The organism is Sulfurimonas sp. hsl 1-7 (genome assembly GCF_030577135.1).
Classification (GTDB): Bacteria; Campylobacterota; Campylobacteria; order Campylobacterales; family Sulfurimonadaceae; genus Sulfurimonas; species Sulfurimonas microaerophilus.
This window is the reverse complement of sequence record NZ_JAUIRR010000003.1, coordinates 346,029-403,699: the sequence shown is the minus strand read 5'-3', so window position 1 is coordinate 403,699 and position 57,671 is coordinate 346,029. Positions and strand designations below refer to the sequence as shown.

The following is a 57,671-nucleotide window of genomic DNA, read 5'->3' as shown; positions in this document are numbered from 1 at the left end:
TATACCTAAACAAGATTTACTTTGTATGCCTGGAAATATCCCCATAATGACAACAGAAGGACTTATATTTCCAAAGAATAGTATTCAAAAAGTTAAATAGTAAGACAAACTAGAGAAAGTGAAGAAAATGGAAATAGGTAAAGTATTTTCTGGAAACAAAGATGCATTAAAGAAAGCTCAAGAAGAATATCAGGTTTATCTTAATAGTTTAGAGGATGTAACATATGAATTTGATGATGAATTAGAAAGAAAGCTTGCTTCAATAGTTAAAGAAGATGGACTGAGTAAAGCAAAGGATTTAGAGATCGCTGAAGCATTAGGACTTAAACCTCAAAACTATTCCAATAAACGAAGAAGAGGCATAGTCCCACTTAAAAATATTGTTGAACTATGTTTACGAAAAAATATAAATATCAATTGGGTACTATGCACGAAGCAACCGTTATCGAAACAAGAAGATGCTACTAAGGCTATTGAAGATTATACAAAATGTAGAGCTAATCAATATAAAAGAATATTAGGTAAGTTCACTGGTAACTGTAAGGGATATGTTAGGTTTATGTCCACATTGTATCAGTACTCTTGTATGGGTGATTGTAAGGATTTACCTACAACAGAGATTAGATATATTAAAGAAGATGATATATTCTCACCTGATTATAAAAAAAGAAAGACAAGTATATTTTTAAAAATTATATGGTTGGTTATATTATTGGGTATAGCTTATTATTTCGGTTATTCTCATGGCCTTTCTATTTCTTCTGAAAAATGATAGTTTTCAATATTTTATGGATTATACATATATCTTGCATTTTCAAATATTGGAACGTTTATTTCGACATAGTCAGCTACTACTAAATTCATCAAATGTTGAAAACGATTTATCATAAATAGAATTTCTTTCAAATAAAGTATTAGAAGTTATTATTTGAAGTTTTTTTGGTTCAATAATTTTAATTATTTGAAAGATAATTTCTGGAGCATACTCAAATTCTATGATTATTTCATTAGGAAGTTTAAGTTTTCTTTGTGGACCAAACCAAATTTTTATTTGTCGATGTAGTTTAGAAGAAAAAGCAATAATTTGAATATAATGACTACTTAAATACTCTATATGTGAACTTTTAACTGTTTTAAAATCCTTTGGTAAAGGGTGATAGATATGTGGAGGGATTGTAATTTTTAGTTCCTGTATTAATTGAATATTTAAGAGATTAAAAATCTCTGTTAAGACTTCGTTTTGTTTTGTATTTAATTCCATTTTTTTCCTTTGTGTTTAAATTCATAGTTATAGAAGTATGAATTGAAGATTCATAGTCCTATGAAAATTAAAAGTAGTAAGCAAATACGCTGTTTTTAAACTATTCATAGCTAAGTCATATGTTAGAATTTTTAAATAAATCTGGAAGCCATTTTGACCTCTCAATGGCACTTTTAATCCTGCTTAACGATGCAGAAGAGGGTTTTCATGACTGGTTTGTGTTTGGGGAACTCGGGCTTGACGGGATTGTAAAGGAAAATATTCAACTCTATCCCCTAATACTCTCCTTGGCAAATCAAAACCTTATACAAAAAGCGATAGTTCCAAAAGAAGCTTTAGACAAACTCCAAAAAATTCCAAACGTCACTTTTTTTGGAGTGGAGAGTTTAAATGAAGCGGTAGCACTTTTAAAAGAGCAGGAGAATCTTGTAATTCAAAGCCAGAGTAATGAGCTTCCTCATCCAAACTTTGAGATAAACGGAGAGAAACTTTACTACATAAAAGAGTATAAAGAGGATTTTTATGATGTAAAAGGGCAGGAGGTTGCAAAACGTGCTTCGATCATTGCAGCGGCAGGTTTTCACAATATCATCTTGGAGGGGAGTCCTGGATGTGGAAAAAGTATGATCGCTAACCGTCTTAGATATATACTGCCAGCACTCAGCAACTCTGAAATCCTAGAGATTGCCAAACTAGATGTTCTTGAAGGGGATGAGCCCACATTTAAACCCCATAGAAGTTTTAAAAATCCTCACCACTCGTCCACATCGGCAAGTATCTTTGGAGGAGGGAGTCATAAGGCTAAGATCGGTGAAGTTGGCTTGGCACACAATGGAATTCTTTTCTTTGATGAACTGCCCCATTTTTCAAAAAATGTCTTAGAGTCCTTACGGGAACCGATGCAAGATGGAAAGATTAGGATATCTCGTGTGAATTCAAAGGTGAACTATCCGGCAAACTTTTTATTTGTAGGAGCTATGAACCCTTGTCCATGTGGTAATCTGCTAGATGAAACAAAAGAGTGCCGTTGTAACGAGTTAGAGATCCAAAGGTACAAAAACCGTCTGAGTGATCCTTTCTTAGATCGGGTTGATATAAATGTTGTTATGCAAAATGTAGCAGCTGACGATCAACCTTCGTACAGTTCAAAAGAGATGCATAAAGTGGTATTAGAGGCTCAGATTTTTGCAAGACAAAGGGGACAAAAAAGTTTTAACGGAAAAATGAGTGATGAGGAGATAGAACATTTTTGCATAATAGAGAGTGGTGCAAAAGATGTTTTAGACTTAGCCGTTAATCGATTTGCACTTAGTTTTAGAAGTATTAAAAAACTACAAAAGGTGGCAAGAACGATTGCTGACCTTGTGCAATCTACAGAGATAAAAAAAGAGCATATGTTGGAGGCTTTGAGTTATAGGAGAAGATAGAGTATAATTTTTGTATGAAAAAATATATATTATTTGATAATGACGGTGTTTTAATAGAAACCGAGATGTGGTACTTTGAAGCAAGTAAGAGAGCTTTAAAAGAGTTCTTTGACTTGGAGCTCACTTTTGAGCGCTATATGGAGATAATGGCCAAAGGACAGCGTGCTTGGGTTATAGCTGAAGAGATAGGGATAAGTGAAGATGAGATCGTAATTGCCAGAGAAAAAAGAGATGAGTATTATCAAGAGCATATAAAAACAAAAGAGATAGCTATAGAGGGAGTTTTAGATACTCTTAAAGAGCTGAGCAAAAACTATAAAATGGGAATTGTTACCACTTCAAGAAGAGTGGATTTCGAGCTTGCTCATAGTGGGCGGGGAATAACAGATTTTATGGAGTTTGTTTTATGTGTAGAGGATTATCCACGTGCAAAGCCCCATCCCGATCCATATCTAAAAGGCTTGGAGCTATTTGGTGCAACAAAAGAGGAGTGCATCATCGTTGAAGACTCAAAACGTGGGCTTAGTTCAGCTGTAAATGCTTCTATCGAGTGTGTAATAGTGCACAATGAGTTTACTAGAACACACGATTTTTCAGATGCTAGCTACAAAATTAATAAGTTCTCTGAGTTGCAGGAACTTTTAAATTCTATAGCCTAGAGGCTATATATTATAATACGTTGCATTAGGGTGATACACAACTAATGCACTCGTTGATTGTTCCGGATGGATCTGGAACGTTTCACTTAGTTCTATCCCAAACTCTTCAGGTTTGAGTAGGTTAAAGAGCGGACGGTTGAGTTCTAGATCAGGACATGCAGGATAGCCGAATGAGTAACGTGAACCTTGATACTTATTCATCTGTACATCTGCAAGTGTAGCACCTTCGTTCTCGGCAATGTTTAGATCAAGTCTAATCTGTTTGTGTGCGATCTCAGCTAACGCTTCTGCAAGCTCAACACCAAGACCATGTACTTGATAATACTCCGTATAATCACCGCGATCGTAGATCTCTTTCTCTATTGCACTTAGTTTGGCTCCTGCACTGACACAAGTCATAGCGATTACATCATGACGATCAGAGTGGAAAAAGTCACTAAGAGCACGGTGCGGTTGTTTTGTCTGACGAGGGAACGTAAGTATCTCCTCTGCACGCCCTATTACATGTTCAAGCGGTTCGCGGTTGATCTGATCTTCACTGTTATATCCTTCACTCTCATCAAAGATTAGCAGTGAATTGTCATCACTTCTACATGGCCAATAACCGTAAAGGATAGTCGGTTCGAACAGTTTCTCATCCAAGAATCTTTGTTTTAGTTTCTCATATGCTGGCCAAACCACTTCATCAAGCTGTTTTTCATACGCCTCTTTACTAAGACCTTTAGAGTTGTAACCCCATCTTTGTTTGAAAAGGATTTTGTGATTGATCCATTCAAACGCCATCTCGATCTGTTGCTGTGTAAGTTTTATTTCACGTCTTCCCCAAAATGGAGGTGTCGGTACAGTGACATTGCGATCAGGCATTGTAAGCTCATGAAATGGGGGAATTACTACCTCTTTTTTCTCTTTATGTTCCACTTCCGGCGCATCTGGATGTAAGTTGGTATCAAAGTTTCCTGCTTCAATACGGCTCATTGCCGTTACACCGTCAAAAGCATCTTTACAGTAAAAGATTGGTCCATCATAAATAGGACGGCAGAAGTCATCGATAAAACTACGAGTAAGAGCGGCTCCACCGAGTAAAATTGGAATTTTAATACCGCGGCGTTGTAACTCTTCCAAGTTCTCTTTCATCACTTGAGTTGATTTAACAAGTAGACCACTCATTCCAAGAGCTGAGATATGACCTTTTTCCATAGTCTCTAAGAAAGTGTCTAGTTCCACTTTTATTCCAAGGTTTTGTACTTTATAACCGTTGTTAGAAAGGATGATGTCAACGAGGTTTTTACCAACATCGTGAACATCCCCTTTTACCGTTCCGAGTGCTAAAGTTGTATCTACACTCTTTTCAACTTTCGGCAGGTATGGGTTTAAGTGATCAACCGTTTTTTTCATCGTTTCAGCTGATTGAAGTACAAACGGAAGCTGCATTTGACCTGAACCGAATAGTTCACCAACCACTTTCATAGCATCAATGAGGATCTCATTTACGATCTTTTCAGGTGCAATTTTATGGCGAGCCTCTTCCACAAGAGGAATCATACGCTCTTTATCACCGTCCATAAGAAGTTTTTTGATCTTCTCTTCATCGCTCATAGCAAGATACTCGGCATCTTCTGCTTCAGAATCTACCGCTTCTTTAGTACTAAAGTGCTCAATGAATTTAAATAGCGGTTCCTCTCCTCGGTTAAAGATGAGGTTGTCACATATCTCTTGATCCTCTTTTGAGATCTTGTTGATAGGAATAATATGTTTTACGTTAATAATAACCGATGTTAGTCCCGCTTCAATACAGTGGTGTAAAAACATCGAGTTAAGGTATGGTCTCGCATCTTTGTCTAAACCGAAAGAGATGTTTGAAAGCCCGAGTGTCGTTCCAACTTCCGGATGGCGTTTTTGAAACTCTCTAATTGCTTCGATCGTATTGATTCCAGCATCAACGTATTCCTCATCCCCACTACCGAGTGTGAATGTTAAAAGGTCAAATACCAGATCTTCGGGATTGATTCCATGCTTTTGTGTAGCTAACTCATAGATACGCTCAGCTACTTCAAGTTTTCTCTCAACCGTCTTTGCCATACCAACTTCGTCGATCACAAGACATACTAAAGCTGCACCGAATTTTTTGGCCAAGCTACAAACAGCATCAAATTTTTCAATTCCGTCTTCAAGATTCACAGAGTTGATAATAGCTTTTCCGCCGATATTTTTAAGTGCAATTTCAAGAGCAGGGACCTGTGTAGAGTCAGGCATAAGCGGCAGAGAGATCTTTTGTGCATAAAGTCCCATCACCTTATCCATATCTTTAGACTCATCACGTCCCGCAAAACCAACAGACACATCAAGAAGGTGTGCTCCGGCACGAACTTGTTGCTGACCGACACTTAGGGTTCCTTCATAATCCTCGTCTAAAAGAAGTTCACGAAAAGCTTTTGAACCGGTTGCATTACTTCTCTCACCTATTAGAAGCGGAGCTGGGTCTTGTTTGATCGCAACTGTATTAAACAGAGATGCTAAAGATGTCGGTTGTTTTCCTGTTGCAGGTTTTGGCTGTATCTCACTTACACGGTTAACCAGTGCACGGATGTGTTGCGGAGTTGTTCCACAACAACCTCCTAAAAAGCTTACGCCGTCGTATTTTAAAAAGTTTTCCTGTTTGTCTGCAAATTCGTCAGGTCCCATCGGATAGTAAGTGTAGCCACCGCGGTTTTGAGGCAATCCTGCATTGGCATGGACACTAATAGGTCTGTTCCAAAGCTCACTTAATGTTTTGATATGTTTTTCAACCTGATCCGGTCCCGTTCCACAGTTAAATCCTAGTGAGATAATGTCAAACGGCTCTAAAATAGCTGCGATCGTAGTTGCATCGGTACCTATAAGCATAGTTCCGCTAAGTTCGATTGTCACTGAAACCATGATAGGGATCTCTACATCTCTTTGTCGACAAGCTTCTTGACATGCATGAAGCGCTGCTTTGATCTGAAGCGGATCTTGCGCAGTTTCAAGTAAAAAGATATCTGCTCCACCGTCGATAAGCCCTAAACAAAATTCAGTATATCCTGTATACATCTCATCGTAAGTGATATGCCCGAGTGATGGAAGTTTTGTTCCCGGACCGATTGAACCTAAACAAAATCTCGGTTGTTCAGGTGTAGAGAACTCTTCACACTTTGCTTTTACAAGAGCAGCTCCTGCCTTTGTAAGCTCATAGGCACGATCGGAGATACCGTACTCATCTAATACCCATGCAAATGAGCCAAATGTATTTGTAGTGATGAGATCAGCTCCGGCTGTCAGGTAAGCGTTGAAAATATCATTCATCACCTCAGGTGCAGTAACATTTAAAAGTTCGTTACACCCTTCGTTGCCTTCCCATGCTTCTTTGGGGATTTGCTCGTCACGTTGTTGGAGTTGAGTACCCATCGCACCATCAATAATAAGAGGGCGTTTTTTGATTGTTTCTAAGATGTATTGTTTTGTTGTCATATCTGCTGTATCTTCTATGAAATATTTTTTCTTATTTTATCCAAAAGGAGCATAAAGATCTCTTTGCCAATTTATTGGGAATCATTTTTAAGCAATCGCTTGTAATCAAAATGTTTTAAATCATGATATAATCCACCATATTTTTATAGGAGATTTTATGTATAAAAAAGTTATTTCAGTGTCAATGCTAACAGCTTCTTTATTATTTTCCGGTTGTGGAAATGATGAAACAAGTTGTCGTATAGATGTACAACAGTCTATTGACGAGGGTGATTTTACTACAGCTATCAGTAAGTTAGAAGGGGAGTGTTCAACTACTTTTAGTGACAGTGACAAATATTTCTATTTAGCTTCTGCATATATGGGACAATCAGGATTTGGTGTTAGTGATGCCGTGAGTATGGTTGTAACGGCAAGTGATAGTGTAGGCGGAAATACATTTTCAGCTTTTATGCAAAGTGTTAATGAAAATAAAAGTGCAAATGCTTTACCGTTATTAGATAAATCGGCAACTTATTTCCTTCTATCAATCGATCCGAATGCAACTATAGCAGATTGTACCAATGATGCAAACCGTACGCAACGTGAGGATAATGCATGTTTATATGTTGGTTTCAATCAAGCAATCACTACTGCAACAAGTATGACATATTTAACAAGTGATGTAGATACCCTTGTAGCATCTATTGAAGGTTCTACAGGTACGACACCGGATGATATGAAAGCAAGTTTAGATGCTATTGCCTGGGCTACAAACAGTACACTTCCAAATGGTTCAGTTATTAATGATTTTAATGTAACAATAAATGGCACAGACTATAAACATTTAGAAGTAAGTGTTGTTGGTGGAGGAACATTCTATCGCTTAGCAAGCAGTACCTCTCCTAGTGATACAAATGGTTCTACAATTGTAACTAGCGGTTATTGTGATCTAAATGGTAGTACGACTCTTTGTGAGGGAATAGAAAATTTAGACGGTTCTATAAACGATACAACTTTAGAATGTTATGCATGTCCGGTTGATTTCGGCAACGGTGACACAAAAGATATGACACAATTGTTAGTAGATGCATTAAATGGCGGTACGGATGCAATTTCAGGTGTAATAGATGATCCAGATATCCAACAAAGTATTGATGAATTTAAAACAGATATGAATGTTAATGCAGATGCAAATGTAACGATTCAAGATATTTTAAACTACCTAAATCAGTAAATTTTGGAGAATAGAGAATGAAAAAAATAATATCACTAGCTTTAATCACAGCTGCAACAGGTGTTTACGCAGATATCTCAACACAAGAGTTTTTATATAAAGACCCGAGAATAGTAGGTGCAGGTTCTGCAAATACTGCAGTAGGTGGATACTCTACGGCAGTTTTTTACAATCCGGCAGGTTTAATCAACATCAAAAAAAGTCATGGTGTTGAGGTAGAGCTTTTAGGTTTAACGGCTTCTGCTTCAAGCGGTATAAAAGATTTTATAGATGATCTTGATAATGCCAATACAGATCAAGAGGTACTCGATGTAGCAAAGAAATACTCTGGAGATGCATTCCATGCTAATGTATCTAACTACAGTTCTGTTTCATACCATACAGAAGATGACCTTGCATTTAGTATAGGACTTTTAGGTGCAGCTGATCTTAACCTAATTCCACACGCAAACAGTGGAGCAAATGGTGTTTTAGAGACACACTCAAGAGCATACGGCGGTGTTGTTTTAGGTGTGGCACAAAAGTTTGATGATGTTCTACCTGGGAATCTTACTATAGGTGTTGGTGCAAAATATATAACACAATACTCTTATGAAGCAGGATTAGATGCAGGTGAGATCTCACAACATAACGATGATCTAGAAACATATATACGAGATACTTATGAAGAGAAAAATTCTGGATTTGGTGTAGATATAGGTTTATTGTATGCTCCAAAAATTAGTGACAGTATTGATGCACTTAACACTTCTATCGGTTTTAGTGTTATGAATATCGGTAATTTAGACTTTGATGCTTACGGTGCACAACCTATGACTTGTAATGTCGGTCTTGCAATAGCACCGGAGGTTCCATTTACGGATATGTTTAAACTTTCAGTTGATTATGTTGATATTTTCAATGCACAACAAGCACGTGTTATTGATACTGTAGCCGGTGTTCCAACATATAAAAGTATTGAATCAAACTTTGAATTGATGCAACATTTAAGAGCAGGTGCAACTATCGGGCTTATCGATAACTCTTGGTTTATGATGACATTAAACGGAGGGCTTTATCAAGGTGCTTATACAGCAGGTGTAGATATGCAGCTGGCAATCTTAAAAATACAAGCAGCAACATACCAAGAACAACTTGGTGCAACTATCGGTCAGTTAGAAGATCGTAGATACGTAGTAGGTCTTGGTATCGGTTGGTAATAAGAGGGGGCTTTCCCTCTTACAACTTTGTTTTCTTCCCCTTTTTCTTTCTCTCAAAAAATAAAATGACGAAAAAATATATTTAAATATTGACTTTTAACATCAGAAGCTGATATAATGACGATGAAAATCAAATTTATGTGGAGTTAATTCGCTAATGATACTTGCTTATATTAGACCAGAGAAAAACTTTGATGCTGTTCATGAGCAGCTGCAGCTTATAAATTCGTATGCTTTGACTAACAATTTAGTTATTGACGATGAGTTTATAGATTACACCTCACAAAATAAGCGTCTAGATGAACGTCAAGAAGTGACACACTATTTCCAGTCTCAATCTGGTTCTACTTTACTTGTAAGTGATATTTGGGTTTTAACAACAAATATGGAAGATCTGATTCAGATGTTTTCATGTTTATTGCGTAACCAGTTTCATGTTCACTTTATTAAGCAAAATGTTATAATGTCTCAAGAAAGTAGTGCGATGTTGGTACTTGGTCTCATGGACCACCTACGACAAAAGCTTAAAGAGGAATCGAAGCGTTCAATTGGGCGACCAAAGGGAAGCAAGTCTAGTTCGAAGTTTGATGTATACATAAATGAGATTGTAAAATATATACAAGATGGTAAAAGTGTGAGCGAAATAGCACGATTACTGGGGGTGAGCAGAAGCTCTTTAAAAGATTACGTTGAATCGCGTGAACTTAAACAAGTAGCTTTTGGTTCATTATTGCCAAAAGCCCCGGATAATGCTGAAGAGCATATCATCAATACTATAGTGTGTCCAGAATAGCTGAGATTATATGAGATTAAAATTTAGGAGAGTTGTATGAGTCAAGAAACAGAAAAGAAGGACTTTAAGATACCTTCACCGTGGAGATATAAGCGTTATTATATCTTTGTATTAGCGACTGTAGTATCTTTAGTGATCCCTTGGATATCGGTAAATGGAAACCATTTATTCTTATTAAGCTTTGATAAGATGAAGTTACACCTTGCTTTTATTCAATTTGATATGCAAGAGTTGTATTTAATGCCATTTTTACTGATGTTACTGTTTATCAGTATCTTTGGTATGACGGTTGTCGGTGGTCGTGTATTTTGTGGGTGGTTATGTCCGCAGACTATCTTTAGAGTTGTATATCGTGACTTAATCGAGACAAAACTTTTAGGATTAAGAAAACGTATTGCTAATAAGCAGCAAGAGCCTGACATGTCTAAACCTGAGAATAAAGTGAAGAAGGTTATAGCTATATTAATCTGGTCTGTTTTAGCACTTATTGCAGGTGCGGATTTCATGTGGTACTTTGTTCCGCCGGAAGACTTTTTTAACTACCTGAACAATCCTGCTGAACATGGAGTGATGATTGGTTTTGTTATCGGTGTAGCACTGTTCTTGATTTATGATATCGTATTTATGAAAGAGAACTTCTGTGTATATGTTTGTCCTTATTCTCGTGTACAATCAGTACTATATGATGAACATACGGTTATGGCACTTTATGATGAGTATCGTGGTGGAACTATTTATGATGAGGAAGGTCAAAAAGGCTTTACTAAGCAAAAAGATCTACTTGCCGTTGATGAGACAGCTGAATGTACGACTTGTGAGAAGTGTGTAACTGTTTGTCCTACACATATCGATATTCGTAAAGGGTTACAGTTAGAGTGTATCAACTGTTTAGAGTGTGTAGATGCTTGTACTACTGTTATGGGTAAACTAGGCAAGCCGTCACTTGTTACTTGGTCAAGTGATTACGAGATTGTTGACAGAAAAGGGAAAACTCAGTTCTTCCGTCCTAAAGTTTTAGCATATGGTGCGATCTTAATCGTTATCACTATTATCTTAGGTTTAATGAGTACAACAAAAGAGCACATGCTTTTAAATATTAATAAAGAGACTCAGGCGTACAGCATCGCTAAGAAAAACGATCAAGTGACTGTAGAAAACTCATACACATTCTTGGTACAAAATACTCAAAGAGAGAAAATGAAGTATTACTTTGAGGTGTTGATGCCAGAAGGTTACGATGGTGATATTGAAGTGGTAAGACCACTAAAACCGTTTAATGTAACTCCTGAAAAAATTAAGAAAAAAATTGTTATTTTAAGAGCTGTAGGCAATCTTGCAAAAAGTGATATTGAAGATACAATCATCCCTATTAAGATCCATGCTTATGCTTTAGATAAAGATGGTAAACCTAGTGAGAAGATTTCAGTTTTAAGAAATTCAACTTTTATCTATCCTAGTAAAAACCAGTTAAAGTAATTCACTTTTAACATCAAATAAGATATACTCCACATATATACCGTGTGTGGAGTGTACAATGAAAACAATCCAAAAATATCTTCTTTATATTGTCCTTGTTTATGCCATTATCGGCTTTTTAATTCTTCCGTTTGTAATTAAATCCCAACTTCCAAAACTGATTGAACAAAACACTAACACAAAAGCTTCGATAGAGACTGTTTACATCAATCCTTTTTTATTTAAAGCAAAAATTTCGGGCATAAAGCTGTACGATCTTAAAGAGAAACCTTTACTCACTTTAGATTCGTTGTTTGTTGACGTTGATGTATACTCTTTAATTTACGGTGCCTTTAATATTGCAAAATTAGAGATCAGCGAACCACATATCTATATTGTGAATAATGTAGATAAAACTATTAATCTATTAAATATAATGAAAAGTTCACAAGCTGAACAAACACAAGAGGTAAAAGAGGAAACAAACACAACTGCTCCACGGATCATAATTGGAAAACTGGATATAGATGATGCGCAAATACACTATGCAGATTTTACTCGCAGTGAACCTTTTTATTTCACATTTGATCAGCTGGACTTGGGCTTAAAAAATATAGATACAAACGATTTCAATGCCAGTAAGGGTGCCTTTGCTTTTTATTCAAATCTAGGTGACGGTGCATTTTTAAGGATCAATACTCAAGTTGACGGATTTAAACCGTTAGCATTACACGGGCATATAGATTTTAAAGCGAACCAGCTCTATACGGAGTGGACCTATGTAAAAGATATGTTGAACTTTGAAGTAGCTGACGGTAAAGCTTCATTCAATGCCGACTTTAGCATTAATTTAGACAAACTGGACGAGACGAAAGTCGAAAATGTGAATATTGCGATTAATAAGTTAAGAATAAAACCAAAAGATAAGTCAGAAGATATTATTAACCTGCAAAGTTTTCAAGTAAATAATGTAGACCTTTTACCAATGAAGCAACAACTTCATATTGGAGCAGTTTTACTAGATTCTCTACATCTTAATGTCAATAGACTTAAAAACGGTGAGATAGATCTTCAAAACTATTTTGTTATAGATACGACAAACGAGCAAAACCAAACAAACGACGATTCACAACCATGGAATGTAGTTGTCGATAATGTCGATCTAGAAAAAATTTCTACAACCTTTACAGATTATGCAGTTGAGAAGAGTGTTGTAAGTAAAGTTAGGGATCTTAATGTGAGTGTTAAAGATATTCACTTAAACTCTTCAAAACCATTTCCTTATCAACTCTCTACATTGATTAATGAAAAAAGTTCATGTAGAATTAGCGGTAAAATTATTCAAAAGCCGCTTGATATCTCTTCGCATATAGTGTGTAAAGATTTTGATGTTACTCATTACAACCCTTATATCGATCAAGCTGCACGCAGTTCACTGAAACGATACGATATTTTACTCGACTCGCTGCTTACAAGCCTAGATGTGAATCTTTTTGCTTACGATCAAAACGGAACGTTCAATCTAAAACTCGATGACTCTCAAGTAGCACTTAATGAGTTTAAATTGAAAAAAAGAAGTTCTAAAGAGAGTTTATTAAAGTTTGATGCTTTTAGTTTTGAAGGGATAAATTTTGATTTAGCCAAAGAGGATTTAGTAATTGGAAAAATCAACTTAGAAGGGTTAAATCCTTATCTTAGAAGATATAAAAACGGAAAACTCAATATTGAAAATATTGTTGTTCCCAAACCTGCTCCAAAAACAGTAAAAAAAGAGCAAAGCAAAAATAATTTTCATCTCAATGTAAAAGAGTTTAGAGTTGATGATGGAAAAGTTGACTTTTATGACAGGATGTTGGAGCAAAAATCAAAACAAACTATCTCAAATATCAATATCTCTGTTTTTGATATAGACAGTAATAAAAACAGCTGGTTAACATACAAAACCTCTATGCGCATAAATAGAGGAGGAAGGGTTTATGCTGATGGAAAACTACGTCATACTCCTTTAAAACAATATGGAAAATTCAATATTAAAAATATTTCGATCGCAGATATAAACCCTTATCTCAATGAATCTGCATATGTAAAAATTGAAGACGGGAAATTGGCTTTAAGCGGAAAAACAAGCTATGCGAAGTCAAAAAGCAGACCCGATCTTAGTGTGAAAGGGAAACTGGCTGTTAGTTCTCTGTTTATCAACAATACATTAGATAATAACCTGCTGTTTTCACTCAATAAGCTAGATGTAAAAGATTTTACCTATGAACTCTCACCTGATCGACTTTATGTTGATGAGGTAGATGTAGATTCATTTTATGTAGATGCTTTTGTAGATGAAAATAAAACACTCAACTTTGCAAAACTAAGTAAAAAACAGGATACAAACGAGAGTAAAGAGACGAAAAAAAGTGAACCTTTAGATATAAAAATTGTAAAAGTAAATGTTTCAAACGGAAGTGCTAAATTTGCAGATTTTTCTATTCCGATTAAGTTTCAAACAGATATTCATGATCTAAACGGTGTGATCTATGTACTCTCTTCCAAACCGGGTGAAACAAGTTATATAAATTTACTCGGTGAAGTTGACAAATATGGTTCTACGACGCTTATTGGAAGCATAGATACTTCAAGTCCAAAACTTTACACAGATCTAGATTTTAATTTTAAAAATTTAGAGTTAAATGCACTGAGCGGTTACAGTGCCACATTTGCAGGGTATAAGATCGATTCTGGGAAACTTTATCTTGACCTGGGCTATAAGATTCTAAATTCTGAACTTCAAGGGAAAAATAATCTTGTAATTAACAAGATCATATTAGGTGATGAGATCGAAGATGAAAATGTGACACATCTGCCGCTTGGTTTTGTGATCGGATTGCTTGAAGATAATGAAGGTATTATTGATCTAAATCTGCCGGTAGAGGGGAATGTGGATGCACCTGATTTTAAATACGGCACAGTTATCTGGAAAGCATTTACAAACCTTGTAACAAAAGCTGTAACAGCACCGTTTGCACTGCTTGGTTCTATGATGGGGATTGACGGTGAAGAGTTGTCGTTCATAGAGTTTGAGAACGGAAAAACAGTGATAACACCTTCACAAAGAGAGAAACTGGACAATATAGTCAAGATGATGGATAAACGTCCTAAAATTAATTTAGGGATCTCTGCAACTTACGATAAAGAAGCGGATCTCTTTGCATTAAAAAGAGAAAAATTAATAGCAATCGTAGTTAAAGAAAGCGGTATAAAAAATATTAACGAAAGAGAAAATGCTTTAACAATTGATCTTTTAGAGGATATTTATGCAGATCTCCGTGATGATGACGGAGATGAAAAGCTGATGGAAAAACTTGAAAAAGAGTATAAGGGTGAAGAGCTCGAGAGAGTGTATCAAAAAGAGCTGTTGGCATTAGATATAGAGATTCAGGAAGTGACTCAGGCAGAACTTGAAACACTTGCAAAAAATAGACAGCTTGTAATAGAGAATTATCTGACAAAAGAGAAACTCTTAAACCCTGCAAGAGTGACAGGACTAGAGATAAATTCATTAGAAGATAGTGACAACGGCATTGTAAAAAATGCTTTAGAGATAAAAGTAAATGATTAGTATTAGTCGTTTTTGTTATAATTGCGGCTTAAAATAAAATAAGGGTAAATTATGGCTTTTTCAAAAGAAAATAGAAAAGGTACAATCTCTGGAATTATATTTGTTGCTATCTTTGCAGCGGCAGCAACTATGATTGCAGATATTGCTGCTGTAAAAGCTTTAGGTATATCTCCACTGGTAATCGGTATCGTTTTAGGTATATTCTATGCAAACACTTTACACAATCACGTCCCAAGTGCTTGGGGAACAGGTATAACATTTTCAGGGAAAAAAATTCTTCGTTTTGCAATCGTATTTTACGGTTTTAGAATTACATTCCAAGAGATTATGGATGTAGGTATGAGTGGTTTTATGGTGTCTCTCATTATGTTAGCGACAACATTTATTCTCGGATCGTACTTAGGATATAAAATTTTCAAAATGGATAAAGAAACATCAATGCTTACAGCTTCTGGTGCTTCTGTTTGTGGTGCTGCTGCAGTTCTTGCAACTGAGCCGGTACTTAAAGCTGAAGGGCATAAAACGGCAGTTGCGGTTTCTATGGTTGTACTTTTTGGTACTATCTCAATGTTCTTGTATCCGGTATTATATGCGGCAGTTATTGAACCGGCAACTGGCTTTTTACACATGACTCCTCAAGAGTTTGGTATCTATGTTGGTGGTACTATTCATGAAGTTGCACAAGTTGTTGCTGTTCCTGCTTCAATTGCTGGTGCTCCGGCAGATATGGCAAACTCGGCGGTAATCGTAAAAATGACACGTGTTATCATGATCGCACCGATGCTTATTCTTTTAGGAATTTATCTTTCAATGGAAGCAAAAAAATCTGGTTCAGCAGCAGGTGGTGTAAAACTTGTTATACCTTGGTTTGCTGTATACTTCATCGGTATGGCAGGGTTTAATTCACTTCAGTTAGTACCGACTGATGTTGTTAGTGTTATTAATGAGATCGATACATTCTTATTAACTATGGCAATGACTGCTTTAGGTATGGGGACAATATTCTCTAAATTTAAAGGTTTAGGTTTAGCACCGCTTTACACAGCAGGTGCAATGTTCTTATGGTTAGTAATCGGTGGTTTCATCGTTACGAAACTTGTAGTAGCTACATTTTCATAAGAGTGAAAATCCCTTTTAATAAATCTATTTGAAAAAAGAGTATATAATCTAATAAATAGATTTTAAAAGGGAATATATGTCAGCTTTACCAGATACGCTTAACTCTTTTTGGCTTTGGCGAGAAGTATACGGTAAGCTTGGCATCTCCAATCCGGCATATAAATACTGGAAAAACTCCACAACACTTAAACTTAATAACAAGTATGTTTTTATCCAAAAAAATACACTTCCCGAAAAATATCAGCATGTAGAAGAGATACTAACAGACCTCTCAGGATATCTCCCTATCAAGTATGCTTCTGATCAACTTCATGTAAATGAACATCTGTTCTTGACCGATAAAATGAAGTTTCATAAAGAGTTTGAATATAAGTTTGTTGAAGATGTAAAGTTTGTGAATATCAAGAAGTTTTTTAAAGAAAACGGGATTTTAGTTCCTAGAAATGCATTGATACAGCTAGGGCGTACAAAAGACCTTGAGATCACTCCGGAGTGTACGTTTTATAACCTCAAAAATGATTACGGGATCGTGGTATATTAGAAATGGGTAGTTTTTTTATAGAGTTTCGTGATCCGCTCTTCTCTATTATTATCTTCTTTTCCATCATTTTTGTTATCACTTTTATCTCTTACTGGTGGGGGAGATATAAACGAAAAGAGGATAACAAAGATATAGATCGATTTTTAAAGCAGTTTAAAACACTCCCATCAAAAAATGAACTTAAAGTGTTAATATCAAGCGGTGAACTTTCTGAAAAATCATGGCTTTTATTGGCTAACTCTTATTATAAAAACGGAGATTATGAAAAAGCTATAGAGATATATAATGAAATTTTGGAAGTGGGTAAGGGGACAAACTCCAAAGAAACAATGTTTTTACTCGGAAAAACATATTTTAGAGCCGGTTTTTTAGAACGCTCAAAACAGATCTTTTTAGAGATTTTAAAAAAGTATCCCCGTACTCCCGAAGCACTAAATTATCTATTACTTGTATATGAACATATGAGAGATTATAAGTCGGCAATGGATGTCTTAGAACCCTTAGATGAATTAGGAGAAGATATATCTTTAGAAAGAGAGTATCTAAACGCCCTTATGATCTTAAATGATGTAAAGATGGAGGATGAAACCAAAGTACAAAAACTGCTAGATATTTATAAACAAAATCATAATTTAATTTACATGATCTTTGAGTATCTATTTCGGGTGAATCCTCAACTTGCATGGGAAAATTTAGACCATTCTAAAGTTGATGTTTTAGTACAAGTGTTATGGAATTTACGTAGTAAAGACCTTAATTTAGATATAATTTCAAAAAGTGGTTATTTAAGAGAACTTTATAGTGCACGAGGGGATATAAGTTTAGCAAAATCAAGTTCTATATTTGAATTGGATATACTTATTAAGCTTGAAAAAAAAGCAAATGCAACACTTGGATTTGAATATGTCTGTTCAAGTTGTAAAGGTACATATCCGTTTGCTTTTAATCGCTGTAGTGCTTGTCATGCAATAGACAGTGCTACAATAGAGATCTCACTTAGCCGTGATTATATGAGGGAGTTTAGTGAAGAAAGTAACTCTTTTCAGTGATGGAAGTGCTTTAGGCAATCCAGGACCGGGTGGTTTTGGAGCAATTCTTCGTTACGGAGATAAAGAAAAAGAGATCGTCGGAAGTGAAGAACATACTACCAACAATAGAATGGAACTTCGAGGTGTTATAGAAGGGTTAAAAGCTTTGAAACAACCTTGTGATGTTGAAATCGTAAGTGATTCATCCTATGTAGTTAAAGGGATCAATGAATGGTTAGACAACTGGGTTAAACGGAACTTTAAAAAGGTAAAAAACCCTGATTTGTGGCAAGAGTATATTGAGGTATCAAAGCCACATAAGATAAATGCTCATTGGGTACGGGGACATGATGGGCACATAGAAAACGAGAGATGTGACAAACTAGCTCGTGATGCTGCCGAGGCAGTGAAAAATTTATAATGAGGATATTATGCACAAGAAAATAGATACGTTAGAAAAAAAGTTAGGGTATGAGTTTAAAGATAAAAATCTCATTATCGAAGCGCTGACACATAAAAGCTATAAACAGCCCTACGATAATGAGCGTTTAGAGTTTCTAGGTGATGCTGTACTCGACTTAGTAGTGGGGGAATATCTTTTTAGAAAGTTTAGAAACTCTGATGAGGGAAAGCTCTCAAAAATTCGTGCTTCGCTTGTAAATGAAACAGGTTTTGATAAATTGGCACGTGCTTTACGATTGGGTGATTACATTCTTTTATCGAATGCCGAAGACAACAACGGTGGTAGAGAAAAGTCATCACTCCTTTCAAATGCTTTTGAAGCAATTATGGGTGCGATTTATCTTGAAGCAGGATTAGAAAAAGTGCAGGAGATCTCTATAAAACTGATTGAAGAGAATCATGAAGAGATTTCTCTTGATTCACTTTTTAGAGACTTTAAAACAACTCTACAGGAACTAACACAAGCACGTTTTGGAATCACTCCTGAGTATAAAGTACTGGCATCTCGCGGACCTGATCATAAAAAAGAGTTTGAAGTAGGCGTTTATATTGAAGATAAAGAGTATGCAAGAGCTATCGGTAAAAGCAAAAAGATAGCACAGCAGGAAGCGGCAAAGCTGGCAGTAGAGATGTTAAAGAAGGAAAAATAATTGAATAGTTTTGGTCAAAAATTAAGATTTTCAACATTTGGTGAGTCTCACGGAACAGCACTTGGGTGTATACTAGACGGTGTACCTGCCGGTTTAGAGATAGATGAAGCATTTATACAAAGTGAACTCGACCGCAGAAAGCCGGGAAAAAGTGAATTTGAAACAGCTAGAAAAGAGGCTGACAAGGTAGAGATACTTAGCGGTGTATTTGAAGGAAAATCTACAGGGACACCAATTGCAATGGTTATCTACAATACAAACCAAAAGTCAAAAGACTATTCAAACATTAAAGATGTATTTCGTCCGGGGCATGCAGACTTTACTTACTTTCATAAATACGGTCTTCGAGATTACCGTGGTGGTGGAAGAAGTTCAGCAAGAGAAACGGCTGCACGTGTAGCTGCAGGAGCAATAGCGAAACTAATGCTGAAAGAGCTTGATGTTGAAGTGTTAAGCGGTATTAGTGAAGTTGCCGGAATAACTGCTCAAAAATTCAATTATGAGGGTGTAAAAGATAGTATCATCTATGCACTGGACTCTGATGTTGAACAGGCGCAAAAAGATGCTATTTTAGAAGCAAAAAACAGACATGATTCTGTCGGCGGTGTTAGCCGTGTTGTGGTAAAGAATGCACCTATTGGGTTAGGGCAACCCCTATACTATAAATTAGATGGTGTTTTAGCTGATGCTATGATGGGTATAAACGCTGTAAAAGCTGTTGAGATAGGTGATGGGTGTTTGAGTGCTAAAACACTAGGATCGCAAAACAATGATCAAATACGTGCGAATGGGTTTGAGTCAAATCACTCAGGTGGAATTCTTGGTGGGATCAGTAACGGGGATGATATTGTTTTAAATGTGTATTTTAAACCAACACCATCTATCTTTCAAGAACAGCATACTATCACTACGACAAATGAAGAGGTTGATTTCTCTTTAAAAGGGCGTCACGATCCTTGTGTAGCTATCCGTGGGACTATTGTTTGTGAAGCTATGGCTGCTCTTGTAATTGCGGATATGGTACTTTTAAATATGGGTTCAAAAATGGATGGAGTTGTAAAGTATTATAAATAGAATAAGGATAAGAGGGATTTACTCCTCTTCATCCTCATCTCCAAACTCTGCTGCCATCTCTTTTTCATAGGCTGCATCTTTTTGTGCTTGGAGCTGTGCATCTGTTAGTACTGCTTCATGGAGAAAGTCTCCAAAGAATGTTTTAGGCTCAGTATATGCCAAGAAGAGGTATATACCAACTACAAGCCCAATAGCAGTTACACCTGCTATGATTTTTTGCATAAGATTGAATGTTTGTATAGGCTCTTTCTTACGAACTTCACAAACACCTCCTGGACAATATTGAGGGTCTTCTTTTTTAATGTATTTGTAAAGCATACATCCAAGACATATAGAAAAAGCACTTTCAAAAAACATCAATGCGGCACAAAGCACACAAATTAAAACTTTGTAGAAAGTGATATCCCAGTTAAGCACAAACCAATAGATCATAGGAAATGAGATAAACCACCCAATTGCCCATGCAAAACGTTTTTGTGCTGCACCTACATACTCCGGTGTTTGATTTTGTACAAAAAATCTTGCAAGTAGTAAAGAGGGTGCATAACTTGGTTTTGTAATTCTAAGTAGAAATTCAAACCATAAAAATGCAATATATACTCTGGCTACAATGATGTGGTTAAACCCTATACCGATAAAGATAACCATTATTCCAAGTGTTCCAAGTATACCTGCTGCCGCTCTTGCTTCTCTTTCGTTAATAACTCTTACGTCATATCCGGGAACCTCTTCCCCGTACTTATTTAAAAAACTAGGTAAGTTCAAAAATCTCCTTTTATTATTTCAGCATATCATTTAAAATATCTTCAATCATCCCTTGAGCTTCTCTAAGGGGTTCTATAGACTCTTTGTCTTGTATATCTAAAGAGGTAATCCAGTTTTCAACAGATAACCAGCCCATATGTACTTTATTTTCCCCTTTTATTTTATAAAAATAAAAAGAACAAGGTGCCCATGCTCCAGCTTCAGGATGTAGTTTTGAGACAGGATATATTACATCAAATTTACAAATAGAGTAGGTATCATAAAAATCATATTTATGATAATCTGCATCATCAAACAGCTCTTCTTGAAGATTTGTAAAGTTCGGGAATAAAAATCCTAAGGGTTCCATCTCAGCTTCATATTCTGATTCTGTATCTTCTTTCCAGTCAATCGGATTTGCACCGTCTAAATCTATGTCAAATACAAAATCTGTTGCTAATGTTTGATCTCTTGGAGCGACATTATAATTTAGTTTTTTAAAACTACCATTAGGCATTGCAGCTTTTAAGGCCGCATGGATTTTTTTACTATATGCCACTAAATCCGGATCATCAACAGATATGCCCGTAGCTCTAGCCATACCATCTAAAGTAAGTGTTGATATATTCATCGTTTTACCATCAGACCAAATAGACATTGTTAATGGGATTAAGGCACCGAATTTAGGATATTTTTTTACAAGTTTCAGACTTGACTTTGGATCTTGATACATTGCAAGGTTATACACTTTATAGTGAGTGTTTCCAAATCTTTGTGAAAACGGTTTATTCATATTATTATTTCCAGGTACGTCCATACCTACTGAAATAAACCCCTCTTCTATAGTTGTCGGTGTAATTTTTTCATCGGAATTATCAGCTACAAAGACTTGAACGTCTTGTATAGCTTTTGCATTTGTCGGTTTGGCATTATGGTTACTACAACCACTTAATAATATAGTGATTAATGCGGTAAAGATGAGTGTATATTTTGTCACAACAACTCCTTAACTTGTGTTATATAGAAGAAATGTAACATTTTTTTGATATAAATAAAATTAATTAACAGAGTTAGATTTCTACTATGTCACCGATATTGATTGTAGACTTACCGTTGACTACTTTTGCAAAGATACCGCGATCATCTTTTAGTATTTTTGGAAGTTTTGAGCTTACGGTAGATAATCCTTTACAGAGGGTACAGTTTTGAGTAATCTCTAAAATAGTATCGCCGATTTTTAGTGTTTGCCCAGGAACTAATGAATAAGGGTTTGCATCTATGAGGATATTTTCCCCTAAAAGACCATATTCTATCTCTATACCGTTCTCTTTAGCTAAATTATAACTATCTAATGACGTAATTAAAACGGCACGCATTAAATCTTTTTTATAGAATTTATCTTCTAGAACACCATCTTCATCAACTGTAATAGCATCAGGTGTTAGTCGTGTCTTTTGTTCATCATTAGATGTAATAAAAAGTTTTAAAACTTTGCCGTTCATAGTTTTTGTCTCTTATCTATTAGTTCACCGCTATTCTCTTCAATAAAACCGGTTTTCTTTTTATATTCATCTATACTCATTGTTTTAAATGCGCCTGTTTTCATATACTTTAATATTGCAAGAAAGTCTTTCTCTTCTATATAACCGATACTGCCGTGATCTAGTTCTCCGGAGTTACTGAAAAACAAAACAGAAGGATAGAAGTTATATCCAATGTTTTCTGCAAACTCTTTAGCGCTTGTACGCTCTTTATCATATATAACTACATCTTCTTTGTGTGAAACATTGATAATAATAAATTTGAAGTTTTCTTTGATATATTGATCTACATCCTCATCGTCAAGAGTAAACTCTTCAAGTCTTTCACAGTATGGACAACCTGTTTTATGAAGATACACAAGAGGGGTTTTCCCACTTTTCTTAGATGCTTCAACTGCTTTGTCGATATCAATTATCTCTGCTGAAAGTTGGATCGCTGACAATATAAAAATATATAAAATACTTAGTAATGATTTTTTTAACATAAAATTAAACCTTGTGGAAATTGGAAGCTTGATTTAGGAAGAGAGTAGGTTTCCCCATGAGGGGGAATTTTTAGAGTAAAATTATTTAATTTTACCTTTACCTTTTAAAGTGTTACCTTTTCTATCAACAGCAACCATTTCAAGAGAGTCACCTTTAGCACCGATACCTTTGATATCGAATTTAAAGATTGGGTTCTTAGATAGGAATTGAGAAGTAGACATCTCCATTACAGTTTCACCGTTAACAGTAGCAACTACGTGAGTAATGAAGTTAGCATTTTCTCAGTCACCAGTTTTTTTCTCAGCCATGTTGTATGTAGACATCTCATGTTTAGCCATTGCTTTAACAGAAACTACGCCGCCTTTTAATTTTGCTTTTACTTTAATATCAGCCATTTTTTATCCTTATATTTTTTTCTTTTATATAAATATATGAAAAGGGATTAACCTTCACATCCACCAAGTGCAACATCTAAAGTTTGTTTAGCAGCATAAAGTTTACCGTCAGTACCTTCAGCTACGATAGTAATAGTACCAGATTTAGCCATTTTGATTTTGCTTTTACTTTAATATCAGCCATTTTTTATCCTTATATTTTTTTCTTTTATATAAATATATGAAAAGGGATTAACCTTCACATCCACCAAGTGCAACATCTAAAGTTTGTTTAGCAGCATAAAGTTTACCGTCAGTACCTTCAGCTACGATAGTAATAGTACCAGATTTAGCCATTTTGATTTTGATTGAATAATCCATAACATCGTATTTAGATACAGTGTATACACATACAGCAGCTTCTGGGTTAGCATCTTGGAATACTGCTACAGTTTTAGCAGGAACAGATACTGAAAAATCTACTGGAATTGCACCACCGTTAGATGCAACAGCTTTTTTAGGGCTATCAGATGCAACTTTAGCAGCAGTTAATTTAACATTACTCATAGTAAGGTCTTTTTTACCATACATTGCCATGATAGAATCATCAACAGTGTGTGCAGTCCATACAGCTGGTTTAGATTTTCTGAAATCCTCAGCTCTTACGCTTGCAGGTACAACAGCTAAAGCTAATGCACCTAAAGTCATACTTAAAAATTGTCTTCTTTCCATAATCTTTCCTTTAATTGAGATTTATTTGCTTTGGTTAACTATATAGTCAACTACAAGTTTAAATTCTTTATCACTTAGTGATGAACCACCTTTAGCCGGCATACCAGCATCTGTACCGTTTAGACCATTTTTGTAAACACCGTCCATACCTTTAGCAAGTAATGGAGCCCATGCACCTTTATCACCAGGAGCTGGAGCTGCACCAGTGTCGTGACACATTGCACAAGATTCTGTATAAGCAGCTTTTGCATCAAAAGAAGAAGTTCCCTCTTCAGCAGGTAAGTCTCTTACAGATGTCATTGGTGGATGGAAGTCACTAATACCAACAGTGATTTCAGCTACATGAACAGTTGGCTCTTGACAGTTAGTCATACAACGTTCACTTCTTGCTACTTTTTGCCCACCAAAGTTATCTGGGTTTGCATAGAATTTACGAACATTTTCAGGACCTTGTGGACCATCAATTACAGGCTCATAAACAGCTTTTGCCGGCATTTTGATTTTTAAGAAGTTCTCTTTGTTAAGAACATACTCTTCATCTACAGGCACACCATCAATTTCCATTTCATTTACGTTTAATACATAAGCTACTAATGAATATACTTCGTCATCTGTTAAAGTATCAGTTGCCGGGTGTGGCATAGCATCTTTAATGTACCACCACATTGTACTAGCTTCTGCCCAGAAACTACCGAAGAATCTTGAAGGACCATCAGAATCTGGTTTTAGTCTTTGACGTGTTAATGTTTTATACATCTCATATGCATTACCTTTAGAAAGTGCTGGATAACCACCACCACCTGAACCAAAGTCACCGTGACACATTACACATTTAGCTTCGTAAACTTCTTCACCTTCAGTTACAGTACCTTCACCTTCCGGTAAACCTGTACCGTCTGGCATTACATCAGAGTTCCAAGCATTGTACTCATCTTTTGTCGGAACACGACCGTTATTAATAGTCATGTTATGAGCTTGAGTATTTACATAGTAAGAACTAGTTTTTCCGTTTACTACTGGATAGTTTACACCACCATCAATTGATGCTTTAGTAGGTGTAGCGCTTTCCATACATCCAGAGAAACCAAATGATACTAGTGCAGCTACAGAAGCTGATACTAATAACTTATTACTAAATTTGATCATTACGCTTCTCCTTTTTTCTCAATGATTACATTACCGTCTTTATCACGAGTAAGTTCTGAACGGATTTGAACGTGAGTTACTGTTCCGTCTTTTTCAACTTTCCATGTTTCAACTGCATTTCTATGATAAACTGCTTCAACACCAACTTTAGTTAGTTCTTGATCAATTGTCGGTTGGATATAACCTGCATCATCAGTAGCACGTGAAGTAAGAAGTAGTTCCTCACCTTTTTTGTATGTATGCATATAGCTCCAACGAGTCCAACATTTAGGTAATACAAGACCTTTGAGTTGTGCTTCAACGTAGTTTTTACCACCGTCAAATGAAATATCTACACCGTTGATTGTACCCATACCTGACCATGCAAGACCTTCGATCTCTACGATATCACCATCTTCTAAGTGAGACCAGTCAATCTCTGGAGACGGAGAAGTTACAGTTGAGTTAACTTCATTTGCATAGAAGTGTTGTACAATTTTTCCATCAGGTTTTAATACTGTATATTTAGAAGTTTCCTCTTTACAGTACCATGGCTCACTAGCGAAGTCTAATCTTCTTAGCCATTTAACACATAAGTTACCTTCCCAACCTGGAACAAGTAAACGAATTGGATAACCTTGCTCTGGACGAAGTGCTTCACCATTTTGACCCCATACGATCATAGCATCGTCAAGAACTTTTTCCATAGGGATAGTTCTACCCATTTTAGATGAGTCTCCACCCTCTGCAAGCATCCATAATGCTTCTGGTTTGACACCAAGATCTTTTAAGATATCTTTGATGTATACACCAGTCCACTCAGCACAAGACATAAATCCTTTAGAGAATTGTAAAGAGTTGTATTGTGGTCCTCTCCACTCTTGTCCACCATTAGCAGGACATTCGATGAAGTGTGTACGAGTTACACTTGGATATCTTTTTAATTCTTCCATAGTTAATACTAAAGGTTTTTCCACTAAACCTGTAATCATTAATCTATGCTCATTTGGATCAATATGCGCTACACCACCGTGAGAACGTGAGAAAAATAATCCATTTGGAGTAATAATCCCCATAGACTCTTGAATAGGTGTTACAGCAATAGAAGCTCTAAAGTTACCAGATGCTAGAAGTTTAGTATATCTTCTAGTTACGTTGTGCTCATATTTTGAAGGCATTCCGTAAAGGTTTTTAGTTACAGGATCTCCCCATTTTGTAGCCCATTCCGGTGTTCCAAGAATAGCTTTTTCACCATCACCACCAGCATGTTCATTAGCCATAGCATTCGATGACAGTAACGAAGTACCAGCTATTGCAGTACCAGCCATAGCAGCTGTTTTTCTGAAAAAGTCTCTTCTGCCAATACTTTTTTCAGTACTGTTAGATAAATTATCTATGTTTTCTTGAGATTTTTTATCCACATTTTCTCCTTTGTTAAATTGTTTATTACATATTTTAAGTTAATAATGTACTCTGAATTTCGAACAGGTATTATGCCATTTTATACTTAATTATAAATTTTAGCAAAACTAATTATACTGCATTTGTGAAAATAATGTGATATAAGGGTGGTTTAGTTGGAAATGTAGTTACAAATCGAAACACTTTTTGTATAAAAAAAAATTAATATAAGAAAGAGTCATTTTTATTATAAGAGGTATGCTATATTTTTATGATTCCTAATATAATAAAAGTGTTTTTCTGTTTATTGTGATAAAAAGGGATACGAAAACCCTCATGTTCAACATCTTTTATGTTCTCATTATCGAAAATTACTGACTTTTTATACTTCTTATCTTTCGTAGGTATGTTTAACAATATAGTGTCAAGATAGATCTTAAAGCCTTTTACTGAATCAGGATTTGTTTCTATCATCTCTTCTAGAATCTCTTTCATCTGATCTTCAAAAACTTGTGTAACTAATATATTCATTTACTTATCTTTTCCGTAAGCCAAGCTGAGGACTCCTTCAGATATTGAAGGAGATCCTTTGTTGATTGCTCGCCAGCTTCATATTGTTTAAAAGCTTCTTGAATTTTTTCAATTTGAGCATTTGTATCCATCAGTAGTTTTATTCCTCATCCTCTGATTCTTCATTTTCAGATTCATCATCGTCTGATTTACAGCCTATTTTTGCACAAGTTTCTTCAGAGATTGTAGCTATTTTTTCTTTTACTAAAGTAGTTACTTCTTCTACATCTTCAGCCATCTCCAGTTCATCACCAGAAACAAATTTTTCAAGTTGAGTCATTTGGAAAGGTTGCCCGTGCTCATAAACGATCTCACCACCGTGTTTCCCTTGAATAAATGTTACCGCCATTACAACGACAGTTAAGATAATACCAAGTGCTTGAATTCCAAACTTTTGTAGCTTACATCCTGCCATTTGAATAAGTGCAACTACTGACATTGCAATTGCTAAGTAAAGACCTAACTCTTTATGTTCAACTAATTCATGTTTACCCGCTTCACTAAGAAAGTTGTAAATCTGTGGACCAGCTTGACTACCGGTATACCACACGCCTACCATTGCAATCGCTGCAAATAAAGCTGTACGTGCTGAAATTTTTGACATAGTTTCTGATTTGCTTACAAGGTATGCAAGACCGAAAACTGATGCAACTACTGGTAGTACCATAGCGAAGTGTGCCGTTGCCGGGTGTAACATCATAATTAATTCCTTTTATTATAAAATCATCACATTATATTGAAGTTTTTTGAAAAACAGCTTATTGTACTATAAAAAATTGTAATTTAACTTTTCTTTTTATCAATTACATCTTTAGCTGTTTTTATAGCACTTCCAAGTGCAACCTTTGCAGTTTCAAATGCTTGCTTACCCATTCTTTTTGCTTCTTGTGCTTTTTGTGAATGGATAGCTGAATCAGCTTTTTTTACAGCAAGTTTTGCAAAGTTGGCAAATTTGTTTTTCATCACTTCGGCTGTCTCTTTAGAAACTATTAAAAGTTCTTCAAGATCATATTTCATATCTTTATTTATATCTAGAAGAATTTTATGGGTAATAGATGAGCTTTGTGAAGCTTGGTTTATTATAACCTGTGAAAAGATAGTATCTGTTTGATTGAGGTCTTCCATGATAGTATCATAGTCTTCGATCAAGATATGTTTTGCCTCTACAGGCATATATGCTAAACGTTTCTTGAATCTGTGAATAGATTTTATAAGACCTGAACGCATCCCTTTTGTGGTTGCACTTAAAATATCTTCGGCTTTATTTGGTTCAGCTTCGGCAATATCTATAGCAATCGCAAGGATAGTTGAGAGGATCTTTCTGATACGGATAGTATTTAATGAGCCCTCTTTGATAGATTCAAAAGTGATCTCTTTAATCGTTTCGATCAAATACTCTTTAAATTCGCTGTCACGCTCTTTTTCAAGGGCTGTAATAATAGCAGACTCTACAATTTCACTTAAAATTTCGTAAAGGTCAATTGACTGGAGTTTGACTTGATGGAGTTTAGTAAAAGCAGATGGAGAGTTTTGCAGTTTCTCTTCTATAGCATTGAAAACTTCATATTTTTTTTCTTGAATCGCTTCAGATTTTTTTTCTATAGAACGTTCAAGTTCCTCTTTTTTTTCTAAAAGAGTTTCGAGCTCGTTTTCAATATCTGAGATCTGGTTGTTAATGATCTGTGTAGTGAGAGTTTCTATCTTTTGTGTATCTAAACTCTCAAGATCTACATTGCTGAAGAAACTATCAACATCTTTTTGTAATTTACTGTTTTCCATTATATACTCCTATAACACCATTTTTATATTTTGATGTTGTTTTAAAGCATCATATATAAACTGTCTATCATCTTCATTATGTACTAACAAATCAAGATTCATACTCACATATTTTCCGGTTTTTGAGTTGTTTGAATGAGTCAGTTTATGTTCCCTCTCATCAAGTACATCCCTTATTGCTTGTTCAAGTGCAGCTTTTTCAGTTGCTATCACTTTATAACACCAAGAGCAAGGGTATGTAAGCTCTAGCTTTTCACCTTTTAGTCTATCGTTTAAAGTCTCCACTTTTTCCTCCTGATTTTGCTTCAAGTTGTACGTTACGGATGATCATCCCTTTATCGATCGCTTTTACCATATCGTAGATTGTTAAAAGTCCAATAGATGTCCCTGTCAAGGCTTCCATCTCAACACCGGTTTGTCCTTTGAGTTTTGCAGTTACCGTAAGTTTAAATCCAGGAAGCTCCGGTAACTCTTCTACATCACAATTGATACCGCTTAGATTTAGCGGATGACACATTGGGATAAGATCACTTGTTTTCTTTACTCCCATAATTGAAGCTATTACAGCAGTCTGAAGTACTGGACCTTTTTTTGTTGTCTCATTTACAATAGCATCGTATGCATCTTGACTCATCTCTATTATACCGCTTGCAACAGCTACTCGTGTTGTTTCATCTTTGTCACTAACATCGACCATTTTCGGTCTTTGGTTTTCATCTAAATGTGTTAAGTTCATATTTTAGTTCTTTACTTTTTTCACTATTATATCAAAGAGGTGTTAATAATTTCCAAACCTTTTTTATATTCCTCTTTATTGTTAAGATTTAAAAATTTGTTTTCATCATTAAAGTGGACAAGTTGTGTATTTGAGTTTTTGAGTAGATATCCGAGTTTGTGGATGTTGTTTTGTTCCATCTCTTTAAAAGCGTTGAGTAGTGAACGATGATAAATTCCACAAAGTGGTTGCATCTTGCCCTCTAACGTAGCAATCGTCGCATCGTTTGTATCTTGATCATGTTCAAAGAGAGTTTGAATTATTATTTCATCTATAAAAGGGGTGTCAACGCTGATTGCAAAAAAACGGTCACTATCCAATATAGAAAAGCTTGATATAAAACCGGTAGTGGGTGCGAAGAGTTCTTGATGTTGATCTTCTATAAAATTTGCATCAAACTCAAACTTTTCTTTTGTTTTTGTTGAGATGTAAACATTTTGAAAAATTTTTAGGAGTCTAGTGTATTGATATTGTGTTAGGGTAGCTGCGGAGCCAAATGGAAGAAGCGCTTTGTCTTCTCCCATTCGAGAACTTTTACCACCCGCAAAGATAATACAAGGAATCTGTATCATTAGTGTTTTGTAAGCTCTGCTTCAATTCTTCTGTTTTTAGCACGACCCTCTTTTGTAGAGTTGTCTGCAACAGGATTTTCTTCACCCATACCATCTGAACTAAGTTGCTTCGGATCTACACCTCTCTCTTTTAATGCGTTCACAACTGAATCGGCTCTTTTTTGCGAGAGTTTTTTGTTATATGCAGCAGAACCCTTACTATCTGTATAACCTACAATTTTCGCACTGTAGTTAGAGTATGTTTTTAAGAATTCAGCGAATTTATCGACATAGGTTGTTGAAGCACTTGTTATGTCAGAAGAGTTTGTTTGAAAGTTGATCTGTAGTGTTACCTCTTGAGGACAGCCGTCACTATTTACATTAGCACCTATTGGTGTATTTGGACAAATATCGAGAGAGTTTAAAACACCATCTTTATCACTATCTAATTCACACCCTTTTTCATCAACCTCAAGACCGGCTTTAGTGTTTGGACACTGATCTTTAGAGTTGAGAACACCGTCGTTGTCATCATCACCATCAATCGGTTGAGCAACAACAACTGGTTCCTCTTTTATGACTTCTTGTTTTGGTTCCTCTTTTGGTTGCGGCTGAGTTGAATCACCAAATGCAAATGTTAAACCGACCATCGCGATTAGATTACTATCGAAATGACCTGCATTTTGGTTTGCATATTTTGCTAGATAAATAGCTTCTGCTTTGAGTGCTATATCTTCTGTAAAGAAGTATTTTGTACCTACACCTGCATCCAAGAAAAATCCATCTTGATTTGCTTCGGTTTCATTACCTACATTTTCAATACCGATACCGGCTTTTGCAAAGGGTACAAAATTGTTTGTTGTATCAAAGGTATAAACACCGTTAAATGCACCGCGAGTGATAGAAGAATCACCACCGGCTTCATATTTTGCTTTTGGTGAATAAAGGATAGAAAACTCGGGAGAAATTTTAGAATCGGTAGAGTTAAATTGTACCTCTACCCCACCTAAAAAATGCCCGTCGTTTTTAATGTCGATATTCCCCTCTGTTAGATCGTAACCTATCATAGGTGAAATCTCATACTGTTTTTGCCCTGCTAGCAATACGCTAGAAACTAATGCCGAAAGTAATAGTATTCTTTTCATTTACTTCTCCTTCTGTTTTAGTAAGTCTAGCACAAACTGATGAGCAAAAAGTGAGATTAGCCTCTTGGATCTGTAATATATCCTGTGATCGCAGAAGCTGCTGCTACTGCAGAGTTTGCTAAATATACTTTTGAACTTCTAGAGCCCATACGCCCAACGAAGTTTCTATTTGTTGTAGAGATTGCAACTTCACCGTCTCCTAGGATACCCATGTAGCCACCAAGACATGCACCACAAGTTGGATTACTTACAACACCGCCTGCATCTACAATTATATCAATATATCCAAGTTTTGTCGCTTCTCTTAAAATTTGTTGTGTACCTGGAGTAACAATTAGTCTTACATCTTCGTGTACTCTTTTACCTTCTAAGATCTCAGCTGCAACTTTTAAGTCAGCTAAACGACCGTTTGTACATGAACCGATGAATGCTTGATCAACTTTGATTTTGTCAGCTACTGCTTGAACTACACTATGACCGTTTGACGGTAGGAATGGGTAAGCGATAACAGGATCAAGTTTATCTACTTCGATGTTTAGTTCCATACAATATGTTGCGTCTGCATCACTTTGATGGATTTTTGGCTCGCGAGCTAAATCTTTATCTGCTAAAAACTCTGCCGTGATCTCATCATATGCAACAATACCGCTTTTAGCTCCAGCTTCGATAGCCATGTTACACATAGAGAATCTGTCATCCATAGTTAAGTAAGGGATAGTTGAACCAGTGAATTCTAAAGTTTTATATAAAGCACCGTCAACACCTATCATTCTGATGATCTCTAGGATGATGTCTTTTCCCGTAGTATATTGTCCAGGTTTACCTGTTAGGTTTACTTTGATAGTTTCAGGAACTTTGAACCAGTTACCGCCGGTAATCATAGCAAATGCCAAGTCAGTTGAACCCATACCAGTTGAAAATGCGCCAAGAGCACCGTGTGTACAAGTGTGAGAATCAGCTCCGATAATTACATCACCGGGAACTACAAGACCTTTTTCAGGTAAAAGTGCATGCTCGATTCCCATATCTTTTTCATCAAAAAAGTTTTTAAGTTGATGTTTTTTAGCGAAATCTCTAGATATTCTTGCTTGGTTTGCAGAAGCGATATCTTTTGCAGGGATGAAGTGATCAAGAACGATCGAAAATCCATCAGGATTAGCTAGTTTTTGTGCACCGCTCTCTTCAAATGCTTTGATAGAGATAGGTGTAGTGATGTCATTTCCGATAACCATATCGATTGGTGAACGAACGATTTCACCCGCATACACCTCTTTACCGACATGTTCAGAAAATATTTTTTCAGTTATGGTTTGTCCCATGTTAAACCTCTTAAAAAGTTAAATAATTTCGCGATTATAACATAAGAGGTTTAAACACAGATGATTTAGCTTTCATATTTAATAGCTTTTTTAGTAAACTCCGTTGAACAAAAAAAGATTGCTAAAAAGATAGGATTGAATTTTACAAGGTTATTGTCAAAGTCTATCGTATCAAAAACACCGAAACTAAAGCCGCCACCGTCTTTTGGATTTTGAGGTGTGGCAACAAACTCAATCGGTTTGAGCGTTTTAATAAGGTTTATAATCTTTTTTTTCTTCTTTTGACTTGGTTCATCTAAAAGGTTGAATTCTCTGTTTTGTGATTCTCTATGTAAAACCAAGATCTGATCAAGCAGATCAAGCTTGTCTTTAAAGATCACTTTATTCCATTTAATTAGAGAGTTATTTGAAGCGATTTGCATTTTTGTACTGCTAAGTGGCAGCGCTTTATTTCTTATTGCTTCTATTAAAGAGAGTAAGTAGTTTATACCCCCAACATTCTCGGCAGCTTTCTTCATAAAGATGCTGACCACTATTTTTGTATCGTCATTGAGGTTATTAAAATTACACATAGCGCAATTATATGCTGTTTTAATTCTTAAGTCAAATCGGGTGTAAGTTTTCCTTAAGCTATTCATAACCATAAAGCTATTATGATGTCAACACTAAAAGAGGACAAAAATTGTCTTATTTAAAAAGAATGAAAATCATTCTTAATATTAAGAGGTAAACAATGCAAGTATATTTAGACAATAATGCTACTACGATGTGTGATCCAAAAGTTGTAGAAGCGATGTTACCGTACTTTTCTGAACAGTATGGTAATCCAAACTCACTTCATAAATTTGGTTCATCAACGCATCCGGCACTTATGAATGCGATCAATCAAACATATAAAGCGCTTAATGCAAGCGATAATGATGATATCGTATTTACATCATGTGCAACAGAATCAAATAACTGGGTTTTACAATCTGTATGGGTTGACCACGTACTAAACGGTGATAAAAACCACATTGTAACAACGGAAGTTGAACACCCGTCTGTTCTTTCTACATGTAAATTTTTAGAGGAACAAGGTGTAAAAGTTACATATCTTCCAGTAAATGAAGAGGGTGTAGTTGAAGCACACACTGTGAAGTCATTTATAACTGATAAAACTGCTTTAGTTTCAGTTATGTGGGCTTCAAATGAAACAGGTATGATCAACCCTATTAAAGAGATTGGTGAAATTTGTAAAGAGAAAGGTGTACTTTTCCATACAGACGGTGTACAAGCTGTTGGTAAGATTCCGGTTGACCTTCAAGATGTGCATGTTGATTTCTTATCATTTTCAGCACACAAATTCCACGGACCAAAAGGGATCGGTGGCCTTTATATTAAAGACTCACAACCATTATCTCCGTTAATGCACGGTGGTGATCAAATGGGTGGTCGCCGTTCAGGTACTTTAAATGTTCCATATATCATCGGTATGGGAAAAGCGTTAGAGCTTGCGACTGAAAACATTGAAGAGAAGATGGCGTCAATCCGTGCAAAACGTGATCGCCTGGAAGATGCTATCTTAGAGTTAAGCGATACTTTTACGGTTGGAAATAGAGACAACCGTACACCAAACACTATCCTTGTATCTATCAAAGGTGTTGAGGGTGAAGGTATGCTTTGGGATCTAAATAACGGTGAAATCGGAGCTTCAACAGGTTCTGCATGTGCATCGGAAGACCTTGAAGCAAACAGCGTAATGCTTGCAATCGGAGCTGATAATGAACTGGCGCATACAGGTATCCGTTTATCTCTTTCAAGATTCACAACTGATGCTGAGATCGATTATGTAATCTCTCACTTCAAAAAAGCTGTTGAAAGATTAAGAGGGATTTCGAGCTCGTTTGCTAAACAAGCACCGACAAAAGGTGGAGAAGTTCAAGAGTGTGAACTTCATCATCACCATTAAAAAATATAAGATATAAATAATAGGAGAAAATTATGGCTAAGGCTGATATGTTAGGCGAGTCTCTTTGGGACGCGTATTCAAATAAAGTAACGACATTAATGAACAATCCTCAACACCAAGGGGAGATCTTTGAAGCAGATGCAGAGTCACGCGGGAACAAGTTAATTGTTGCTGACTTTGGTGCGGAATCTTGTGGTGACGCAGTTCGCCTGTACTGGGAAATTGATCCTGCTACAGATAAAATTGTAGATTCAAAATTTAAATCGTTTGGATGTGGTACTGCGATCGCTTCATCTGATGTAATGACTGAGCTTTGTATCGGTAAAACTGTACAAGAAGCTGTAAAAATTACAAATATCGATGTTGAGATGGCTCTTCGTGACGATCCGGAAACTCCGGCAGTTCCACCGCAAAAGATGCACTGTTCTGTTATGGCTTACGATGTTATCAAAAAAGCTGCAGGACTTTATCTTGGTGTTGATGCAGAGAGCTTTGAAGAGGAAATTATCGTTTGTGAATGTGCACGTGTATCTCTAAATACTCTTAAAGAGGTTATCAAGTTAAACGACCTTAAATCTGTTGAAGAGATTACTGACTATACAAAAGCGGGTGGATTCTGTAAATCTTGTATTAAACCTGGTGGACACGAAGCTATGGATTACTACCTAGTAGATATCTTAGCAGATACTCGTAAAGAGATGGATGAGGAAAAAATGAAAGCTGCTGCTGATGCTCAAGCTATGGGCGGCGCTAAATTTGAAGAGATGACATTAGTACAACAGATCAAAGCTGTTGATGCTATCATCGATGAGAATGTTCGTCAATTCCTAATTATGGACGGTGGAGATATGGAGATTATCGATATCAAAAAAGCTGATCCGTATATCGATATCTATATCCGTTACCTTGGTGCATGTAGCGGTTGTGCTTCAAGTGCTACTGGTACACTATACGCGATCGAGAGTACTCTTAAAGAGAAACTTTCAGATAAAATCCGCGTATTACCTATCTAATTTCACTTATACCATTTTACTTGACACTTTTTTAGTGTCATAGTAAAATGTTTTTATGAATCAAACAATCAACTATCTTAAACTTGGTGGGACGCTGTTTATCCCCGCTTCACACAAAAACCTCAATGAAATTCTAAATAATAAATATCCTGAATTAAAGTCATTGGTTATTGATTTTGAAGACGGACTTGAGCAAACAAAATTGCAGAGTGCTTATAAAACAGTTGAGAGTTTACTAGAAAAACATCAAAAAAAATCCCCCTATCTTTTTCTTCGTCCTAAAGACCAAATGCATCTAAAAGAGCTTTTAAAAATGTCAAATATTGAGACTGTAGATGGTTTTATATTGCCGAAGTTTTCACTAACAAATGCACAGGAATATTTAGAAGTGCTAGAGGGTACAAACTTTTACATAATGCCTAGTATAGAGGGTAAAGAGCTGTTTGATGTTGAAAAATTACAGCGTTTGAAAAAGATGTTGCTAACAAACAAACAGAAGATCCTGTTAGTACGGTTCGGTCTTGAAGATATGTTGCGACAACTTACGATGAGAAGAGGATGTGATGAGTCTATATTTGATTTTAGTGTAACGAATGTCGTGCTTGGAAATTTTCTCTCTATTTTTAAAAGTGAAGGTTTTGCGATCAGCGGTGGAGTCTATCCTTGTTTTAAAGATGAAGAGGGTTTTAAAAGAGATGTTTTACGTGATCTCAAAGAGGGGCTTTTCTCTAAAACTATTATTCACCCTAACCAAATAGCAGTTGTAAATGAACTCTATAAAGTAAGTGAATCTGAATATAAAGAGGCTAAAGCGATGCAAGAGAGTACGCAAGTAGTCTTTAATCAAAACGGAAAAATGGCAGAAAAACATACAATGCTTAGCTATTCTGAGCTGGTATTACAAAGAGCAGAGATATACGGTATTAAAAATAGATAGTTATTTTTGTCCCAACTTCAACTTTTGAATCTATTTCTATTTTATAATTATACTCTTGTGCAATCTGTTTAACAATACTGAGCCCTATCCCAAACCCTCCACCATAAGATGAAGCTCGTACATATCTTGTAAAAATAGTTTTTAATTTCTCTTTCTCAATACCGATCCCGTTATCTTCGATACTCATATACTCAGGAGTCGTAGTAATTGCTATAGTTCCGTTTTGATGTGAATATTTGATAGCATTTCCAAGCAAGTTGCTAATAAGCATTTTTGCTTTGGTTGGAGCTATTGTAATGATGGTTGGCTGGAGGTTTGTTGTAATTGTAAGATGCTTTTTTTTACTGAGTTCTTTTACATATTCAATCTGTTCTTGAACAATCGTAGAAAAGTTAAGTGTTTCATCAGACTCTTTTGTATCGAAGCTAACATAGGAAAGGGTTGCATAGATATCATGAAGTTGTTTGGTACTTATAGAGAGGTTATTTAGAATTTTTTCATCATAACTTTGTTTTTGTTTGAGTCGTGAGAGTGACATCATAAGTGCTGTAATCGGAGTATTTAGCTCATGTGTCGTATCTTTTACAAACTCCTCTATCTCTTGCATTTTATCTTTGATAGGTTTTAAAAAGATGTAGGAGAGAAACACTGCAATCATAATAATTAAGATAGCGGTAATTACAACTGCATAAGCAATTTTATTTTTGATTTTAGTAATATTTTTAAAATACTCATCACTTTGGACAATAATGTACTCTATACCTAGATGTCCCCCTGACCTTTTTGAGACCAGTGTAAAGATCATGTCATTCATGTAAAAATCTTTAGAAAAATCAACCTTTTGTACAAGGACGCCGTCAATGAGTAGTTCATCTTTATTGAGCAAAGCGACTGCCGTTTTGTCAAAAGGTTTTAACTCAAACTTTGTATTATTCATTGCAGCGTGAATAATCTCTGAACTGACAACATCTGCTATATGGTTCATTTTATAAAAGTTAGTACTTTTCTCCATAGCTACTTGAGATGTATAGAACCAGTATGCAGTGAGCGATAAAAAGATAAAAGAGCTTATAAGATAGAGTGCAAGAAAGGAATAAAACGATTTTTTTGTAATTTTATTCATATATATACCCTTCTGAACGGATAGTTTTTATTTTCTCTTTCCCAATAATATTTCTAATATCTCGTATATGTGATCGCAGGGTCGCTTCACTCGGCAGGGAGTCATAATCCCAAACATTTTGCATCAACTCGTCATTTGAAATTATACGTGCTTTGTTTTTTAAAAAATACTCAAGAATTAATGTATTTTTTTGTCCTAAAGATATAGTTTGATTCTCTTTATCGATCGTTTTTGTTTTAGGATTAAAAACAAGGTCTGAAGAGAGTTGTATGGAAGTTTGTTGATCGAGATTGAAAATTCGCTTTAAATTTAAAATTCTTGCTTGGAGTTCGTCAAGTTCAAACGGTTTTTTTATATAGTCGTGTGCACCCGCTTCAAACGCTTGTGTAAGGTGTTTTGTATCTTTATATGCCGTGATGAAAATGGTGGGTGTTGTATAACTAAACTCCCGTAACTCTTGTAACAGTCTAAGACCGTTTTTCCCTACGACATTAATATCAAAGATAAATAAATCGTAACTGTTTTTATCAAGCAGTGCATATACTTCATCTGAATGATAGGCATGATCTACAGTGTAGAGTTCACTTAGATAATCAACCAGGATATCTCCTAAAACAGGGTCGTCTTCCATTACAAGTATATGCATTTTTTTGGTCCTCTAAGAGCCATTTTAGCAGAACTAAAAAAATATAAAAAGGTATTTGTGCTATACTTGTATTACGAAGAGTAAGGATGAATAAAATTATGGAACATGTATATTTGGCGAGACAAGTAATTTTAAGAGAAGATGCATCTTTATTTGCATATGAGGTGTTGTACAGAGACTCAAAAAAAAGAAGTGGAGTGACGGATGACAGATATGCCAGTTCTGCCGTCATTAGCAGTATCTTAAACCGTTTTGGGGCAAAAGAGATTTTAAAAGGGAAACGGGCTTTTATCAAGATAGATGAAAAGTTTTTGTTAAGCGACCTTATCTTTACAATCCCGAATGAGTTTTTCATTTTCTCTTTATTTGATGATATTGAGATGGATGAGAGAATTATTGAAAGGATGGAGCAGCTGCACCATAAAGGTTATGTGCTTGGTGTTTCCGATACTGTTTTAAATATTCATACATTAGAAAAATATAATGTAGTACACCATTGTATCTCCTACTTTAAACTCGATTTTTCACAAGAGTTAGATAAAGATGCCGAGTCTATGATCGAGCATCTAAAAAGATCAAATGTTGAAATTATCGGTGCAAAAATCGATACTCAAGAGAAGTTTGAATTAGCGAAAAAAGTTGGATGTGATTATTTTCAGGGGTATTTTTTCGCAAAACCGAAAATACTTGAAAATGAAAAGTTTGAAGCATCGCGTGCTAATGTTTTACATCTTTATAACCTATTGATGCAAGAGACAAATATTGATGAACTGACAAACGAGTTTGAAAAGAACCCTGAGATATCTTTACAGTTATTGCAGTTTATAAATTCAGGTGCATTCTTTTTTATGAAACCGATATCGAGTATTCACCATGTTATTACTCTCTTGGGACGTGTAAAACTGGCACAATGGCTGATGCTTATGATCTACTCAAAATCGGTATCAAATAAAAATGAGCACTCCCCTTTAATGGAGATGATTCAAACAAGAGCCATAATGATGGAAAAGGTGTTAAAAATCATAAAACCGGAGAGTGGCTCTAATATGCTTGGAGAAGCATATTTCGTAGGTGTATTATCTTTACTCAATGTAGTACTTGGAGGGGACTTGGAAGAGTTGTTGAAAAGTTTACATATTTCTCAAGAGGTAAGAGATGCAATTTTAGAAGGCAAAGGCCTTTTAGGTGACATTTTTCAACTGGTAAAAGATGTTGAAGCATTTAATGTAGAAGGAATTATCATTTTTGAAACAAAATATCATTTAGACCCGCAAAGCATAAAAAAAGCGCTTGCAGAGTGTATAGAAATTGAGAAAAAACTTGCAAAATAGAGAGAAGTTTTCATCTGTAAATTTACCAAAAGAGATGGTGGAAAACTTAGAAAAACTTGGTTATGAGTATATGACTCCGATCCAAGAACAAAGTTTAACTCCTATATTGGAAAAACAAGACGTACTGGCAAAAGCTAAGACAGGAAGCGGTAAAACAGCCGCTTTTGGAATAGGGGTCTTATCACATATTGATGTGAAACGGTTTCGTGTCCAGTCTTTAATACTTTGTCCTACAAGAGAGCTTGCACAGCAAGTTGCAAAAGAGTTGAGAAATCTTGCAAAGTTTCAACATAACATTAAGATTTTAACGCTTATCGGCGGTGAATCTTTTGGAAAACAACTAGGCAGTTTAGCACATCATGCACACATTGTCGTAGGAACTCCCGGGAGAGTGTTAAAACATCTAAACAAAGGGAGTTTATCTCTTGATGAAGTAAACAGTTTTGTGTTAGATGAAGCAGATCGAATGCTTGATATGGGGTTTATTGAAGAGATCGACGGAGTAGTTTCATATATCCCCTCAAAGGTACAAACACTCCTTTTCTCCGCAACATATGATGATGAGGTTTTAGAGATCAGTAAAAAGTATCAGCAAGATCCTTTGTGCATTACAACCGAAGAACAAGAAGTGAAAAACGAGATTGAAGAGGTTTTCGTACAAACAGCTAACAAACAAAATACACTTTTAAAAGTGTTAGCACACTATAAACCAAATAATGCGATAGTGTTTGTAAATACTAAAAAAGAATCAGATGAATTGGCAGAGTTTTTACAAGACCATCATATAGATGCACTTTCGTTACACGGTGACCTCGAACAATATGACAGGATAGATACTCTTGTACAGTTTACAAATCACTCGTGTCGTATACTTATCGCTACAGATGTTGCTTCAAGAGGGCTTGATATTAAAGAGCTTGCTATGGTTATAAACTATGATATGGCACATACAAAAGAGGTTTACACACACAGAATAGGGCGAACGGCAAGAGCAGGGATGAAAGGACTGGCGGTAAGTTTGTACAATGAGAGTGCAGAACTTTTTGATGAAGATTCAGATAAACTCTTAGAAGATAGCGATTTTCAAAGCGATGAGAGTTTTACTATGCATGCCAAGTATAAAACACTTGTGATCGAGGGTGGAAAGAAAGACAAACTTCGTGCAGGCGACATTTTAGGTGCTTTAACTGCTGATAAATCTCTTGAAGGAAGTTCTATCGGTAAGATAGAGATATATGACAGACAAGCGTATGTAGCAATTGAAACCCATTTGATAGATAAAGCACACAAAAAACTAAACAATAATAAGATTAAGGCAAAAAAATTCTCGGTTTGGATACTTGAGTAATTATCGGTGAACTTGAAAAAAGATTTTTAATAGTGCTATAATAGTAGAAATAGAAACTATTAAGGAGGATGTTATGAAAGTAACACAGTATCTTTTTCAATCCCCTTATTCTAGTCCTGTACAGTTCGGTAGAGTTGATCCCTCAACAAAAGACTCATCACAGGGAAACACACAACTTTTAAACTCTACGAATGAAACAGCGAATAAGGCACAAGCGTTCAAGGCTACTCAAACAAAAGAGGTTACACCGACTGTAAGTGGAAAGTTGGATGTTTACGCATAAAGATTAACTGTTAAAAAAGATCGGCATGTCCGAAGAAGATCTTTTTAGTTTGATCTTTTTGCATCGACTCAAGCACTTCAACAGCTTTTTGTTTTGTGGGTGCATCAAAGTAGATCAGCATATTTCGTGAAAAAATATAATCAAATTTTTCTAAACTTTTAAATCTCTCTTCAAAAATATTAAAAATATGAAACTCAACAAGTTGTTTGATATCGCTTTTGAGATGAAATATCTCCCCTTCTTGTATAAAGTAACGTTGTTGCAGTTCATCGGAGAGGTTTCTTACATTACGTTCTCTGTAGTTTGCCTCTTTTGCTTTTGTAATTGCCTCTGAATTGATATCTATCCCTATAATCTTGAATCTATTGCTTGCTATACCCGCTTCTAAGAGTGCGATGGCAATTGAATAACTCTCCTCCCCGGTAGCACAAGGTGCACACAATATTCTAACGGGATGATTCTCTTGTTTTACAAGCGAAACGAGTTCAGCTATCTGGTTAAACTCTCTGTAAAAAAATGTTTCATTTGTAGTGAGTCTGTTGATGAGATCCTGTTTAAGATCTGCATCGTTTGAGATTTTCTCTAATAACTCTCTGTAGGAATATATATTATTGTTTTGACAAAAACTTTTTGCTTTAGAGTTAAGAATGGAGATCTGTTTATCAAAGGTGACACCCGTTAGGTCTTTAAAATATTCGGCTACGATTGTGACATCAGAAAAATCTTCTTGACGTTCTTCATATAAAGGTGTTTGCGTTTGTATTTTTTTAGGAAATAACCATTTAAACATTATCTTTCTCCGAAAATTTGTATCGCTTCAATAATTTTATCAAGATCCAATACTTCTATGTTCGCAACAGACTCTTTAGCCCGAGCAGGCATACCATATACTATAGCTGTTTTTTCACTTTCGGCTATACATTTAGCCCCATGTTCTGAAAGGAGTTTGCAACCTTCTACCCCGTCATCTCCGATACCTGTAAGTAAAATTGCAAGAATCTTATGTGTTGATGTGAGTGTGTTTACCGAATTAAAAAGGTGATTGATCTCAGGGTTAAAGTGTGCTTTCTCAGAGTGCTTTACCCGAACTTTTAACCCATCTATATCACTCGATATACTTGAGTTGTTTGTAGCAACATATATACATCCCTGCATAAATGTTTGTCCATCTTCACAGAGCATAATCTTATGATTTGTTTTGAGTGAAAGTCGTTTGACAAAACTTGGAAGGAACTCTTCACCCATATGTTGTGCGATAACAATACTAAAGGGTAATGGCTCCTCTAAAGAGGATAAGATTTTTTCTATATGTGCCGGTCCCCCTGTAGAGGCACCTATGAGCACAATTTTATTATGTTCTAAAGACTTCAAGTTTACTATTTAACTCTTCTGTCATTGAATTAAGATGTTCAGCAGCTGCTGCAATCTCTTCAACATTTCTTGCATTGGTACTTGAGATCTCATTAATAGAAGATACTTTAGAAGCGATTGCTTCTACACTTTTCCCTGTTGCTTCAAAATCAGATACTGTAGAATCTGTTGCTTGAACTGCAAGCTGTACAATCTCAACACTTTCATTGATTTTATCTTCAACTTCAGATGCTGCAATTGCTAAAGCCTGAATCTCTTGAGAGTTCTCACTCATTTGTGTGCTTGCATCGATAATAGACTGTACAATAACATTTATAGTAGCGTTGATCTCTACCAGTGATTTTTGTGTACGCTCTGCAAGTTGTCTAACTTCATCGGCAACTACTGCAAAACCACGTCCATGTTCCCCTGCACGAGCCGCTTCAATGGCAGCATTAAGGGCAAGTAGGTTTGTTTGATCAGCGATATCACTAATTACTTCAAGTACAGATTTTACTTGATTCGCATCGCTTGAGAGCGTGTTCATTCTATCTGAGAGTTCTATCTCTGTTTGTGCAGTTTGCTGCACTTTTGCATTCATAGATCTCACATCTTTACTTGCTGATGTTAAGTTCTCGTTTGCACGGATTATCTCTTTTTTACTTTCAACTGCATCAGAGATAGATAGTTGAATCTCATCACGGATTTTTTCAGCTGTATCGTTTGCCTCTTGTGTAACCGTTACAGATTTTTCAACATTGTTCCCTACACCCAGTGCAGTTGTTGAAAGCTCATGAGCGATCGAAGCGTTTTCATTTGAAGAGCGTTTAGTATTATCTATAAGTGCATGAAGCTCTGTTGTAAACATATTGAACCCTGTAGCAATCTCATTGATCTCTTGAGGAGCGTTGGTATCTACTTTAAGAGTAAGATCGTGATCTTGTGCAATTTGCAGCATCGCTGATTTAAACTTTTCTAATGGTTTTTTTAGTCCAACCATAATGATAAAATAAGCGATAGCTATACTGACAAGAATAGAAATAATCAGTATAGTACTCATTAATGTAGATGAATTCTCCAGTGCTGCTATTGATGATTCAGATAGCTTTTGTGTCCCCGCTAATCCTGCTTTATTCACTTTTTCAACAGAATCTAATGCAGCTAGAGCATACTTAGTCGCTTTTTTATTAAGAGTTGTGATCTCTGCATTTTTATCGATCTCTAGTTCGCTATTTTCATTTTGTTTATATAGCTTTTCAAGTCCATCACTTACTTGTTGATAAGCAGCAAGTTTCGCCTCAACATCCGGCAGTTCTTTTTTAAGAGCTTTTAAACGAGGGTATTGCAAAGCATGAGCTTTTAAAGCTTCTAACTCTTTAAAAATAGTTTCAAAACTTCTGTCGAATTGTGCTTTACTTGCAAGATCTCCCGATCCTAACTTAATCATACTGATTCTTGCTTTTGCAAAATCTCTTTCTAGTGCACTTGCTAGTGCTACCTCTTGAATATAGGCATCATTCAGAACTTTTGAATTAGAAGTGGCATTTGCCATATTATTGATGGCAACGGTCCCCATTATAATCATAGCGGCTAAGATCAATGTGAAACCTAAACTTATCTGTTTACTCAGGCTTAGTGAAAACATTAATAATTCCCTTTTATTTTTAGATGTGAGATTTTACATTAATAGTATTAAATCTTATTGAATAGTGATAGTGAAAGGTACTATAAAGCTTCTTTGATTTTTTCTTGAATGTCTTCTAAAATCCATTCCCATTTCCCAAAATTACTATTTGTATTAATGTGCCCTGCATTTGGAAGTACTATGGTTTTTACATTCAGTTCTTTTTGTAATGTTTCCGCTTCTTCGGTTTTCATATAGGGATCATTTGTAGAATAGATGAGTGTTGTATCTTCTGCATAAAGTTTGCTTGGAACACTCACGGGAAAAAATTCTTGAAGCTCTTGAATTTCACAGTTTAGGCTTGGAGGTGCAACGAGGTAGAGATGTTTTATCTCAGAGCTAAGACCTTGATTACATAAATGAAACCATAGAGTATTTGCTAAAGAGTGACATATGACAATATCAGGCTTGAACTCTTTTATAGCTTGAAGTGCTTCTGTTTTCCATTTTTCAAGTTTAGGTGCATCGAAATCGCTGAATTTTAAAAAGTTTACACATCCGTACTCTTTTGCTATTTCACCTGCCAACCAGCTTTGCCAGTGGGGAAAGTCACTTCCGCCCCATCCATGTAAAAGTAATACTTTTTTATACACATCAAACCTTTTTTGTAATATACACAAATCCTACACACAAAAATTATACAATGTTTTTAACTTAATACAAAAGGATAAAAAATGAAAAGATTAGGATTGATGAGTTTAATCGCTTCGGCAATGTTATTTGTAGCGTTTGGTGCTACTACATTAAGTGCGGAAAATGGCATGGGAAAATGTGGTAATGGCAACAATATGATGGACAATGATGATCGCCGCATGATGGAGAAAAGAGAGATGAAGCGTGATGGAAAATGCGGTAATGGCAAAGGGATGATGTACGATGATGACCGCGGTATGATGGACAACAGAGAGATGAAGCGTGACGGCAAATGCGGTGCGAAGAAAAAAGAGCCTAAAAAATATATGAAATGCGGTGCAGGAAAATGTGGATCGTAACATCTGCACTCTAAGGAGTAGGTTATGCTTATTAAAGATCTATATCTTGAATTTTCGAGACTTGCTGAACATCTCAAGTCTCTGGCGTTATTGTTTGCAAGGTTGATACTTGCATACGGTTTTTATGAACCGGCTATGATGAAATGGAGTGATATCTCTGCCGTTGCTGAGTGGTTTGGGACTATTGGGATCCCAATGCCCACACTAAATGCTTATATGGCTGCAACTACTGAGATAACAGGGGTTATCTTATTAACATTGGGACTCTTTACAAGAGCTATTTCGATACCGCTTATTGTAGTTATGATCGTGGCAATTGTTACAGTGCATCTGCCCCACGGTTTTAGTGCAGGAGATAACGGTTTTGAAATTCCTCTTTATTATATGTTGTTTTTGTTTATCTTTTTATCTCATGGAGCGGGAAAATTTTCCTTAGACAGAGTTATATTTGGAGATAAAAACTAAACATGGTATATAATATTTAGTATGAATAACTCAAGAAGAAAGTTTTTACAATACGGCTTTTTAAGCTCTTCGGTTTTTTTGTTTAACGGATGTACTCTTTTTGGTGTCACTACACCCTATGCAACGATTAAAGTACTCCAAAACGATCTTGTACCACAGGCTGAAGAGTTAGAGATTCATGTGATCTCATATATGCATATTGTCTTCAAGCATAAAAGAATCACAAAAAGCGATAAAGAGTTTTTAAAAAACGGTGTGAAATGGTTGAATGAAGAATCGATCAAGTCTTATCACAAAGAGTATGTAAAACTTGCAAAATATCAACGTGAATCTTTACTGCAGAGCATTGCAAAAACTTCGTGGGGTGAAAGTTTTCTGTATGATATTATGAATTACACCTTTGAAGCGATGTTAGGTGATCCGATCTACGGCGGAAATAATAAACAAGCCGGTTGGAAATGGTTGGAGTTTCAAGGTGGCATCCCCCGTCCAAAAAAGGTGTATATCTGATGTATGATATTTGTATAATTGGAAGCGGAGCCGGTGGTGCTCCGATCGCGTATGAACTCTCACGTGCAGGGTATAAAGTTATTGTCCTTGAAAAGGGTGAGTACTACAGTGAAAAAGATTTCAATAAAGATGAGTTAGCCGTATCGAGACGGGGGATGTTTACACCGCCGCTGAATGAACAAAAACATATCATTAATGAATATAAAGATGGGCAGTATAACCGCTATGACGGGGCTGAATATAATTGGAATTTTTGGAACGGCTCTTTGGTTGGAGGCTCTTCAAACTTAATGAGCGGTTATTTTCACAGACTCAAACCACAAGATTTTAAACTGCTCTCAACTTACGGTGCTATTGAAGGTGCAAACGTTGTCGATTGGCCCATTTCGTATGATGATTTGGAGCCCTATTATGACAAAGTGGAAAAAGTTATAGGGGTGAGCGGTAGAGTAGTTACACATAAGTTTCAAGAGCAGCGAACAACTCCGCAGTTTCCATTTCCAGAACTGAAAACAAACGGTGCCGTAAAATGGTTTGATCGTGCGTGTGATGCTTTAGGTTATACCTCTATACCGACACCTCGCGCTATCCTTTCTCAAGATTCCTTAGAGCGCAACAGCTGTTACTACTCAAATTTTTGCGGAAGTTACGGGTGTGCCAGCGGAGCAAAGGGGAGTGCAAGGGCTGCACTGCTGCAGAAATGTGATGCAAAGATAGTTACAGATGCTTTTGTATACCGCTTAAAGAGTGACGGGAAACGGGTAAATAAAGCGTACTATAAAACAAAACACAACATTCCCCATGTGGTAAATGCGAAGATCTTTGTATTGGCAGCTCAAGCGATTGAAACATCAAGACTGCTACTCAACTCAAAAGATAAGTACTTTCCACACGGTTTGGCCAATAACAATAACCAAGTTGGAAAAAATCTTATCTTCTCTGCCGGCGGGATGGGGAGTGGACGCTTTATTTTTGAAAAGCTCTCAAAAAAACAGCAACAAGAGTTGATGGAAGTTGGAGTCTTTTTTAACAGAAGTTTGCAAGACTGGTATGAGTATAAAGAGGGTGAAAAGTTGTATAAAGGGGGGACGATCGACTTTTTATTTGAACATCAAAATATCATATCCCGTGTCAATCAAGAAGTGTATGACGAAAAGGGGAATTTAATGTGGGGCGAGGCTTTGATGGAGAAGATCCATAAAAGACTCACAACCTCCCGTGTTTTGACATTTGAAGTTTTTAACGACTGGTTGCCTACCGACAGATGTTTTGTAGATGTCGATAAAGAGGAGAAAGATAAATACGGTATGCCCGTAGGTGTTATCAATCTTTATGGACATAAACAGGATATAGAAGTGGGTGAGTTTTTGGCAAAAAAAGCCCTAAAGGTTTTAGAAAAGATGGGCGCCGTTGAGATAGAGTATAACATCTCAAGTGCTCCGCCGCCTAACTTAGTTGCCGGAGGATGCAGATTTGGAGACGATCCGAACACCTCGGTTCTTGATCGCAACTGTAAGGCCCATGAACTCGAAAATCTTTATGTAAGCGATGCGAGTTTTATGCCGACAGGGGGAAGCGTACCTTATACATGGACCATTTATGCAAACTCTTTTCGTGTGGCGGAGAAGATTAAAGAGGTATTGAGCTAAGGTACACAAACTTTACACACTCTTTTTATATACTTAAATCATAAAAATCTATAAAAAAGATAGAACGATGATGAGATATATTGTAATTTTACTTTTTTGTTTTTCGGCTGTAACATATGGAGAAACGCTTGAACAGTTGATCGATACGGCACTGAGAAACAACCCCTCTTTAGAGATGTTAGCGACAAAAATTCAGGCAAATAGTTATGCCGTAGAGCAAAGCGATCATGTTGAGAATCCAAAACTGCTGCTGAGCACAAATAGTTTAGACACAAATGAAAAGATGCATCAGACTATTCTCACCTTGCAACAAAAGATCCCTTTTTACGGGAAACGCGATGCAAAAGAGGGAGTGCTCAAGGCAGAGGGTTCAGTTCTTGAAGAACAACTCAACTTTGCCCGTGTAGAGCTGATAAAAAAACTAAAAATTGAAGCGTATGCGATCTGGGAACTTGAAGCCCTTTATGCACTCAATGCAGAGTATATCGCTTTGACACAACAAAATATATCCCTATACGAATCGTATGCTTCTATCTCAAGTGCAGAACACATGGGGCTTATGAAAGCGGAACTCTCACTCAGTGATCTGAAAATTATCCAGAGCAAACTCAAAGCGCAGCTCAAAGTTGCTTACGCACACCTCTCTTATCTGTGTGCAAGCGATGTGACAAACTTAGAACTCTCCTTAAAAATGGGGGATAAATCAGATATATCAAAGCTCAAAGCGCAACTGCGAAACAATCCGAAACTTTTGGTTGAAGAGAAAAAACTCTCTAAACAAAATGCCGCACTCAAGATGGTTGATTTGACAAATTACCCCGATCTGACTCTTGTTGTAGGATATTCCCATAGAGATAATTTTGATGACTTTTTTAATTTCGGTGTGGGGCTGAGTCTTCCGATCTACGGCAGTGAAGATCTAAAAGTGCAAGAGCAAAGAGCACATCTGCTTGCTCAAAAAAATGCACAAACAGATACACAGTATTTGATAGATCAGGAGTTGCAAAGCTATATTGCACAGATGGATTCGGCACGGGAGATCTATCATATTGTTCAAGAGGACGCTTTGCCGAAAGTGGAGCATATGTTTGACCTTTCAAACGCTTCAGTAAGAGTGGGCGGGGATCTGTTCAAATATATAGACGTGCTTTTTACGAAGCTCTCTTTAGAGAAAAAAAGTATTGCCGCAATCGGTGATTACTATAAAGCAAAAGCAAAAATTTCGGCATTGGCAGGTATGAAACGATGAAAATATTAGTCTTCTTTTTAGTAATGGTTATAAGCGTAAGTGCAGAACCGACTGTAAAACAACTTTTTTCGGTGCAAAAAGTGGGTGTGAAAAAAGAGTTTGCAAGTCATACACTCAAAGTCTACGGTTATGTTCAGGTAGATGAGAAAAATATTTATGAAGTAACTCCGCGTTTTGGTGGTTATGTTGAGAAGCTCTTTGTCGATACCCTTTACACGAAGGTTAAAAAAGGGGAGCCTCTGGCTACTGTGTATTCGCCAGAAGTATATAAAGCAAAAGAGGATTATCTTAACTCATACTATTACGCGAAAAAAAGCGCAGCTAAGGGGATGGTAGAGAGTGCGAGAAAAAAACTCTCTCTGCTTGGTGTAAGCGAGAAGGAGATCACTGCTGTTATCAAGGGTAAAAAAGTGGAGCCCTATACTACGATCTATGCACCAAAGAGCGGTTATGTCTTTGGAAAAAACATCTTTTTAGGGGGAGCATTTCATCCCAAAAAGATGCTATATAAAATAGTTGACTTGGATGATGTATGGGTTGAGGCAAAACTGTTTGATAAAGATATCCAAACGCTTAAAAGTATCGAGAATTTTAGGGTTGTCGACCCAAACAGCGGGATGAAGTTTCAAGCGAAAAAAAGCCTTTTGTATCCGAAACTCGATCCGAAAAAAGCTGCATATACGCTTCGTTTATCTCTAAAAAACAGAGCTGATACACTTGCGGTAGGTGCATACGTAAATGTTGTAGGTGAGAGTAAAAAAGAGGAGTATCTAACTTTACCGAAAACGGCAGTTATCCGAAAAAACGGCAAGTTTTACAGTTTTTTAGTGACGGAGTTTGAGGGGGAGTATGAGCCAAAAGAGATCAAGGTAAAAGCGCTTAATCATGATCGTTACAGAGTTGTAGATGGTTTGGATGTTGGGGATGAGGTTGTCAATAATGCTCTGTTTATGATCGACAGCGATACGCAGATTAACAATCTGTACTAAAGGGATTTATGATGATAGAAAAGATTATAGACTTTAGTATTAAAAACAAGTTTCTCATCTTGTTTGCGACACTTTTTTTAGTCATAGGCAGTATTTGGAGTATGCGTAATACCCCGTTAGACGCTCTGCCTGATCTTTCCCCGCCACAGGTAATCGTACAGGTAAAATATAATGGTCAGTCTCCCCAAACCATAGAGGAGCAAGGTACTTATCCGCTGGTCTCAGAATTTCTTTCAATCGCAAATATAGAGACGGTACGCGGGTATTCCACTTATGAAAATGCTTTGATCTATATCATATTTAAAGAAGATACCGATCTTTACTGGGCGAGAAGCCGGGTACTTGAGCAGTTAGCCACAGTGCAATCAAAACTTCCAAAAAATATGAGTGTGACACTCGGACCCGATGCAAGCGGTGTCGGCTGGGTGTATGAGTATGCATTGAGTTCAAAAACGAAAAACTTGAGTGAACTTCGCACTTTGCAGGATTATTACTATAAATACGCCTTGATGGGTGTTGATGGAGTCAGCGAAGTTGCTTCAATAGGGGGTTTTGTTCCAACTTATGAGGTGAGTGTTACAAACGATACACTCGTAAAGTATAACTTGAGTATCAATGAGATTGCACAGGTGTTGCAAAAAAATAATAACGACACGGGCGGACGGATTGTCATTAAAAACGGTTACGAATGGATGGTGCAGGCAAAAGGGTACCTTAAAAACTTAGATGATATCAAAAAGCTTACGGTAGCGCTGAAAGATGGAGTCCCTCTTACACTCGGTGATATTGCAGATGTACGTCTTGTACCTGCAGCTCGTCGCGGTATGGCTGATCTTGATGGTCAAGGGGAAGTGGTCGGTGGTATCGTGCTTGTCCGTTACGGTGAAGATGTTTACAAAGTACTGCAAAATATCAAGGTAAAGATGAAAGAGCTTAAAATAGATGGGGTTGATGTAACTACCGTGTATGACCGCTCCGAGCTGATAGACGGGGCTTTGGGCACTTTAAAAGATACGCTGATTGAAGAGAGCATTATCGTAATCGTTGTAATTGGTCTTTTTCTCCTTCATTTTCGATCAGCCTTGATAGTTCTTTTTATAGTCCCTTTGACTGTCGGAGTTACTTTTTTACTTATGAAGTTTTTTGGAGTCGGTTCAAACATCATGAGTTTGGGCGGGATTGCCATCGCCATAGGAGCGATGGTAGATGCCTCGATTGTAATGATCGAAAATGCCCACAAAATGCTTAATAAATTTTATGTACAGCATTCCAGAGAACCTGATTATAAAGAGCGTTTTGAGATTGTTTTACAATCCTCACAAAGAGTAGGTCGTCCAATCTTTTTCGCACTTACACTGATCGTGGTTTCTTTTTTACCTATTTTTGCACTTTCAAATCAGGAAGGGCTGCTTTTTACCCCTTTAGCTTTTACAAAAACCTTTGCGATGAGTGCCGGAGCTATGCTGAGTATCACACTGGTACCTGTACTTATTCTCCTTTTTGTAAAAGGAAAAATTATGGATGAAACTCGTAATCCGATTAATCGTTTTTTTATTGTGATCTACCATCCGATACTCACATATGCACTCAAGCTGAGATATATTTTGATTCTGTTTTTGCTTGTCTCTCTGGGTTCTATTTATCCCCTTTATAATGCTTTGAAGTGGGAATTTATGCCGATGTTAAATGAACAGACCTTTATGTACATGCCGGTTACCCCTTACGGAATCAGCATCGATCAGTCAAAAGCACTGACACAAAAAACCGATGCGATCATCAAAAGTTTTCCCGAGGTTGAGCATGTTTTTGGAAAAGGGGGGAGGGCAAACAGTGCTACCGATCCGGCACCGCTTGGGATGGTTGAGAGCATTATTACTTTTAAACCGAAATCACAGTGGAGAGAGGGTGTGACCTATGAGTCACTTAAAGAGGATATGGAACGTGCTCTTGATATCCCTGGACTGACAAATTCATGGACCTATCCTATTCGGGGTCGTATAGATATGCTCCTTAGCGGTATACGCACGCCTATCGGGATTAAACTCTACGGAAAAGATGCAAAAGGGTTGCAAAAGTATGCTAAAGAGATTGAAGAGAAACTGAGAACTTATGACAAAACACTTTCAGTCCTTGCGGATCAGGCAGGTACGGGGTACTATCTTTATGTCGATCTTAATGAAGATAAGCTGCAGCGATATGGGCTTACAAAAGCACAAGTGTTACAGTATATCTCTTTTGGTGTCGGGGGGCTTAAACTCTCGATGCTTTATAAAGGGTTGGAGCGTTACCCGATCGCACTGCGTCTTGAGGACAGGGACCGCGATACTCTGGCATCTGTAAAAAATATCCAGATCAAAACAAAACTCGGGTTTGTACCGCTTGGCTCTTTGGCAGATGTTTATTATAAAGAAAATCAGTCGGTGATTAAAAGCGAACTTGCAAAACCGGTTACCTTTATCTATATCACACCTCAAGAGGGTGTGAGTGTAAAAGAGTATGTCTCAGGTGCGAAAAAGATGCTTGAGAGTGTAAAACTTGAAGATGGTTACTACATAGAGTTTGCGGGACAGTCGCAGTATCTCGATCGTGCAATGGAGAAGATTATATGGATCATTCCTCTTGTACTTTTAGTGATAATGGTACTTATCTATCTAGCACTTAGAAAAATTATCCCGACACTGATAGTCTTTTTTAGTTTGCCGTTTGCACTTTTAGGGGGACTTCTTTATATCTATATGCTTGATTTTTCTATGAGTATAGCTGTGATTGTCGGATTTTTAGCACTGCTTGGAGTGGCTGCAGAGACAGCTATAGTGATGATTGTTTATTTGCAAGAGGCGGTAAGCGGAGCCAAAGATATACGAGCTGCCATCTATGAAGGGGCTGTACAGCGTGTGCGTCCAAAATTGATGACAACTTTCTCCATACTTGCGGGGCTTGCACCGATCATGTATACAAACGGCATAGGGAGTGAGGTGATGCAGCGCATTGCAGCTCCAATGCTGGGAGGAATTGTAAGTTCGGCTATACTGAGTCTTGTTATAATACCGATACTTTATGAGATTTATGCAAAATGGGAGATGAAACGATGATACAAACATTTCAGGTACAAAATGTAAAGTGTACAGGGTGTGCTAATACCTTGACAACAAAGCTCAAAGAGCAGTTCGGTGAAATCGAAGTCAATTTGGATGTTATGCCTCGTGAGATCACTTTAAAAATAGTAGAAGAGGAGATCGAAATGTTACGCAGAGAGTTAAAGAAACTCGGATACCCTATGAGTGACGAGAAACTTGATTTTTTAGATACCAATGCCGCAAAAGCGAAAAGTTTCGTCTCTTGCGCTATCGGTAAGTTTGAATTGGCAAAAGAGTAGATGATGATTAAAAATATTTTTTTCCTTCTTGTTTTAGGCTTGATTCTGGCTGGATGTAACGAACAGAAGGAGACAAAAAAAACAGCCCCTGCCGCTATGAAATGCGGTGTAGGAAAATGCGGTGCAAACCTTGTTGACGGCAGCGGTGTCCTGGCTAAGAAGAAAAAAAATATAATTAGTCAGATGCGTGAGGACGATACACGAAGAGAGTGTGTGCTCAAGGCAAAAACTACGAAAGCTGTTTATGATTGTATCCGCTCACCTGAAACGGGTAAACTTACAAAATAACATTATAAGTAAACTTTATTTTTTATAACTAATACATTTAATAGTTATTATAATTTTTTTTAATTCATAAAACAGTGCTTCTGTTAAAGAATATGAAAATTTACATAATAATACCTTATTTAAGTAGATTTCAATTAGCGTTAAGCTTCTCTCTCCTATAATCACATTTATATCACAAAATATTATAAAACATAATTTAAATCGGAGCCTCTTGCTATTAAGTTTTTTTATAGTTATTGCAAGTGTAGTCTCCTATATTGATTATAAAAAAAGATTGATACCAGACAAGATCATTATTCCTGCGATATTATTTATGGGTTTATTAAAGTGGAGTAATGAAACACTGGTAATGACGGATTTTATAGCCGTAGGTTTAGTAGTTTTTATCTTTATAATACCTATACTTTTTGGTATGGTTTTTGGTGGTGGAGATATAAGGTATGGTGCCTTTTGTGCACTTTTTTTAGGTTTGGAACAAGTAGGTGTTTTTATAGCACTCTCAGGAGTGATACATCTGATGATTTTAGCCTTACTGCAGAGAAAATCGTTTGCCTTCGCACCTGCTATGACGTTAGCGGCATTAGGGGCTTATATGTTAGGGAAAATATGAGAAAAGCTTCGGCTGCTTTAGTACCATTGTTAATTGCCATAATGACACTGTTTTGGTTCATCATGATTATAGGCGGATCGGATGACAACTTACATACCATAAACAATGTAAGTAAGTTACAAAAAGTACAAGAGAAGTTACTGATATCTTCGGTGAAGTACCGCTACAAAATAGAAGCTGAAGCAAAAGAGCAAAATGCAACTCTTTCAGAAGCACAGGTGAATCAAAACGTAGATGCTTATGTAGAGTATATCATGGTTAAGAACAAGATAGAAAACGGGGGAGGGTGAGATTTAATGTTAAGTAAAATAGTAGGGTCACTATTGTTAATAGGTGTAACACTTTTAGCGGTAGAAACAGATACAAATGTTACTTTTGGAGAAGAAAGAAATTTAGGACAGGATCAGTACGGAAATAATGTTTATGAAAGAGATGTCACAATAGAGACAACTAATTTCAAAGTAGATAATTATTGGAAAAAATTTTCACTAAACGGTTCAGGGACAGCACAGGAAAACTTTGAGCTTATTTCAACATCGGGAACTGTTCAAATTAATGTAGAAAGTTCTTTTGCTTGTAAAGATGGTGCTTTAGATACGGCTGGATGTTCAGGACAGAAACCATTTTTGTTGAACCAAAACACACTTGATAATTTAGATTTGCAAAAAGATGCTAACGGTAATGATTTACCTACAGGTGAATACAGAATCCCTTTTAATTCGGCAAAAGAGTACAATACAACGGCAGATGATGCCTTTTATCCGATAGATGTTTATAGAGATGGTATGTATTATCAGGAAACGGTAGCTAATGACCATCTTTCTGAAAAACCAAAGACTTTTTTTGGTTTTATGACTAAGATGTTTGTGAATTTTTTTGCCTCTTTGACAGCAGAGAGTTTAAGTTTAATCGATTCTCCTGAAATTAGAAATAGATATATAGCCAATATTACTTTTGGTTTACAGAAAGATTATTTCATTCCAAAAAACAGTACAATTTATACAAATGAGGTAAATACGTCAGATAATACGAAAAGAGTCTCTTTGGTGGATTATACTATTCAAGAGGATTCTGCTCAAGAGGAGACGTGTAACGTTTTCTTTTTTACATTCACTTCTGGAAGTTCTACTTGTAAAGGGGTGAGTTTCTTTGGTCTTTCAAGTTTCATCCCTTTTATTACAAATGCACCGGATTTGAAAATAGTACCGGCAATAGTTGCAGAAGACACAGAGTCTACTCTTTTAACATTGGCAGGAAAATTAGACGGAGTTAACTATATTACAGAAAAACTTGATCCAAATACCGGTACAAGCTTTTTAACTGAGATGTTTAAGCCTATGAGTTTTATGTTTGATTCGATGATGAAGTTTTTCTTCGGTTCAACTGCAAAAGAACTTACACAGGTTGTGATGTTGGATTTTAACTTTACAAATCCTATGGCACTTACTTTCTTAGAAACTGACGGCAGCACAGTAACTGATTTTAAATATTTTACACTGCTTGGTCTTGAGAGTGTATATGGTACAGAAGTGGAAGCTTGTACGGTGAAAAAATTGATATGGCCATTTCCACCTATGTATAACAAAAATACATATTATAAAAATATATATACAAATACCGAATTTGATCTCGGTACCTCTTATACAGACTATTCAGAATTGAATATTACAACAACAACGAAAACTACATGGGGCGTTACTAAAACAACAGGTACGGCAAACGTATCAAACGAAGATTGGCTGGATTGGTGTATGAGAAATAAAAATGAAACATCAACATCATGGCTTTTTGATATGTTTTCATTTATGATTCCTACCCTTGGTACAACAGAGGGGGGAGTAACGTATGATGAGCAACTTGATGCCGTTATCAATGCAGAGAATTGGAAGGTTGATGAATTTCAAAGTAAAGTGCATAAAGGCTTGATCTTACATCTTAAAGAGATTCAAAACGGTTTTGAACCCGAAGCAGCAGGTACAACATCAACCTATAAATTAATGAATATTCAAAGAGGCAACTAATAATGGTTATAGCATATGTTTCACAAAATTATGAAGAGAATAGATTTGACCTTTATGACGAGTTTACGGATATAGAAAACTTTTTAAACATCAAAGAGTTTATCAGCTACTATGCTGCAAATAAAAACCGTGATCTTGTGCTTTTATATAAAGTAGATACTTTAGAAGAGATAGAAGCACTTGAGCAGATCAGCTTTTCAAACAACATTTATATTATTCTTATGGGAAAAGATGATGTTGCTTTTTCACTTTTAGCCGGGAAATTGGGTGTTGATGTTTATTTGAACTATGAAAAAATAGATACGGATGAACTCATTAGTTATATTACGAACTCTCAAAACATTATAAAGCAGAGAAAAGGGAACAGTAATGTTTCAGTATTTACGGGGATTAACGGTGGTGTAGGGACAACTACAATCACTATGAACCTTGCAAAAACTATAGCAGATGAGTATCCACAGAAAAATGTGCTTTTCTTAGATTTTACCGATACAAAAGCGGTTTCAAACCTCTTTTTTGACGTGATTCAACCAACCAAAACAATTGTAGATATTGCAGGTGTGCAAAGTTTAGAACTCGATGAACTCTTTCATAACGGTCTAATAAAGTTGAGCAATAATCTTTTTTTTGTTCCGGGGATCCAAAAACATACCGATAAAGAGGAGTTCTCAAGAGCAGAGAATATACAGGTTTTCTTAAATTTTATCATGAAAATTAAAGAGCGTTTTGATTTTATACTTATAGATATCGGTACATTTAAAGATAAAGATTTAGAAGTTGATATTCAGGAGATGGCTGACGATATTTTTGTAGTTACAGAGTTCAATATCCCTTCAATGTCAATTTTAAAAACCTATATAGATATTATCGATAAGAGTGGTTGGTATAACAAAACCCACATTATCGCTAATCGTGCTGATGCCTATGGAAGTGTAACACATGAGGAAGCAAAGAAGATCCTCTCAAAAGGTTTAAAACACAACTTTGAAATCGATCATTCTCTTCCAAACGATGCATTGCATTTACGAGAGTGTTGGAATGAAGCAAAACTTGTATGTGAATTGTATCCTGATGCTCCTTTTATGGATGGATTGCGAGAAATGATCAAAAAGTTTTTTATTGTGGATGAAAATGCCATAACACGTGAACAGTTATGTAATACGTCATTTTTTGCAAAGGTTAAAAAGTGGCTTTAAAGGAGAAAATTAAAGGGTTTGCCAATACTTTAGAGAGTGAAGTGGAATCAACAAAAAACAGTGTTGAAACAGTTGCAAGTGATGATGTGAATTGTACAACTTTTTGTTTCCCCCTTTTATATAGAGATGAAAACTATT

General features: G+C 36.2%; 62 protein-coding genes (2 of these 62 cut by a window edge). 35 read left to right on the top strand and 27 right to left on the bottom strand.

The features are described from left to right. Window positions 1-100, top strand: the end of a protein-coding gene (locus QWY88_RS08605) for a hypothetical protein (RefSeq protein ID WP_304545981.1). It extends 599 nt beyond the left edge of the window; only the last 100 of its 699 coding nucleotides appear in the window; its start codon lies beyond the left edge, outside the window; it ends in the stop codon at window positions 98-100. A 27-nt stretch (window positions 101-127) separates the two neighbouring features. Further along, a complete protein-coding gene (locus QWY88_RS08600; protein WP_304545980.1) occupies window positions 128-772 on the top strand; it encodes a hypothetical protein in 645 nt (214 codons plus the stop codon). A 72-nt stretch (window positions 773-844) separates the two neighbouring features. On the opposite strand, the gene QWY88_RS08595 is transcribed toward QWY88_RS08600, so the two are convergent. Then, on the bottom strand, window positions 845-1,261 hold the full coding sequence (locus QWY88_RS08595) for a hypothetical protein (RefSeq protein WP_304545979.1): 417 nt from the start codon (window positions 1,259-1,261) through the stop codon (window positions 845-847). Window positions 1,262-1,380: 119 nt separating this feature from the next. On the opposite strand from QWY88_RS08595, the gene QWY88_RS08590 reads away from it, so the two are divergent. Together QWY88_RS08590 and QWY88_RS08585 are read left to right on the top strand one after the other, a co-directional pair. Then, on the top strand, window positions 1,381-2,688 hold the full coding sequence (locus tag QWY88_RS08590; protein WP_304545978.1) for a YifB family Mg chelatase-like AAA ATPase: 1,308 nt from the start codon (window positions 1,381-1,383) through the stop codon (window positions 2,686-2,688). Window positions 2,689-2,702: 14 nt separating this feature from the next. Continuing rightward, window positions 2,703-3,347 carry an HAD family hydrolase gene (locus QWY88_RS08585; RefSeq protein WP_304545977.1) on the top strand — a complete coding sequence of 215 codons (645 nt, stop codon included), beginning with the start codon at window positions 2,703-2,705 and terminating at the stop codon, window positions 3,345-3,347. Between the two features lie 3 nt (window positions 3,348-3,350). Here the strand turns inward: QWY88_RS08585 and metH are convergent, their stop codons facing one another. Further along, window positions 3,351-6,833, bottom strand: a complete 3,483-nt coding sequence (gene metH, locus QWY88_RS08580; protein WP_304545976.1) for a methionine synthase — start codon at window positions 6,831-6,833, stop codon at window positions 3,351-3,353. A gap of 157 nt (window positions 6,834-6,990) precedes the next feature. Here metH and QWY88_RS08575 point away from each other — a divergent pair, with 157 nt between their 5' ends. From QWY88_RS08575 to aroC, 11 genes are all read left to right on the top strand, one after another. Beyond that, window positions 6,991-8,049, top strand: coding sequence for a hypothetical protein (locus tag QWY88_RS08575; RefSeq protein ID WP_304545975.1), 1,059 nt, complete (start codon window positions 6,991-6,993; stop codon window positions 8,047-8,049). A 17-nt stretch (window positions 8,050-8,066) separates the two neighbouring features. Beyond that, window positions 8,067-9,248 carry a PorV/PorQ family protein gene (locus QWY88_RS08570; protein ID WP_304545974.1) on the top strand — a complete coding sequence of 394 codons (1,182 nt, stop codon included), beginning with the start codon at window positions 8,067-8,069 and terminating at the stop codon, window positions 9,246-9,248. Between the two features lie 157 nt (window positions 9,249-9,405). Next, window positions 9,406-10,041, top strand: coding sequence for a recombinase family protein (locus tag QWY88_RS08565; RefSeq protein WP_304545973.1), 636 nt, complete (start codon window positions 9,406-9,408; stop codon window positions 10,039-10,041). A 36-nt stretch (window positions 10,042-10,077) separates the two neighbouring features. Next, entirely contained in the window at window positions 10,078-11,517 is a 1,440-nt protein-coding gene (gene ccoG, locus QWY88_RS08560) for a cytochrome c oxidase accessory protein CcoG (protein ID WP_304545972.1), read from the top strand. 58 nt (window positions 11,518-11,575) lie between these two features. Continuing rightward, window positions 11,576-15,106 (top strand): DUF748 domain-containing protein, encoded by a 3,531-nt coding sequence (locus tag QWY88_RS08555; protein ID WP_304545971.1) that lies wholly within the window; start codon window positions 11,576-11,578, stop codon window positions 15,104-15,106. A 51-nt stretch (window positions 15,107-15,157) separates the two neighbouring features. Then, on the top strand, window positions 15,158-16,225 hold the full coding sequence (locus QWY88_RS08550; RefSeq protein WP_304545970.1) for a YeiH family protein: 1,068 nt from the start codon (window positions 15,158-15,160) through the stop codon (window positions 16,223-16,225). Window positions 16,226-16,301: 76 nt separating this feature from the next. Then, window positions 16,302-16,766 (top strand): hypothetical protein, encoded by a 465-nt coding sequence (locus QWY88_RS08545; RefSeq protein ID WP_304545969.1) that lies wholly within the window; start codon window positions 16,302-16,304, stop codon window positions 16,764-16,766. Window positions 16,767-16,768: 2 nt separating this feature from the next. After that, window positions 16,769-17,815 (top strand): tetratricopeptide repeat protein, encoded by a 1,047-nt coding sequence (locus tag QWY88_RS08540; RefSeq protein WP_304545968.1) that lies wholly within the window; start codon window positions 16,769-16,771, stop codon window positions 17,813-17,815. Further along, the gene (gene rnhA / locus QWY88_RS08535) at window positions 17,790-18,215 is read left to right on the top strand and encodes a ribonuclease HI (protein ID WP_193113569.1); all 426 of its coding nucleotides are present in this window, start codon (window positions 17,790-17,792) and stop codon (window positions 18,213-18,215) included. Before QWY88_RS08540 ends, rnhA begins: the two co-directional genes overlap by 26 nt. Before the next feature lie 10 nt (window positions 18,216-18,225). Beyond that, window positions 18,226-18,906, top strand: a complete 681-nt coding sequence (gene rnc / locus QWY88_RS08530) for a ribonuclease III (RefSeq protein ID WP_193113568.1) — start codon at window positions 18,226-18,228, stop codon at window positions 18,904-18,906. Further along, window positions 18,907-19,980 (top strand): chorismate synthase, encoded by a 1,074-nt coding sequence (gene aroC / locus QWY88_RS08525; protein ID WP_304545967.1) that lies wholly within the window; start codon window positions 18,907-18,909, stop codon window positions 19,978-19,980. Between the two features lie 18 nt (window positions 19,981-19,998). On the opposite strand, the gene QWY88_RS08520 is transcribed toward aroC, so the two are convergent. The 19 genes from QWY88_RS08520 to QWY88_RS08430 all read right to left on the bottom strand — a co-directional run bounded on the left by QWY88_RS08520 (window position 19,999) and on the right by QWY88_RS08430 (window position 33,094). Continuing rightward, window positions 19,999-20,745 carry a DUF4395 domain-containing protein gene (locus tag QWY88_RS08520; RefSeq protein WP_304545966.1) on the bottom strand — a complete coding sequence of 249 codons (747 nt, stop codon included), beginning with the start codon at window positions 20,743-20,745 and terminating at the stop codon, window positions 19,999-20,001. A gap of 13 nt (window positions 20,746-20,758) precedes the next feature. Continuing rightward, window positions 20,759-21,721 (bottom strand): DUF302 domain-containing protein, encoded by a 963-nt coding sequence (locus QWY88_RS08515; protein ID WP_304545965.1) that lies wholly within the window; start codon window positions 21,719-21,721, stop codon window positions 20,759-20,761. A gap of 73 nt (window positions 21,722-21,794) precedes the next feature. Then, entirely contained in the window at window positions 21,795-22,226 is a 432-nt protein-coding gene (locus QWY88_RS08510; RefSeq protein ID WP_304545964.1) for an MOSC domain-containing protein, read from the bottom strand. Beyond that, window positions 22,223-22,750, bottom strand: a complete 528-nt coding sequence (locus QWY88_RS08505) for a thioredoxin family protein (RefSeq protein WP_304545963.1) — start codon at window positions 22,748-22,750, stop codon at window positions 22,223-22,225. Before QWY88_RS08505 ends, QWY88_RS08510 begins: the two co-directional genes overlap by 4 nt. An 81-nt stretch (window positions 22,751-22,831) precedes the next feature. Next, window positions 22,832-23,017 carry a thiosulfate oxidation carrier complex protein SoxZ gene (locus QWY88_RS11685; protein ID WP_369811224.1) on the bottom strand — a complete coding sequence of 62 codons (186 nt, stop codon included), beginning with the start codon at window positions 23,015-23,017 and terminating at the stop codon, window positions 22,832-22,834. A 176-nt stretch (window positions 23,018-23,193) separates the two neighbouring features. After that, a complete protein-coding gene (locus QWY88_RS08495; RefSeq protein ID WP_304545962.1) occupies window positions 23,194-23,298 on the bottom strand; it encodes a hypothetical protein in 105 nt (34 codons plus the stop codon). A gap of 79 nt (window positions 23,299-23,377) precedes the next feature. After that, window positions 23,378-23,857, bottom strand: coding sequence for a thiosulfate oxidation carrier protein SoxY (locus QWY88_RS08490; protein WP_304545961.1), 480 nt, complete (start codon window positions 23,855-23,857; stop codon window positions 23,378-23,380). A 21-nt stretch (window positions 23,858-23,878) separates the two neighbouring features. Next, the gene (locus tag QWY88_RS08485; RefSeq protein WP_304545960.1) at window positions 23,879-25,003 is read right to left on the bottom strand and encodes a c-type cytochrome; all 1,125 of its coding nucleotides are present in this window, start codon (window positions 25,001-25,003) and stop codon (window positions 23,879-23,881) included. Beyond that, window positions 25,003-26,403: a sulfite dehydrogenase gene (gene soxC / locus QWY88_RS08480; RefSeq protein ID WP_304545959.1), complete on the bottom strand. Its 1,401-nt coding sequence runs from the start codon at window positions 26,401-26,403 to the stop codon at window positions 25,003-25,005. Before soxC ends, QWY88_RS08485 begins: the two co-directional genes overlap by 1 nt. Before the next feature lie 241 nt (window positions 26,404-26,644). Further along, complete coding sequence (locus tag QWY88_RS08475) at window positions 26,645-26,914, bottom strand: hypothetical protein (protein WP_304545958.1); 270 nt, start codon at window positions 26,912-26,914, stop codon at window positions 26,645-26,647. After that, window positions 26,911-27,045 carry a hypothetical protein gene (locus QWY88_RS08470; RefSeq protein WP_304545957.1) on the bottom strand — a complete coding sequence of 45 codons (135 nt, stop codon included), beginning with the start codon at window positions 27,043-27,045 and terminating at the stop codon, window positions 26,911-26,913. Before QWY88_RS08470 ends, QWY88_RS08475 begins: the two co-directional genes overlap by 4 nt. A gap of 8 nt (window positions 27,046-27,053) precedes the next feature. Next, window positions 27,054-27,653 (bottom strand): DUF2231 domain-containing protein, encoded by a 600-nt coding sequence (locus QWY88_RS08465; RefSeq protein ID WP_304545956.1) that lies wholly within the window; start codon window positions 27,651-27,653, stop codon window positions 27,054-27,056. 83 nt (window positions 27,654-27,736) lie between these two features. Continuing rightward, complete coding sequence (locus QWY88_RS08460; RefSeq protein WP_304545955.1) at window positions 27,737-28,732, bottom strand: DUF6781 family protein; 996 nt, start codon at window positions 28,730-28,732, stop codon at window positions 27,737-27,739. A 9-nt stretch (window positions 28,733-28,741) separates the two neighbouring features. Next, a complete protein-coding gene (locus QWY88_RS08455; protein ID WP_304545954.1) occupies window positions 28,742-29,017 on the bottom strand; it encodes an HP0495 family protein in 276 nt (91 codons plus the stop codon). Then, window positions 28,998-29,468, bottom strand: coding sequence for a cyclic pyranopterin monophosphate synthase MoaC (gene moaC, locus QWY88_RS08450; RefSeq protein ID WP_304545953.1), 471 nt, complete (start codon window positions 29,466-29,468; stop codon window positions 28,998-29,000). Before moaC ends, QWY88_RS08455 begins: the two co-directional genes overlap by 20 nt. 26 nt (window positions 29,469-29,494) lie before the next feature. Next, a complete protein-coding gene (gene mobA / locus QWY88_RS08445) occupies window positions 29,495-30,079 on the bottom strand; it encodes a molybdenum cofactor guanylyltransferase MobA (protein WP_304545952.1) in 585 nt (194 codons plus the stop codon). After that, window positions 30,079-31,203: an OmpA family protein gene (locus tag QWY88_RS08440; protein ID WP_304545951.1), complete on the bottom strand. Its 1,125-nt coding sequence runs from the start codon at window positions 31,201-31,203 to the stop codon at window positions 30,079-30,081. Before QWY88_RS08440 ends, mobA begins: the two co-directional genes overlap by 1 nt. A gap of 56 nt (window positions 31,204-31,259) precedes the next feature. Continuing rightward, complete coding sequence (locus QWY88_RS08435) at window positions 31,260-32,522, bottom strand: 3-isopropylmalate dehydratase large subunit (RefSeq protein WP_304545950.1); 1,263 nt, start codon at window positions 32,520-32,522, stop codon at window positions 31,260-31,262. A gap of 65 nt (window positions 32,523-32,587) precedes the next feature. Continuing rightward, window positions 32,588-33,094: a hypothetical protein gene (locus tag QWY88_RS08430; RefSeq protein WP_304545949.1), complete on the bottom strand. Its 507-nt coding sequence runs from the start codon at window positions 33,092-33,094 to the stop codon at window positions 32,588-32,590. A 161-nt stretch (window positions 33,095-33,255) separates the two neighbouring features. Between QWY88_RS08430 and QWY88_RS08425 the strand changes: the two genes are divergently transcribed. The 3 genes from QWY88_RS08425 to QWY88_RS08415 are packed head-to-tail and all read left to right on the top strand — an operon-like array spanning window position 33,256 to window position 36,423. Then, window positions 33,256-34,473 (top strand): NifS family cysteine desulfurase, encoded by a 1,218-nt coding sequence (locus tag QWY88_RS08425; protein ID WP_304545948.1) that lies wholly within the window; start codon window positions 33,256-33,258, stop codon window positions 34,471-34,473. A 32-nt stretch (window positions 34,474-34,505) separates the two neighbouring features. Beyond that, on the top strand, window positions 34,506-35,486 hold the full coding sequence (locus tag QWY88_RS08420; RefSeq protein ID WP_304545947.1) for an iron-sulfur cluster assembly scaffold protein: 981 nt from the start codon (window positions 34,506-34,508) through the stop codon (window positions 35,484-35,486). A gap of 55 nt (window positions 35,487-35,541) precedes the next feature. Then, window positions 35,542-36,423: an HpcH/HpaI aldolase/citrate lyase family protein gene (locus tag QWY88_RS08415; protein ID WP_304545946.1), complete on the top strand. Its 882-nt coding sequence runs from the start codon at window positions 35,542-35,544 to the stop codon at window positions 36,421-36,423. Here the strand turns inward: QWY88_RS08415 and QWY88_RS08410 are convergent. Continuing rightward, window positions 36,410-37,546 (bottom strand): sensor histidine kinase, encoded by a 1,137-nt coding sequence (locus QWY88_RS08410; protein WP_304545945.1) that lies wholly within the window; start codon window positions 37,544-37,546, stop codon window positions 36,410-36,412. The two genes, QWY88_RS08415 and QWY88_RS08410, sit on opposite strands and share 14 nt — an antisense overlap. Beyond that, window positions 37,539-38,192, bottom strand: a complete 654-nt coding sequence (locus QWY88_RS08405; RefSeq protein ID WP_304545944.1) for a response regulator transcription factor — start codon at window positions 38,190-38,192, stop codon at window positions 37,539-37,541. Before QWY88_RS08405 ends, QWY88_RS08410 begins: the two co-directional genes overlap by 8 nt. Before the next feature lie 86 nt (window positions 38,193-38,278). On the opposite strand from QWY88_RS08405, the gene QWY88_RS08400 reads away from it, so the two are divergent. The 3 genes from QWY88_RS08400 (at window position 38,279) to QWY88_RS08390 (ending at window position 41,154) form a co-directional block, all read left to right on the top strand. Beyond that, window positions 38,279-39,523, top strand: coding sequence for an EAL and HDOD domain-containing protein (locus tag QWY88_RS08400; RefSeq protein ID WP_304545943.1), 1,245 nt, complete (start codon window positions 38,279-38,281; stop codon window positions 39,521-39,523). Next, window positions 39,513-40,871 carry an ATP-dependent RNA helicase DbpA gene (gene dbpA / locus QWY88_RS08395; protein ID WP_304545942.1) on the top strand — a complete coding sequence of 453 codons (1,359 nt, stop codon included), beginning with the start codon at window positions 39,513-39,515 and terminating at the stop codon, window positions 40,869-40,871. Before QWY88_RS08400 ends, dbpA begins: the two co-directional genes overlap by 11 nt. Window positions 40,872-40,944: 73 nt before the next feature. Further along, a complete protein-coding gene (locus QWY88_RS08390) occupies window positions 40,945-41,154 on the top strand; it encodes a hypothetical protein (protein WP_304545941.1) in 210 nt (69 codons plus the stop codon). Between the two features lie 10 nt (window positions 41,155-41,164). On the opposite strand, the gene QWY88_RS08385 is transcribed toward QWY88_RS08390, so the two are convergent. From QWY88_RS08385 to QWY88_RS08370, 4 genes are all read right to left on the bottom strand, one after another. Then, on the bottom strand, window positions 41,165-41,944 hold the full coding sequence (locus QWY88_RS08385) for a CheR family methyltransferase (RefSeq protein WP_304545940.1): 780 nt from the start codon (window positions 41,942-41,944) through the stop codon (window positions 41,165-41,167). Then, window positions 41,944-42,498, bottom strand: a complete 555-nt coding sequence (locus QWY88_RS08380; protein ID WP_304545939.1) for a CheB methylesterase domain-containing protein — start codon at window positions 42,496-42,498, stop codon at window positions 41,944-41,946. Before QWY88_RS08380 ends, QWY88_RS08385 begins: the two co-directional genes overlap by 1 nt. A 7-nt stretch (window positions 42,499-42,505) precedes the next feature. Continuing rightward, on the bottom strand, window positions 42,506-44,149 hold the full coding sequence (locus QWY88_RS08375; RefSeq protein ID WP_304545938.1) for a methyl-accepting chemotaxis protein: 1,644 nt from the start codon (window positions 44,147-44,149) through the stop codon (window positions 42,506-42,508). 80 nt (window positions 44,150-44,229) lie between these two features. Then, complete coding sequence (locus QWY88_RS08370; protein WP_304545937.1) at window positions 44,230-44,781, bottom strand: RBBP9/YdeN family alpha/beta hydrolase; 552 nt, start codon at window positions 44,779-44,781, stop codon at window positions 44,230-44,232. 81 nt (window positions 44,782-44,862) lie between these two features. Here QWY88_RS08370 and QWY88_RS08365 point away from each other — a divergent pair, with 81 nt between their 5' ends. The 14 genes from QWY88_RS08365 to QWY88_RS08300 all read left to right on the top strand — a co-directional run. Next, window positions 44,863-45,180, top strand: coding sequence for an HvfA family oxazolone/thioamide-modified RiPP metallophore (locus QWY88_RS08365; protein ID WP_304545936.1), 318 nt, complete (start codon window positions 44,863-44,865; stop codon window positions 45,178-45,180). A 24-nt stretch (window positions 45,181-45,204) separates the two neighbouring features. After that, entirely contained in the window at window positions 45,205-45,645 is a 441-nt protein-coding gene (locus QWY88_RS08360) for an HvfX family Cu-binding RiPP maturation protein (RefSeq protein ID WP_304545935.1), read from the top strand. A gap of 21 nt (window positions 45,646-45,666) precedes the next feature. Continuing rightward, entirely contained in the window at window positions 45,667-46,155 is a 489-nt protein-coding gene (locus QWY88_RS08355; RefSeq protein ID WP_304545934.1) for a gluconate 2-dehydrogenase subunit 3 family protein, read from the top strand. After that, window positions 46,155-47,804 carry a GMC family oxidoreductase gene (locus tag QWY88_RS08350; RefSeq protein WP_304545933.1) on the top strand — a complete coding sequence of 550 codons (1,650 nt, stop codon included), beginning with the start codon at window positions 46,155-46,157 and terminating at the stop codon, window positions 47,802-47,804. The genes QWY88_RS08355 and QWY88_RS08350 overlap by 1 nt, the downstream gene beginning before the upstream one ends. 70 nt (window positions 47,805-47,874) lie before the next feature. Continuing rightward, window positions 47,875-49,053 (top strand): TolC family protein, encoded by a 1,179-nt coding sequence (locus tag QWY88_RS08345; protein ID WP_304545932.1) that lies wholly within the window; start codon window positions 47,875-47,877, stop codon window positions 49,051-49,053. Then, the gene (locus tag QWY88_RS08340; protein WP_304545931.1) at window positions 49,050-50,042 is read left to right on the top strand and encodes an efflux RND transporter periplasmic adaptor subunit; all 993 of its coding nucleotides are present in this window, start codon (window positions 49,050-49,052) and stop codon (window positions 50,040-50,042) included. Before QWY88_RS08345 ends, QWY88_RS08340 begins: the two co-directional genes overlap by 4 nt. Before the next feature lie 11 nt (window positions 50,043-50,053). Then, window positions 50,054-53,134 carry an efflux RND transporter permease subunit gene (locus QWY88_RS08335; protein ID WP_304545930.1) on the top strand — a complete coding sequence of 1,027 codons (3,081 nt, stop codon included), beginning with the start codon at window positions 50,054-50,056 and terminating at the stop codon, window positions 53,132-53,134. Further along, window positions 53,131-53,418: a heavy-metal-associated domain-containing protein gene (locus QWY88_RS08330; protein ID WP_304545929.1), complete on the top strand. Its 288-nt coding sequence runs from the start codon at window positions 53,131-53,133 to the stop codon at window positions 53,416-53,418. Before QWY88_RS08335 ends, QWY88_RS08330 begins: the two co-directional genes overlap by 4 nt. A 3-nt stretch (window positions 53,419-53,421) precedes the next feature. Continuing rightward, window positions 53,422-53,706: a hypothetical protein gene (locus QWY88_RS08325; protein WP_304545928.1), complete on the top strand. Its 285-nt coding sequence runs from the start codon at window positions 53,422-53,424 to the stop codon at window positions 53,704-53,706. Window positions 53,707-53,917: 211 nt separating this feature from the next. Next, window positions 53,918-54,316, top strand: coding sequence for a prepilin peptidase (locus tag QWY88_RS08320; protein ID WP_304545927.1), 399 nt, complete (start codon window positions 53,918-53,920; stop codon window positions 54,314-54,316). Next, a complete protein-coding gene (locus tag QWY88_RS08315; protein ID WP_304545926.1) occupies window positions 54,313-54,606 on the top strand; it encodes a hypothetical protein in 294 nt (97 codons plus the stop codon). Before QWY88_RS08320 ends, QWY88_RS08315 begins: the two co-directional genes overlap by 4 nt. A gap of 33 nt (window positions 54,607-54,639) precedes the next feature. Beyond that, window positions 54,640-56,337 (top strand): hypothetical protein, encoded by a 1,698-nt coding sequence (locus QWY88_RS08310; protein ID WP_304545925.1) that lies wholly within the window; start codon window positions 54,640-54,642, stop codon window positions 56,335-56,337. A 2-nt stretch (window positions 56,338-56,339) separates the two neighbouring features. Next, window positions 56,340-57,533 carry a CpaE/TadZ family protein gene (locus QWY88_RS08305; RefSeq protein WP_304545924.1) on the top strand — a complete coding sequence of 398 codons (1,194 nt, stop codon included), beginning with the start codon at window positions 56,340-56,342 and terminating at the stop codon, window positions 57,531-57,533. Next, on the top strand, window positions 57,524-57,671 hold the 5' end (the start) of the coding sequence (locus QWY88_RS08300; RefSeq protein WP_304545923.1) for a TadA family conjugal transfer-associated ATPase. Its footprint extends 1,421 nt past the window's final position; the window shows 148 of its 1,569 coding nt (coding positions 1-148); the start codon lies at window positions 57,524-57,526; its stop codon lies beyond the right edge, outside the window. Before QWY88_RS08305 ends, QWY88_RS08300 begins: the two co-directional genes overlap by 10 nt.

Excerpts from the sequence above, each read along its gene's own strand:
- QWY88_RS08510 (WP_304545964.1), bottom strand. The coding sequence starts at position 22,226 with ATGAACGGCAAAGTTTTAAAACTTTTTATTACATCTAATGATGAACAA.
- QWY88_RS08585 (WP_304545977.1), top strand. The coding sequence starts at position 2,703 with ATGAAAAAATATATATTATTTGATAATGACGGTGTTTTAATAGAAACC.
- QWY88_RS08390 (WP_304545941.1), top strand. The coding sequence starts at position 40,945 with ATGAAAGTAACACAGTATCTTTTTCAATCCCCTTATTCTAGTCCTGTA.
- QWY88_RS08355 (WP_304545934.1), top strand. The coding sequence starts at position 45,667 with ATGAATAACTCAAGAAGAAAGTTTTTACAATACGGCTTTTTAAGCTCT.
- QWY88_RS08435 (WP_304545950.1), bottom strand. The coding sequence starts at position 32,522 with ATGGGACAAACCATAACTGAAAAAATATTTTCTGAACATGTCGGTAAA.
- QWY88_RS08490 (WP_304545961.1), bottom strand. The coding sequence starts at position 23,857 with ATGGAAAGAAGACAATTTTTAAGTATGACTTTAGGTGCATTAGCTTTA.
- QWY88_RS08550 (WP_304545970.1), top strand. The coding sequence starts at position 15,158 with ATGGCTTTTTCAAAAGAAAATAGAAAAGGTACAATCTCTGGAATTATA.
- QWY88_RS08410 (WP_304545945.1), bottom strand. The coding sequence starts at position 37,546 with ATGAATAAAATTACAAAAAAATCGTTTTATTCCTTTCTTGCACTCTAT.
- QWY88_RS08305 (WP_304545924.1), top strand. The coding sequence starts at position 56,340 with ATGGTTATAGCATATGTTTCACAAAATTATGAAGAGAATAGATTTGAC.
- QWY88_RS08345 (WP_304545932.1), top strand. The coding sequence starts at position 47,875 with ATGAGATATATTGTAATTTTACTTTTTTGTTTTTCGGCTGTAACATAT.
- metH (WP_304545976.1), bottom strand. The coding sequence starts at position 6,833 with ATGACAACAAAACAATACATCTTAGAAACAATCAAAAAACGCCCTCTT.
- moaC (WP_304545953.1), bottom strand. The coding sequence starts at position 29,468 with ATGAACTTAACACATTTAGATGAAAACCAAAGACCGAAAATGGTCGAT.
- ccoG (WP_304545972.1), top strand. The coding sequence starts at position 10,078 with ATGAGTCAAGAAACAGAAAAGAAGGACTTTAAGATACCTTCACCGTGG.
- QWY88_RS08495 (WP_304545962.1), bottom strand. The coding sequence starts at position 23,298 with ATGGCTAAATCTGGTACTATTACTATCGTAGCTGAAGGTACTGACGGT.
- QWY88_RS08425 (WP_304545948.1), top strand. The coding sequence starts at position 33,256 with ATGCAAGTATATTTAGACAATAATGCTACTACGATGTGTGATCCAAAA.
- QWY88_RS08405 (WP_304545944.1), bottom strand. The coding sequence starts at position 38,192 with ATGCATATACTTGTAATGGAAGACGACCCTGTTTTAGGAGATATCCTG.
- QWY88_RS08350 (WP_304545933.1), top strand. The coding sequence starts at position 46,155 with ATGTATGATATTTGTATAATTGGAAGCGGAGCCGGTGGTGCTCCGATC.
- QWY88_RS08545 (WP_304545969.1), top strand. The coding sequence starts at position 16,302 with ATGTCAGCTTTACCAGATACGCTTAACTCTTTTTGGCTTTGGCGAGAA.
- QWY88_RS08505 (WP_304545963.1), bottom strand. The coding sequence starts at position 22,750 with ATGTTAAAAAAATCATTACTAAGTATTTTATATATTTTTATATTGTCA.
- QWY88_RS08475 (WP_304545958.1), bottom strand. The coding sequence starts at position 26,914 with ATGAATATATTAGTTACACAAGTTTTTGAAGATCAGATGAAAGAGATT.
- rnc (WP_193113568.1), top strand. The coding sequence starts at position 18,226 with ATGCACAAGAAAATAGATACGTTAGAAAAAAAGTTAGGGTATGAGTTT.
- QWY88_RS08385 (WP_304545940.1), bottom strand. The coding sequence starts at position 41,944 with ATGTTTAAATGGTTATTTCCTAAAAAAATACAAACGCAAACACCTTTA.
- QWY88_RS08595 (WP_304545979.1), bottom strand. The coding sequence starts at position 1,261 with ATGGAATTAAATACAAAACAAAACGAAGTCTTAACAGAGATTTTTAAT.
- QWY88_RS08470 (WP_304545957.1), bottom strand. The coding sequence starts at position 27,045 with ATGGATACAAATGCTCAAATTGAAAAAATTCAAGAAGCTTTTAAACAA.
- QWY88_RS08430 (WP_304545949.1), bottom strand. The coding sequence starts at position 33,094 with ATGTGTAATTTTAATAACCTCAATGACGATACAAAAATAGTGGTCAGC.
- QWY88_RS08575 (WP_304545975.1), top strand. The coding sequence starts at position 6,991 with ATGTATAAAAAAGTTATTTCAGTGTCAATGCTAACAGCTTCTTTATTA.
- QWY88_RS08460 (WP_304545955.1), bottom strand. The coding sequence starts at position 28,732 with ATGGAAAACAGTAAATTACAAAAAGATGTTGATAGTTTCTTCAGCAAT.
- QWY88_RS08375 (WP_304545938.1), bottom strand. The coding sequence starts at position 44,149 with ATGTTTTCACTAAGCCTGAGTAAACAGATAAGTTTAGGTTTCACATTG.
- QWY88_RS08485 (WP_304545960.1), bottom strand. The coding sequence starts at position 25,003 with ATGATCAAATTTAGTAATAAGTTATTAGTATCAGCTTCTGTAGCTGCA.
- QWY88_RS08570 (WP_304545974.1), top strand. The coding sequence starts at position 8,067 with ATGAAAAAAATAATATCACTAGCTTTAATCACAGCTGCAACAGGTGTT.
- QWY88_RS08565 (WP_304545973.1), top strand. The coding sequence starts at position 9,406 with ATGATACTTGCTTATATTAGACCAGAGAAAAACTTTGATGCTGTTCAT.
- QWY88_RS08465 (WP_304545956.1), bottom strand. The coding sequence starts at position 27,653 with ATGATGTTACACCCGGCAACGGCACACTTCGCTATGGTACTACCAGTA.
- QWY88_RS08330 (WP_304545929.1), top strand. The coding sequence starts at position 53,131 with ATGATACAAACATTTCAGGTACAAAATGTAAAGTGTACAGGGTGTGCT.
- QWY88_RS08600 (WP_304545980.1), top strand. The coding sequence starts at position 128 with ATGGAAATAGGTAAAGTATTTTCTGGAAACAAAGATGCATTAAAGAAA.
- QWY88_RS08360 (WP_304545935.1), top strand. The coding sequence starts at position 45,205 with ATGCTTATTAAAGATCTATATCTTGAATTTTCGAGACTTGCTGAACAT.
- QWY88_RS08365 (WP_304545936.1), top strand. The coding sequence starts at position 44,863 with ATGAAAAGATTAGGATTGATGAGTTTAATCGCTTCGGCAATGTTATTT.
- QWY88_RS08335 (WP_304545930.1), top strand. The coding sequence starts at position 50,054 with ATGATAGAAAAGATTATAGACTTTAGTATTAAAAACAAGTTTCTCATC.
- QWY88_RS08440 (WP_304545951.1), bottom strand. The coding sequence starts at position 31,203 with ATGAAAAGAATACTATTACTTTCGGCATTAGTTTCTAGCGTATTGCTA.
- QWY88_RS08400 (WP_304545943.1), top strand. The coding sequence starts at position 38,279 with ATGAATAAAATTATGGAACATGTATATTTGGCGAGACAAGTAATTTTA.
- QWY88_RS08340 (WP_304545931.1), top strand. The coding sequence starts at position 49,050 with ATGAAAATATTAGTCTTCTTTTTAGTAATGGTTATAAGCGTAAGTGCA.
- QWY88_RS08420 (WP_304545947.1), top strand. The coding sequence starts at position 34,506 with ATGGCTAAGGCTGATATGTTAGGCGAGTCTCTTTGGGACGCGTATTCA.
- QWY88_RS08540 (WP_304545968.1), top strand. The coding sequence starts at position 16,769 with ATGGGTAGTTTTTTTATAGAGTTTCGTGATCCGCTCTTCTCTATTATT.
- QWY88_RS08325 (WP_304545928.1), top strand. The coding sequence starts at position 53,422 with ATGATTAAAAATATTTTTTTCCTTCTTGTTTTAGGCTTGATTCTGGCT.
- QWY88_RS08590 (WP_304545978.1), top strand. The coding sequence starts at position 1,381 with ATGTTAGAATTTTTAAATAAATCTGGAAGCCATTTTGACCTCTCAATG.
- QWY88_RS08555 (WP_304545971.1), top strand. The coding sequence starts at position 11,576 with ATGAAAACAATCCAAAAATATCTTCTTTATATTGTCCTTGTTTATGCC.
- QWY88_RS08415 (WP_304545946.1), top strand. The coding sequence starts at position 35,542 with ATGAATCAAACAATCAACTATCTTAAACTTGGTGGGACGCTGTTTATC.
- QWY88_RS08315 (WP_304545926.1), top strand. The coding sequence starts at position 54,313 with ATGAGAAAAGCTTCGGCTGCTTTAGTACCATTGTTAATTGCCATAATG.
- mobA (WP_304545952.1), bottom strand. The coding sequence starts at position 30,079 with ATGATACAGATTCCTTGTATTATCTTTGCGGGTGGTAAAAGTTCTCGA.